The organism is Rodentibacter ratti, from assembly GCF_002000485.1.
GTDB lineage: Bacteria > Pseudomonadota > Gammaproteobacteria > Enterobacterales > Pasteurellaceae > Rodentibacter > Rodentibacter ratti.
Genome location: NZ_MLAJ01000004.1, coordinates 57,672 through 115,342, shown reverse-complemented (window position 1 = coordinate 115,342; position 57,671 = coordinate 57,672). Strand labels below are relative to the sequence as shown.

Below are 57,671 nucleotides of genomic sequence, written 5' to 3'. Positions count from 1 at the left end.
GGTCGCATAAAGTTTGGTTTCAATATTTAGGCTACCGTATCTATTCGACATTGCCGTGGCTAAACTTGGCTCAAGATGAAAACGCCAAGCCTTTGGCATAAGGCTACTGTCATTATCAAAACGCACTGCTTGTGAGAATAATTTGAAGTCTAGCCAGCCATTGGCTAAATCATTTTTATAATAGTTAAAATCCATTTGTGGCATCGCACGATAAGGCCCGATATCCACCTCATCAAAAATCTGGAATTGGCGTGCGGAAATGGCGAAATTATAATTTGGCTGATAGTAAGCGATACGGGCATATTGATTGGCATAACCGTCCGTACTGCTACCATAATCCGAGGTAAAATCGGTGAAATAGCGTTTATCACTCACACGGGTATAATCAATATTCAAACGCCAATTTTGAAGAAAAGAGGAACTGTGATTCCAATAGAATAAATGGCGTTTTCGGTTATCGCTAAAATATTCATCATAGCGATCACGCCCTAAATATTCACCGGCAATTTTACCTTCACCAACCGGTGTTAAATAGCGAAATTCACCGTTTAATTGCCAACCACGGTGCGACATATATTTCGGCGTGATGGTCGCATCATAATTCGGTGCGATATTCCAATAAATCGGTTGAGAATACCAATACCCGTCACGGCTCGAACTTCCGGCATTTGGAATGAGTAAACCGGAACGGCGACGATCACCAATAGGGAGTTGCAAATATGGCGTATAAAATATCGGGACACCCAGTACTTTAAAGCGGGCATGCCACATTTCTGCATATTCTTCTTTAATATACTGACGAATCTCCGAAGCATCCACCGCCCACGCATTATCATTCGGTAAACAGGACGTGAAAGTGGCATTTTTCATCACACGGGTATTATTGCGCAATTCGATTTCTTGCGCTTTTCCCCGACCTTGACGCCCGACTAATTGGTAATCGGCGTCCGCCACATTACCATCTTTAGAATCCAAATTAAAATCCGCATTTTGCCCTAACAGATTAATTTGATCATCTTTATAATCAAATCCGCCCCGCACATAGGCGAAACGTTGTAATGCGTTGCCTTCACCGGTTTGCTTCACCTCCACGGAATCGGCAATCAAATGACGGTTTCCTTGCTTGAGATCCGCATTTCCTTTATAAATTGCACTTGTCGGCTGATTAATTTCCGCATCGTCCGCTTCAATATAGACAGGCAAATCATTGGGATCCCCTGATACCACCTCACCGGAAAACTTTGGCACGCCCACCAAACATTGCGCACGCAAATCAGCCAACGTTGTTTGGCTATAAAGTGCGGTCAAAATAGAAAGAGAAATTAACGTATATTTTTTATTCATAATTCAATGTTTCATTGATGAAATTGGAAGGATTATACTGGAATATCATTTACAACAACAGCCATTTATATGGTCATTCACTAAGCCCATGGATTGCATAAAGGCATAGCAAGTGGTTTCCCCCACAAAAACAAAACCCCGTTTTTTTAAGGCTTTTGACATCGCCTTGGAAATGTCGGTTTTTGCCGGTACGGCAGACAAATCCGGCACATCATTCACAATGGGCTGATGATTAACAAACGACCAAATAAAATCACTGAAATTTTCACCGCACTTTTCCATCGCCAAATAAGCATTAGCATTTTTAACAATGGCTTCCAATTTCGCACGATGGCGAATCAGCCCCGCATTTTGCATACAGGCATCAATATCAAGTGCGGTCATTTTTGCGACTTTTTCGGGATCAAATTGATGAAATGCCGCACGGTAGGCTTCACGCTTTTTTAATACGGTAATCCACGACAAACCGGCTTGCTGTCCTTCCAAACAGATTTTTTCAAATAATTTTCGGCTATCGAATTCCGGCTTGCCCCATTCACTATCATGGTAGGCAATGTAAATGGGTAAATCCCCTGTCCACGAGCATCTTGTCATTGGCCCTCCTTTTTGACCTCACAATAAACCTTGATAAAATCCGGCATTACCCCACGCCATAAATGGAATGAATGTGCCGCTTGCGCCACCAACATGCCTAATCCATCACTGATATTCATCAAACCTAAGTGCTTACAATGTGCGATAAAAGGCGTATCCGAACCCTTGGCATATTGCATATCATAAAAAGCCTGTCCCAATTTGAGGATATCCGCTGAGACGGGAGCAGTATTTCCGCTTAACCCCGCAGAGGTGGCATTAATAATCAACGCATAAGATTGGTCAGGAATATTATCCATCGCCACCGCTTGAATCTCACCATAAGGCTGAAATATCTCCGCCAACGCTTGGGCTTTTGCTAACGTGCGGTTAGCTAGCACAATGTTTTGTTGAGCTTGTAGCAAAGGTAATAATACGCCTTGAGTTGCACCTCCCGCCCCTAAAATCAAAATACGCTGATGCGGTTTTATCCAATTTAAACGTTGTAAATCCGTCACAAGCCCAATGCCGTCCGTATTATCTGCATAAAGCCTGCCGTCTTCTAATTTTTTTAATGTATTGCAAGCCTGTGCAAGTCGAGCTCGTTCACTATGTTCATCGGCAAGTTGATAGGCACGAGATTTAAAAGGTGCGGTCACATTACAGCCTTTTGCCCCTTGCGAGAAAAATGTGGCAAGTTGTTGCTCAAAGGTATCTAAATCACCTAATTTTGCCTCATAGTTCATCGCTTGTTGGGTTTGTTGCGCAAATTTACCTTGAATCAGTGGCGATAAACTTTGTGCAATGGGATTTCCCCACACCGCATAATAATCCATATATTATCCTTGTCTAAAAAGTTGGTGAGTCATCAAATCACGAATCTCAGAGGGATTTTTTGCATTCCCTACTGCTAGATCTAACACGGGAAAATCCTCACCAAATTGCGACCGCACTTCCTCCGCTGTTCGACAGGGAGGCTCACCGGTTAAATTCGCACTGGTTGAGGTTAACGCAAAGCCCGTGGCTTCGCATAATGCCTGCACAGCCGGGTGATCGCTCAAACGCACTGCAATGCGATTAAATTTTCCGGTAAGAAAAGCAGGCACATTCGATTTTGCCGGCACCGCCCAAGTAATCGGGCGATCATAATGTGTCTTTAATTTCGCCAGTTGGCTTTCATCTAGCTCATCAATATCGATAAAAGGTAATAAAAAATCGAGCGTTGGCGCAATCAAAATTAATCCCTTTTCCACCGGACGCTGTTTTAAATCAAGTAATTTTTTAACCGCACTTTCGCTCAAGGGATTACATCCCAACCCAAACACTGCCTCGGTAGGGTAAGCGACAATCTGATTCTGTAATAAATAGGCGGTAATTTGTTGTAACGTCATTTGGCTATCTCAAAAATATGGCGACAGGTTTTGTTGGCACATTGCATTTGTTGTCCTGTTTCGTTTTCACTTTTTAACAAGGCGAGGGAAAAACCACATTGTGGACAAGGCATTTCATAAGGCTGTGTCGGTAAAGAGAATTTACAATGGGGAAAGCTGTCGCAACCATAAAATATTTTACCTTGTCGCCCACGACGTGCCACCAAATGCCCTTTCCCACATTCGGGGCAAGGTATTTTCTCCTCGATTTTTTGTTCTTCATGCACCACAAAATCGCACTGTGGATAAGCCCGACAGCCAATAAACATACCAAATGCCCCTTGTTTCAACTGTAACAAATCGCCACATTGCGGACAGGATTCCTCAAGCTCTTTCAGCACTTTATGCTCCACTCGATGCAAAGGGCGTAAATAATCGCATTGCGGATAACTGCTACACCCCAAAAACAATCCTTTTTTGCCTTGTTTAATCTGCAAAATCGAACCGCACGTTGGACAGTATTCTTCTTGTTTAGTGTGATGAAAAAGGGATTCGTTCATAATCACTCCGCATTCGATAATATTTCTTCCAGCATATCCTGAGTTTCCATCCAATCCGTTTCCACCGCTTCCAATGCTTTTTTAGTCTCCACCTGTTGTGCCAAAAGTGCGGTTAATTTTTCCTTATTTTCTGGACTGTAAAGTGCAGAATCCGCAAGACCGTTTTCAATTTCCGCAAGCTGTTCGGTTAAGGTATTCATTTTTTCTTCCAACTGCGCAATTTTTTTACGAAGTGGCGCGGTTTGCTGGCGTAGTTCCGCCTCGCGACGTTTTTGTTCTTTACGATTTTGGCTGGAATGAGTGTTTTCCTGAGGAAGAGTTTGTTCCGCTGATTTTACAGAGGATTGGTTGTTTTGCTCCATCAGCCATTTTTGATAATCCTCTAAATCACCTTTAAATTCTTCCACTTGTTTATCGTGTACCAGATAAAATTCTTCCACTGTATTGCGTAGCAAATGGCGGTCGTGCGATACCACCACCAAGGATCCCTCATAATCCACCAAGGCTTCCGTTAAGGCTTGGCGCATATCAAGATCCAAATGGTTCGTCGGCTCATCCAACAACAGTAAATTCGGGCGTTGCCAGACAATCAGCGCTAAAACCAAACGTGCCTTTTCCCCACCGGAAAAAGAGGAAACGGGCTGATTCACCTTATCACCGTGAAAGGCAAAACTGCCGAGATAATCCCGCATTTGTTGTTCTGTTTGTTCCGGTGCGAGTTTTTGCATATGCCACAAAGCGGATTCTTCCGCACGTAGCGTATCCAGTTGATGCTGGGCGAAATAACCCAATTGCACGCCTTTGGCGAGCTGTACCATACCGGAAAGTGGGCTAAGCTCTTGTGCCAAAAGTTTAATCAAAGTAGATTTGCCCGCCCCATTTTGTCCCAATAATCCAATGCGAGAACCCGGCACAAGGTTGAGTTTAATTTTACTCAAAATTTCAACCGCACTTTCACCTTCGCCATAACCGGCACTGGCTTGTTCAATCATCACCAAAGGATTAGGCAAGGAAACAGGCGGACGAAAAGCAAAAGTGAAAGGATTATCGGCATAGGCCGGCGCAATTAATTCCATTCGCTCTAAGGCTTTCACACGACTTTGCGCCTGTTTTGCTTTGGTGGCTTTGGCTTTAAAGCGATCGATATAGCTTTGTAAATGGGCAATTTTTTGTTGTTGCTGACGATACATAGCCGCTTGTTGGGCGAGTTTAGTGGCACGCTGTACTTCAAAAGAGGAGTAATCCCCCGTATATTCATTGAGTTTTTGATTCTCTATATGCAAAATTTTCGTCACAATAGGATCAAGAAAATCACGGTCGTGAGAAATTAACACTAACGTGCCTTGATAATTCACCAACCAACGTTCCAGCCAGATCACCGCATCCAAATCTAAATGGTTGGTTGGTTCATCAAGCAACAATAAATCCGAAGGACAAAGCAACGCCTGGGCTAAATTCAAGCGCATCCGCCAACCACCCGAGAAAGATTTTACAGTATGCTGCGTTTCCGCCTGCGTAAATCCTAAACCGTGCAACAGGGTTTCCGCCCGTGATTGAATCGTCCAAGCATTGATGGCATCAAGCCTGTCGTGAATACGCGCAATGGCGTTGCCATCATTGCGTTCATTCGCCTGAGCTAATTCCGCTTGCAAACGGCAATATTCACGATCCCCTTGAATCACATAATCCAATGCGGAAATATCCAATGCCGGCGTTTCCTGATTCACCCACGACACCGCCCAATTTGACGGATAGGTAATCTCGCCCCCCTCGGGCTGAAGTTCTTTTTTTAATAACGCAAACAAAGAAGATTTGCCACAGCCGTTTTTCCCCACCAACCCGACTTTTTGTTTCGGATTAATCGTTGCTGTGGCATTTTCAAGTAATTCTGTCTGCCCACGTTTTAAAGAAATATTACTAAATACAATCATTTTTCTAAGGGATTCTTCAAATTTTGGCTATTTTGCAACATTATATGAAAGATACAAAATATGTTTTAATTTTAATCAATAACAAAGAAATCACACTATATAATTCTTACTTTTGATAGATGGCATCAATTGGCAACTCCGCTCTCATCCACCCATCAAAACCACCAATAACGCTATAGACATTTTCATAACCCTGCTCCGCTAAAAACGTGGCGACATTTCGGCTACTGATGCCGTGATAGCAGCTGATAATAATAGGGGAGTCGAAATCCACCAATTCTTCAAACTGTAAAAAGGTTTGATTGGTTAAATGAAATGCTCCCTTTGGGTGTGAATAGGTATAACGCTGTGCATCACGCACATCGGCAAGTATCGCGCCCTGCTGCGCCATTTCCCACGCTTGTTGTGGGGTAATTTCTTTAAATGACATTATAAAGATCCTTTTGCGTGCTGTTTATACACGCCATCAATAATCACAAGGCTCATCGCCAACACTAAACAAATAAAAAGCGGGTAACTCTCCCCATCAATTTTTTCACCAATAAAAAAGGAAACAAACACCATCATTATGGTTTCCACATAGCCCAATAGCCCCAGTAAATTCATCGGCAGCATATTGCTGGCAATCACATAAGCAATCAATGCTGTGCCGCTAATCAACCCAAGCAGCACCAATAATGCCCAGATATTCGGATTACTTTGTTCCACCACCGCAAAATCTGTTTGTAAGGCAAAGTAAATGCTAATCGGGATTAAACTGAGCATTTCGAGACAAAAAGAAGCAAGATCCGTATTTTTCAATGCTTTTCGAATGGAAAAATACGAGGTGTAACCCACACAAATGACAATCGCTTCCCAAGATAACCCGCTTTTGATCACGATATTTGAAATCACACCAAGAGCAGCAATTAACACGGCAATAAATTTAAAAGTAGAAATCCGTTCCTTAAAAATTAATCGTCCGGCAGCCACCATTACAATTGGCAGTAATAAATAGCCAAAAGAAACGCTCAGCGAACTCCCATTATTCGGCGCCCATAAAAATAACCACATTTGAAAGCCCATTAATGCCCCACAGAAAATATAAGAAAGGGCAAAGAGCGGTCGTTTTTGAAGGTGTTTTAAACGTTCGATCAGTGCATTTTTTTGTTTGAACATCAAGACGGCTAACATCACAAAAGGGAAGGTGAAAATCATTCGATAGCCAAAAATATCCGTACCGCTTAAAGGTTTGAGCAAGGTGGAAAAATAATACATATAGCCAAACAAAAAAGAGGCGAAGAGCGAAACGAGAATACCTTTTAACATAGGAAATCCTTAGGGTCTGTGGACGTTTTGTTTTTTTACCTGCGTTGTCGCACCATTCTATTCTAACATTTCCCAAAACGCACGAATTAAGGGTTGGGCTAAATTCCTTTTTTGCGTACAAACACCCAATTCAAAGGGGGCAACGGGTATATCTAAGTTTAAACGGGAAATTTGATCACGCATTGGGCTGTTATCAATCACCGCATCAGGCAACATCGCCAAACCAAAACCTAACCCTACCATCGGCACAATACCCTCATGCCCTGCCACTGTGGCATAAATTTTTGGATGCTTGATTTGTTTTTCACGTAACCATTGTTCAATCCGTTGTCTGGCATGGCCTTCCACGGGAAAAATAAAAGGCATTTGTTGCCAATTAATGGGCTTCTCTTGCAATAACTGCGTTGCCAAGCAGGCAACACGTGGTGCAATCAGCGAAAGATGAACATCGTCAATTTTATGAAATACCACACTTGCAGGTAGATTATTCGGTTTTCCTGCCAGGGCGAGATCCACTTGCTGACTTTGCACTAATTCCAAGGCTAACGCCGGATCACCGGTGGTGAGCTGAATTTCCACTTTGGGATAACGTTGGCGAAATTGTTTTAATATCTGTGGCAAATGGCTATAAGATGCCGTTACCGAACAAAAAAGCTTGAGTTCGCCACTCAGTTCACCCATCTCATCATTGAGTTGCTGTTTAAGTTGTTGCCAGTTTTGCCACTCAACCTTAGCAAACAGAAGAAACGTCTCACCATATTCGGTGAGATTCACTTGACGGTTATCACGAATAAAAAGGGTTTTCCCCAACTCTTCTTCCATGCGTTGAATTTGGCGTGAAAGGGTAGAAGGGGACATGTGGTTTTGGGTAGCGGTTTTAGCGAAGTTTTTGGTTTCCGCTAGTTTTATGAATAAGTTGAGATCGGTGAAGTTCATAAAGTTCCCTTTATTTTTGTACTGAAATCTTCCAATGGTGATTTACTTTCCTTTGTTTTATTAATATCGGGTTTCTCCGATGGCGACTTACTTTTTCTTTGCTTTGCCAAAGAAAAAGTAAGCAAAAAGAAAAGCAACCCTGCTTTTCCTTGTTTCCTTTGTTCCATTGAATTTGCTTAACGGAAATTTTCTGAACTCGCTACGCTCAAACAGACGAAAATTTCCTACAAATTCAATTCCACAAAGGCGGAAAAGAAGGGAACCCCAAAGTGCATATTTAATAAAGTGCGGTTGAATATAACAATGTTTTTTACATTTAGTTGTTTTAAATAACGCTCTGTCAAAGCGGCCCCCATATAAATCGCCTTTGCGACTTTCAATTTTTAGGTAATTTTCGTCTGTTTGAGCCGCTTGCGGCGAGTTCAGAAAATTACCGTGAAGAAAATTGAAACCAAGCAAAGATCAGCGATTTAACTGGGGCGTGTTTTCTTTGCCTACTTTCTTTTACACGAGTAAAAGAAAGTAGGTCGCCGGTGAAAAACGATTTCAATTAAAGCAAACATCATAATTGCAAAAAATGAAATAAATCATTCCCATAATATCACTTTACGCAACCACAAAAAACCTTATAATCCAACTCACAATAAAAACTATGCAAACACAACATCATACAATCATTCACCCTTACAAAATTAAGGAAAACATATGGCTAACTATTTCAACACATTGAATTTACGTCAAAAATTAGACCAATTAGGTCGTTGTCGCTTTATGGATCGTGAAGAATTTGCCGATGAAGCGAATTTCTTAAAAGGCAAAAAAATTGTTATCGTGGGCTGTGGTGCACAGGGGTTAAACCAAGGTTTAAATATGCGTGATTCCGGTTTGGATGTGAGCTATGCCTTACGCCCGGAAGCCATTGCAGAAAAACGTGCCTCATTTCAACGTGCCACAGAAAATGGTTTTAACGTCGGCACTTATCAAGAATTAATTCCAACAGCCGATTTAGTAGTAAACCTCACCCCAGATAAACAGCACTCAAAAGTCGTGGCAGATGTGATGCCATTAATGAAACAAGGTGCGGCATTCGGCTATTCCCACGGTTTCAACATCGTTGAACAAGGTGAACAAATTCGTCCTGATTTAACCGTTGTCATGGTGGCGCCAAAATGTCCGGGTACAGAAGTGCGTGAAGAATACAAACGTGGTTTTGGTGTGCCAACCTTAATCGCTGTTCACCCTGAAAATGACCCGAAAGGTGAGGGTATGGCTATTGCGAAAGCATGGGCGGCGGCAACCGGTGGTCATCGTGCGGGCGTGCTAGAATCTTCATTCGTGGCAGAAGTAAAATCCGATTTAATGGGTGAACAAACCATTCTTTGCGGTATGTTACAAGCCGGTTCTATCGTATGCTACGACAAATTAGTGGCAGACGGCAAAGATCCTGCCTATGCCGGAAAATTAATCCAATACGGCTGGGAAACCATCACCGAAGCCTTAAAACAAGGCGGTATCACATTAATGATGGATCGCTTGTCCAACAGTGCGAAATTGCGTGCCTTTGAGCTTTCCGAACAAATTAAAGAAAAACTCGGTTTCCTATACTACAAACATATGGATGACATCATCAGCGGTCACTTCTCCGAAACCATGATGGCAGACTGGGCAACCGGCGATAAAGATTTACTCGCATGGCGTGAAGCTACGGCTAAAACTGCCTTTGAAAATGCCCCAAAATATGATGGCAAAATCAGCGAGCAAGAATATTTTGATAATGGAGTGTTAATGATCGCAATGGTAAAAGCCGGTGTGGAACTTGCCTTTGACGCTATGGTAGAAAGTGGAATTTATGAAGAATCCGCTTACTACGAATCACTTCACGAATTACCATTAATTGCCAACACTATTGCGCGTAAACGTTTATATGAAATGAACGTGGTGATTTCGGACACCGCAGAATACGGTAACTACTTATTCTCTAACGTAGCGACCCCTATTCTTGCCAAAGAAATTATCCCAACCCTACAAAAAGGCGACTTGGGAGAACCAACCCCAACCGTTGAAATCGACAACATCACCTTGCGTGATGTCAACGATGCCATCCGTAACCACCCGGTTGAATTAATCGGTCAAGAGTTACGTGGCTATATGACAGATATGAAACGTATTGCCGTTGCGGGTTAATAACTGATACGATTGCACACCGACTTAGTTAAAGCTAAGTCGGTTTTTTTGTTCTAAGTTCTCCTAAATTTCTTAGTTTCTTAGTTCTCATTTTTGACACTCAATAATTTTTTTATATAGAAAAATATCAAAAAAGCACTTTCAAACCACAAAAAAACCATTTATGATTATTTAAATAGAATTTAGCCAAGAAAAAATCAAATATGGAAAATATCAGCGCCCAATTAGAAACTCAAATTGATGAGCTAAAAAAACTCCAAAAATCCTTTATGCTTTATGAACAAGCTCAACGCCAACAACTTTATGAAGGAAAAATCGTTGATCTTAAAGCCTTTGGACGTTTATTAAATAATAAACGCAAAGCTCTTGGTATTGAACTCAGTATGCTTGAGCTCCAAACCGGTATTTCAATCTCTACTTTAAATCGTTTATTTCAAGATCCAAGCCAAGTACGCTTTTCCACCGTACTCACTGTCTCACGAACATTAGGAATATCACTATGCGCGATCTAGTTCGGTCAGCTCGTGTATTTCTCTATGGCGAATTCATTGGGCTACTTCGAGAAGATAAATATGGCTTTCATTTTGCCTATAATCCGGATTATCAAGGCATACCGCTTTCACTCAGCCTTCCTATAGCGCAAAGCCCTTTTCATTCGTACACCTTATTTCCTTATTTTGCGTCTTTAATTCCCGAAGGCTGGCTCAAGAAAAAATATGCGACCTATCAACAAATTGATGAACATGACCTCTTTCGTTTTCTGATTAACAATGGAGAAAATATGTTAGGTGCAGTACAAATATTTCGGGAGGAACAATGACTTTATGCCATATATCAATGAAAGCATTGAAAAATAATGAAATAGAATCAGGCTATAGTGAAGAAGGGTTATATCAACTTACCGGAAATAAAAAATTCAATCCCAAATTGCCTTTTTCCCGCCACGAGTTTATCACCAGCAAACCTAGAAAACAGAAAGGAATGAGCATTTCAGGCTTTCAACCGAAACTCCAGCTCATCATTAACGAAAATCAATTCAACAGCATTGATCAACAAGGGAACTATATTTTAAAACCCTCACCGGATGCATACCCTTTCCTTGCGGAAAATGAACACACCACTATGCGCGTGATGGCAGAACTCGGGTTTGATGTGCCGGTAAATGGCTTATTTCCTTTTACAAGCGAATCCACAGAAAAAGAACTTGCTTTTGTCATAAAACGGTTTGATCGTGATGAAAACAGTAAACCCATTCATCAAGAACAACTTGATGGGGCAATGAATATCAAAGAAAAATACGGAAAAATTAAGTCAGATAACGAACAATACATTAGCTACGAGCGAGTTGCTAAATTTATTTTGCAACATACAGAAAACAATTTAGCCTTGCAGAGAGAATTATTTCGCCGTATTGTTTATGCCTATTTACTGGCAAACAACGATTTACATTTACGCAATTTTTCCTTGCTTTATCCTAAAAATAACTTACCTAAATTAGCGCCTATTTACGATTTTGTTTCTGTTGCGCCCTACGAGGAATTTAATTCAGCACTACTTGCATTGCCTTTATTGGAAAAAGAAGAGGGCAACCAATCTCTCGCACACGGATTTAACACCCAATACGGCGAATACATTGGAGATGATTTTATTGAATTTGGCGAAAATATTGGTTTGAACAAGAAAGTGATATTGCAAAAATTAATACCGGAAATCATCAAAGAAAAAGAGAAGGTCGAAAGCGTTTATCAACATTCTTTTATGCCTCAATCTCACATTGAAACCGTATTAAAAACTTACCATAAACGTCTACTATTACTAGATATATGGGATGAACCAAGTATCGGCTAAATTGAAGTTGCGCCCCCTCTATCATAAGGCTAAAATTTAAGCCGATTTAATTTTAAATCGGCTTTTTTATATTTAGGGGAACCCAAAATGAAAAATAACAAGAAGTATGACCGCACTTTTAAACTGAGTTTAGTGGCAGTGGCGCTAAGTATGACAAATTTGGCGTGGGCTGGTGAAGTAGCTTGTAATCCTAGTGGTGTATCAATTCATAGTCAGAATGGTGCAACATTAAATAGTTGTACGATAAACCAACCTATCGATCCCTTCTATCAACCCAAAATTCATATAAAAGATAGTCAAAATACCACTATCAATGATTCCAACGTGTCAGTCTCAAATAAGGAATTTACTGGCATTCGCATTGAAAATTCTAGCGCGATACTCAATAATACCACTTTATCCGCAAGTAGCCTGACTCCCCAACAAGGAAGCCAAGTTGCGGTAGATATAACAGACTCTACGGTAAATATTAATGGGGGGAGCTATAAAACTGTATCAGATCAAAATACAAACGAAGCCTTTAGGATTAATAACTCTACTCTAACGGTGAAAAATGCAAATATATCTCTAAGTGGTGGAGCAAGTGAAGGTTTTTCGCTAGAAAATAATAGCACTCTTAATTTAGACAATATCACACTTACTGCAAATAATGATGCTGAAGTCATCCTTTATGATCCTTCAGAAGGGAATCCTAACTCATCTATTAATATCACTCGCTCAACATTAACTTCTGATTCAAGCCTAATGGGTTATAGGTGGTCACCGAACAAAGATCTTAAAAATCAATTGCCAATCAGTGTTAGTCATTCAATCTTACAAGCTCCTAATATTATCTATGTCGGTGACTTATACGATACGTTTACCCTTACAGAAAATATTACGTTCACTATTAATAACAGTCAGCTGAATGGACAAATGTTTCTTGAGACAAACAGTGGAAGTACGCTTAATGTCAATTTAACTGATTCCACTTGGATTGCGAAGCCACTTATTGATGAAGAAGATAATACAATATTCAATTCAACGGTAAGCAACCTGACTCTCAATAATAGTACCGTCAACTTAGAAAAAACCGATAATTTCCAAACCCTCACCATCAAAGGCAACCTCACCGGCTCAGGCACATTTAATCTCAATACCAATATCGCTGAAAATAAAGGCGATAAAATTATTGTAGAGGGAACGGCGGAAGGCACTCACAAACTAGGGGTGAAAGATCACGGTGTAGCAGTCGCAAATAAAAAATTGACTCTCGTTGAAACAAACGGCGGTAATGCTGCATTTAGCCTAACTAACCCGAATAACCGCGTAGACTTAGGGGCATATCAATATTTCTTAGCGAAAGAAGGAAATAACTGGGTCTTGGCGAATTCACAAAGTGCGATTACGCCACCTACAACACCTGACGAACCGAAAACACCAAGCACCCCAATAGCTCCAACAAATCCTAACAAACCAACGAATCCTGGTGTTCAGCCGGAAACGCCAAGCATACCGACAATACCTGTTGCGCCAATTATCCCGATTCAACCTAGCAACCCGACTTTACCGCAAACCGCCTTATTATCCAATAAAGCAAATGCCCAAGTCTCACTCCGCCAAGCTCAGTTATTGCTTGTGGAAAACGAACTCCTCGGCATTCACCAACGCTTAGGCGAAGTGAAAAACGGTGAAAAAGGCAATGTGTGGGTGCGCAATGTAAATTCTCGTGAAAAATTGACCGCACTTTCCACCGATGATAGTCAAACTTCAGGCTTTAAACAAAATATTCACAGCCTACAAGTGGGGGCGGATACAACGGTGAACGATAATTTCCGCCTTGGTGGATTTGTCGCTCGTAGCCAAGCGGATGTGGATTTCAATGGCAATTATGGCGAGGGCAAAGTACGTAGTAATACGGTGGGCTTATACGCTACTTATCTCGCTAACAACGGCATTTATGTAGATAACATTGCGAAATATAGCCGTTTGAAAGCCCAATCCGATCACACGGAAAAACGCCGTTACCATGCCTATACACTATCAAGTGAGCTCGGTAAACAATTCAAATTAAGCAGTGATTGGATTATCACGCCACAAGCGCAATTAGGCTGGACGTACATTCAAGGTAAAGAAAATGAAGATAGCCTTTCGTCTATTTACTCTCGTGTCGGCTTGCGTGTTGCGAAAGGTTTCATGCTTGCAAAGGGTTGGAATTTACAACCTTATGCAGAAATTAATGCCATCACCAGCCGCAATAACAACAGCAAAATTCATTATGCAAATGCGGCACTGAATGTTGAAGACAGCCGTGGGCGTTTTGAAAGTGTTTTAGGTGTGAATGCAGGTGTCACTAACCATCGTTTTGGTTTAGAAGTGAGCCGGGCAGACGGAAAACGTTACGACAAACCGTATCAAATCCAAGCGGTATATCGCTATCAATGGTAATCACGTCTATAAGAGAGAAGAAAAAAGAGCGGTCAATTTGACCGCTCTTTTAATCCACATTTTTTATTTTAAGATATGTTATTTTTCTTCTGAAATAAAGCGATAAGCTAAAGCACCGATTACCGCACCGACAATTGGTGCTACCCAGAATAACCATAATTGTTCAATTGCCCAACTACCTTGGAATAATGCCACACCGGTTGAACGAGCCGGGTTCACCGAAGTATTTGTAACAGGAATGCTGATTAAGTGAATTAAGGTTAAACTCAAACCAATCGCAATTGGTGCAAAACCTGCCGGTGCACGCTTATCTGTTGCCCCCATAATAATTATTAAGAAGAATGCGGTTAATACCACTTCAATTAATAATGCAGCAACTAAACTGTAACCATGCGGAGAGTGTTCGCCATATCCATTACTTGCAAATCCGGCTGTTACATCAAAGCCCGCTGAGCCGGAAGCAATGGTATAAAGTATAGCAGCCGCTGCAATTGCACCTAAAACTTGTGATGCAATGTAAGGCAATAAGTCTTTAGCATTAAAGCGTCCACCAACAAATAAACCTATTGATACAGCAGGGTTAAAATGGCCACCGGAAATGTGACCAACTGCATAAGCCATTGTCAATACGGTTAAACCAAAGGCCAATGACACGCCCATATAGCCGATTCCAAGATCAGGAATACCCGCTGCTAATACGGCACTACCACAGCCACCGAATACTAACCAAAATGTACCAAAAAATTCTGCGAAATATTTTTTCATATTTTTTCCTCTTACATTATAAATTTAAATAACAAACACAATATGTGTCATTGGCTTTCCGAATGCCATTACATTAATGGCAATTTCCTCAAAGGGGGATTAATTATGATGGAAAATTAATCACTCTTTTCGAAACTATAAATTCTAACAAATTCAGTTACTACAAATCATAAACAGTCTAAAAATCATCATTTTTATCTTTATAATTCAAATAATTAGCACACCATCCTAACTTAAATTTCATTTCGTCTTTTCCACAATAAAAATGAACGAAAAATAAAAACAAACATTAGTCTGAATGACTAATTAAAAGTTCATACATTTAATTTCAATTACAATTTCTTTACAAAACTTACTTTTGTTAAAGTATTAATTTTATAAAAAAAAGAGCGGCCAAAATGACCGCTCTTTAAAACCTAAAAAATTATCACAATTTAATTTCTAACTTTTCATAAGCCCGTTTTACTTTCCCTAGGGCTTTTTCAACGGAAATATCACGTGCCAACATCACACCTAAACGTCGATGGCCATTGACCTCGCCTTTGCCAAATAACCGAATATTGGTGTGCGGTTCAACAAGGGCTTTATCAATTCCACCAAATTGGATGTTTGTTGATTTTCCTTCCACCACAATGGCTTTGGAAGCTGATGGGCTGATAAGCGTGACTTCAGGGATGGGTAAACCTAAAATCGCCCGGGCGTGAAGGGCAAATTCAGATAATTCTTGTGAAATTAAGGTCACCATACCGGTGTCATGTGGGCGAGGTGAAACTTCATTAAAAATCACGTCATCACCACAAACAAACATTTCTACACCAAAAATGCCTCGTCCGCCTAGTGCGGTTGTAATTTTCTCAGCAATGGACTGTGCTTTTTGTAATGCGCTATCAGACATAACCTGAGGTTGCCAAGATTCGCGATAATCGCCGTCTTCTTGACGGTGTCCGATAGGGGCAAGGAAACTCGTTCCGTTGATATGACGAACGGTTAATAAGGTGATTTCATAATCAAATTTAACGAAACCCTCTACAATGACACGTCCTGCGCCGGCTCGTCCGCCTTCTTGTGCGTAATCCCAGGCTTTTTGTAAATCCGCTTTTGATTTTAAAATACTCTGCCCATGACCGGAGGAAGACATGATCGGTTTTACCACACAAGGAATACCAATTTTTTCTACCGCACTTTGGAAATCTTCAAAGTTATCCACAAATTGGTAAGCGGAGGTCGGCAAACCCAATTCTTCTGAAGCCAAGCGGCGGATGCCTTCTCGGTTCATAGTGAGCTGTGTCGCTTTTGCCGTTGGTACAACATTAAAACCGGCTTGTTCCAATTCCACTAAGGTCGCCGTGGCAATGGCTTCGACTTCCGGCACGATGTAATCAGGTTTTTCCTTTTCTACTAAGGCTTTCAATGCCTCGCCGTCTAGCATCGAAATCGTATAGGCACGATGCGCCACTTGCTGTGCCGGTGCGTTTTCATAGCGATCTACCGCAATCACTTCTACGCCTAAACGTTGCAGCTCAATCACAACTTCTTTACCTAATTCACCGGATCCAAGCATCATTACTTTCGTTGCGTTTGGGCTTAATGCAGTACCAAGGGTTGTCATATCGTCTCCTTATTTTAACAACGATTCGTCAAGAGAAAGATCATCGTTTTTGTTCACGCCCACGCCACGTGCAATGACATTTTTCGCAATTTCGTGGGCTTCCTCAAGGGAATGTTCCTTATAACTCCCGCACTGGTAAATATTTAATTCAGGGATCGCAGATTGATCTTTCACATTCAAAATATCTTGCATAGAGGAAAGCCATGCTTGCGCCACTTGTTGTTCGTTTGGAGTGCCGATTAATGACATATAAAAACCGGTACGACAGCCCATTGGGGAAATATCAATAATTTCTACACTATCGCTGTTTAAATGATCACGCATAAAACCGGCAAATAAATGCTCAAGAGTATGAATCCCTCTTGGTGGCAAAATTTCTTTGTTCGGAATACAGAAACGTAAATCAAAAACGGAGATGTCATCACCTTTTGGCGTTTGCATTGTTTTCGCAATACGTACCGCAGGCGCATTCATTTTAGTGTGATCCACTTTAAAACTATCAAGTAATGGCATAAACTTTTCCTTATAAATCACTTGCTTGTAAAACTTTCTTCAAGAAATTGTCAATTTTCTCAATTCCCTTTGAACTTTTCTGCAAGGTCTTGGTCTTATAGAACAAGCAACTTGCAGTTGTTTAATAAAATTGGTTCCTTAGGTTATTCGCCCTTCACTTGTTGAAGGGCTTTTTTTGTCACATTCTATAATAAGAATGGTGCGCTTAGAAACAGTAAAACCACATAACGAACCAATTTACCAATAAAAATAAACAGGCAACTGGTCGCGAAGTTTAAACGCAACCAGCCCGCCACTGCACAAAATAAATCACCAATAATCGGTAACCAACTCAGTAATAATGCCACAGCACCATAACGCTGAAGCTTTTCTATCACCCATAAAGTGCGGTCGTTTTTACTGTCAAATTGAGGAAACCAACGTCCAATCCCATAAGTTGTAAGACTTCCCAAACCATTTCCCAATGTAGCAATAAAAACTAACGCTAAAATATCCGCACTGAACACTGAATTAAAGGTTAATTTTGGGATAGCCAATGTCATAAAAACGACTTCCGAATTACCGGGTAGCACCGTAGCACTTAAAAATGCACTGGCAAACATTAACCATAATGTGTGGTTCTGCCAAAAATCAGCCCAAAAACTAAAAGAAAACCAATCCATATTAGCGATCAGGCTGATAGGTGCGGAGGTAATTTTCGCGATCTTGTTCAGTGATTTCTCGCACCACACGACAAGGGTTACCAAATGCCAAGACATTATTCGGTAAATCTTTATTTACCACACTGCCTGCGCCTACCACCACATTATCGCCAATGGTAACTCCCGGCAAAATCACCACACTACCGCCAATCCAAACATTATTACCGATGGTGATGGATTTTGCCTGCTCCCAGCCCTCATTGCGCAATTCAACATCGAGCGGATGCCCCACGGTATAAAGGCTCACATTAGGAGCGAACATCACATCATCACCAATGGTGATGCCGCCATTGTCCAACATCACGCAATGATAATTGGCAAAGAAATTTTTCCCCACTTTGATGTTTATCCCATAATCACAGTGAAAAGGGGCATTAATGGAAGTGGTTTCATCCGCTTGACCAAATAATTTTCTGATTAATTTATTCTGCGTTTCATCATCATTCGGTGAAGTGCGGTTAAATTCAAACAAGATTTCGCGCGCCGCTCTGCGCATATTTTTCAATTCGGGACTCATTGCCAAATGCGCCAATCCTGCCATCATTTTTTCATATTCTGTCATTTTTATGCCTTGATAATTTGCTGAGTTCGGACATCAAAAACGTCCATACCTGCACTTAATCCTGCCTGCACACCCAAATCCGCATCTTCAAACACAATGCAATGGGTCGGATTCACCCCCGTTAATTCCGCACAGCGTAAAAAAGTTTCCGGATGCGGTTTGTGCTCTTTCACATCGTCCGCACTCACAATCGCATCAAAATAAGGGGCAATCGCTAATTTATCCATTAGCATATTAATTAAATGACGATGAGATCCCGAACCCAATGAAATCGGTTTTTTCTGATGATGATGTCGAACAATTTCAAAAGTGGGAAGTAATTTAGATTCGGTCGGAATTAATTGATAAGAAAGTGCTCGTTTCGCTTCAATCACTTCATCAAGGTGGTGTTGCGGCATACCGGCTTTTTCCATAATCGCAGAGGCAATGGTTCTCACTGTCGCCCCACCCAGTTGATACATAATTTGGCTGTCAAAATCATAGCCGAACCGTTCCCCCACCATTCCCCAAGCGCGGGCATGTACCGGCATCGTATCAATCAATGTGCCGTCCATATCAAAAATCAACCCTTCATAATGGTTGAAAAGTGTATTGTCTATCATCTTTATTTCTTCATTCCTTGTGTATTTTACGATTTGTTACAGATTTGTGATCTCTGCACTGTTTTCTTTACTTAAAGTGCGGTAGATTATGAGGATAATTTTAGTAGAACGGGAGCAAAAATGCGACTGCTTGATCAGCTTGAGCGTTGGAAATTACGTGGACAGATTAATCAGCCGATTATTGAAATCGTGTTTCAACTGCGTGATCGCCTCAAAAAGCATTGGAAAGCGGACGTTAATACCAGATTAGTCAATATGTTATTGTTCCATATTGCTTGTAGTTTAGGTCGTATTGAACGTGGCGGCTGTGCTTCACCTCTCTATCAAGAAATGTTTGAAGAAATCAAACGTGCGGTTATTTTTCCACAGGTTTTAACCGTTCACAAAGATCTCCTTTCTTTCATTCCTTTCGACATACCTCAGGCAGAACAAACCTATTTTTTGGCAAATGTTTATTCCTTGTTACTGGAACAAAAACACATTTGCCAAATACCAAGCGCCAATCCCGCCGATTAATGGAATACCAATCCTAATCCCAATTCTTTTAATCCGTTACTTTCTTGTCTAAGCTCGTTCCAAATCAGCGGGTTGCGATCAAGGTAACTTTGTTCAAACTCTAACTCCCAATCCTTAAAAGTGCGGTTAGTTTTGAGGGTGATTTTTTGGGTTTTCTCTGTGGCTTGGCGTGATTTGTTTAAAATTACGGCAAGGCGCAACAATCGTATTAACGCCAACACGTCCTGTTCATCATAGCGGGAGAATTTTACCAAATCCGTTATTTTTAATATGCCAATATGCAAACGAACAAGTAACACCAGTAAGCGTTGTTGTTCACGGTCAAATCCCGGTAATTTCATATTTTGCAGAATGTAGGCTGAATGTTTTTGCATACCTTTATGATTAATCACAATCCCCACTTCATGTAAACGTGCCGCCCAAAGCAGTAAATTCCGCATTTCTTCCGCCAACTCCGGATTGACCCAATCAGTATATTGGTGTGCCAGTAAATTTGCACTACCGGCTGTGCGGTGTGCTTGATCAGTATCAATATCAAACTGTTCCGTTAATCCCCATGCCGTACGTGCACGAATATCCGCTACTTGGAAATTTTTCTCAAGGCTGTAAATCACCCCTTCACGCAATGCACCGTCAGAATAACGCATTTGTTCAATATTAAATACATCGAATATGGCATTTAAAATGGCCAGTCCCGGGACAAATACATCTACCCGTTCCGGATTCAATCCGATAATATTTAATTCATTAAAATGTTTCACACGCAAAGTTTGTTCGATTAAATCCTCTAAACGTGCTTTTGTGATAATCCCATTTGGATCTAAGGTCGTGGCGATGACTTGATGTACCGCTTTTATCGTACCGGACGAACCCAATACGGATTGCCAACCAAGATTACGGTATTCCCAACCTAAATCCTCAATTTTATTCGTTGCATTTTGATAGGCTTTCTCAAAATTTTCTTTGGAAATTTCACCGTTCTTAAAATATTTTGATGCAAAACTGACACAACCCATATGGCGGCTTTCCGCCACAATCGGCGTGAAATCATCACCGATGATCATTTCTGTCGATCCACCGCCAATATCAATGACCAATTTTCTGCCTTTTTCTGGCTGAGTATGACATACGCCGGCATAAATGGTTTTAGCTTCGGTTTGGCCGCTGATAATATTTATCGGATAAGGGAATACCTTGGCAGCCTGACGTAAAAACTCGTCATTATTAACCGCTCTTCGCAACGTATAAGTGCCCACTACGCTCACATTTTCTTGGGCAAAACCTTGTAAACGTTCGGCAAAGAGCGCCAAACAATCCGCCCCACGGGTAATTGCCTCTTGATTTAATACACCATTTTCATCTAACCCTTCGGCCAATTTCACTTTTTGTTTTAAACGTGATAGTACCTGAATTGAGCCATTCATAATGCGTGCCACAATCATATGAAAACTGTTTGAACCAAGATCAATGGCAGCAATTTCCCGCACATTGGCACGAGAATAAGGTAGAGTATCTTGCGCTGATAGCGTTTCGTTATCCATAAAAATTATTCCTAAAATTCAAATTGGTAAAGTAAATCAAATACTTGGTTTGTACCGGAAACAGATTGAAAATACAGTTGTGGGAGCAAACGATAACGCAAGGTAACTTCCGCTAAACCATCAAATAAACCTACGCCATATTTCACCTGCAATCGTTTACCGATATTACCGCTTACTTGCACTTTAGAACTGTCGCCTACACCGGCAGTGCCGAGATTCAAATCTTGAATTCCAAAGGCTTCGCCGATGCCGCCCACCAGTTTACCACTTTTCGCCAAGCCCATGCCAAGCAGTGCAGCCCCCACAGAACCGCCACTTCCCGCTTGTCCACTATCTTCCAAAGAACGCCCCGTTAATAAATAGGAAAGCGCCTGATCTTGCGGTTTACTCGGGTTTGAGAATACCGTCACTTCCGGATTGGTTGCCACACCCACCACTTTGACACCGGCGGTGATATTGCTGTCTTCCATAGCCTCCGGATTACGGATCGCCTCAATATTTAGCATAGGTTGAGAGGGTAAACCGGCGAAATTAATTTGCCCTTTTCGAATAAGTAAGTCTTGTCCAAAAGAAGCATAACGTCCATTTTTCAAGTCTATTTGCCCGTATAATCCCAATCGTCCTTTTTCTTGTTTCACAGAAAGCAAACCTTCCAAATTAGATTTGAAACCATAGGCATCAAAATGCACATCATCGCCAATCTTGATTTTTAAATCAGATCGAATTTGCATACCGGATTGGGTGGTGGAAGCAAATTCACGGTTAATTATCTCCTCTTTGCTTTTTCGTGGCCCGTTTAAAATAACTTCATCTTCACTCACCGGTTCTGCATTATCCGGCAAGGAATCTACTTTAATACGTGCCCATGGTATCGCCACATCACCTGATACTTCTAGTAGTTTAGGCGTTGCTTTGGCCAATACATTGGCAGAAAGGCGGAGTTTACCCATAGAAGGTAAATCAAGCTTAAAATTCTCTGTTTCTGCCCGCACTTCCGTGTTCCAATTGGCTAAATTTGCCCAATTTGCGTGACCGGTCATCGTTAAACGTCCTTCCGGCGTTTGCACATTACCTTTCAGAGTCGAATTTGTTCCGTTAAACCGAATGGCAATATCACCATTGGTGACTTCAAAAGGGAGCATTTTCAGTTTACTTTTCATATTACGAACATCAAAATGCCCATTCAATAGCGGTTTTTCAAGATTTCCCGCCAATGTGAGTGTGGAGGTAATTTCGCCATTAATACTTTCACCATTACCAAATAGCTGATTTACTAATGCTAAATTCAAACGCTCAATATTGAATGTTCCACCAAGATGACGTGCCCCGCTTAAATCATTTAATTTTAAATCCGTATAAATACGGCCTTGATTTTGCACATTGATGTCAGATTTTAATGTTAAATTATTATTTTGAATATCCGCATTGAGTGCCAATTTAGGAATATTCAACTTAAAGGTACGATAATCCAACTTTTGCGTAATACCAAGATTGTCACCGCTTAAAGCAACCTTTAAAACGAACGGTTTATCAGCAAACCACGCGACTTTTCCTTCACTTTGAAGCTGACCTTTTAAGCTATCTTGCTGAGTAAATTTATTCACCAAATTCAAATTAATGCGCTTTACATTAAACGGAATTTCGCCATTTGTACCGGCAGTAAAAGTTTGTGGAAAACACAAATCTACGTCCGTATTTATCCAACAATGTGCTCCAACTGAAACCTGTGTTTTTTTATTATCATAAGTAACTGGGATAGATTGATTCGATTTTACCTCACCGATCGGCGTATCAATTTTTACCTGGCTCAGACTACCTTGCCATTTTTGAGAAGTGCGGTCAAAATTCCCGACGATTTGCAAATTCGCCGCAGCAGGTTCACCTTGAGAGGCTAAAACCAACTTGTGATTTTTTTCATCACCGGAAAACGTTAAATCGACAGAACGCATTTTCACCGAATCAGCATAGCGAATATTGTCGCCCTTTACGCTCAAATCGCCTTTCAGTAATGGTGCACTGGACAGATTACCTTTAACCGCTGCGCTGGCAATATTTAAGGTTTGCCAATGAAGATTTTGAGTATTGAGATCAAGGGTTACATTCGGTTCGTTAAATTTGCCTTTTATTGCAGCTTTTCCAATCACAGACCCCGACAAATCACCATACAACCCACGTAAATTGGGTGCATTAATATCCAATGCCAAGTCAGATTGCTCACTCAATATGCCCTTGGCGTAAATCCGATTATCCCCATAATTCAGCAAAAGTTCGGGGGTATTGAGCAATACTTTATCACTTAAAATCAGGTTACCTTTCAAACTTAGCGGACGATTAGAAAGCGTACCACTTAAATCTAACTTAGGTATATCCACATGCCAACCGGCACTCCCGGCAGCCCCCGACACAGCCAATTTACCGGACAGCACCGCCGGCATTGTAGGGACATAGGGACGGATACTCATTTTATTTAGATCCGTCTCTACGTTCCATTTCACACCGTATTTCCAGCTTGCCGATCCGCTCAATTTCGCTGTACCGTCAAGTGCGGCAAGGTCTAATTGATTGATGTTTACTTCGTATAATTTACCTGCTGCATCAAGGGTTAAATGAGTGGAGGGAATATGCTCCATGCCTTCAACTTTACCCTCAAGTTCCGCACGATAATTCAGTAAATCACCGCTTAATTTCAGGGCGACATCATTCAATTTAAGCGGCGGCAATCCCTCTGCAAAAGCATATTGCCCTTTAGCGGCTTTTAAGGTGAGATTCAACGGCATTTTCTCTTCCGCCAATTTCACCTCAGCATCTAATTTTGCATCCAGTACGCCTTTTGTTGTAAGAGAAAGAGCGGTTGTTTTTTTCAATGATCCGGCAAGGGAAAATTTCACATCACTTTTAGGAAGAATTTCTTTTCCTGCAGATTGAATGGCATTCAGTTCGGAAGTCAGGGTCAAATCCACCGGAAAATCATCATTAAGCCGCAATGAACCCTGTGAAGTTAAATTGCCTAAGGAGCTTTCTAAAGCCAGTTTCTTGAGCTGAACATCATGCCCGGTGGCATCGGCTTGTAAAATCAAATCCGACAAAGTAATGCGTTGTAGCTCTTCAGATTGTTCGTTTTGAGAGACATATTGCCAATCCTTCGCAACAAGGCTTGGGATATGAATATCAAAGGGTAAATTCACTTCATTTAAATTGCCTAAAAATGCCGGAGTGAGATTTTGTTCAATCGCATCCCAATCCACCGGTTGAGTATTCTTCGGTTCAACCGGTTTTTCTGTCTTGTTGAGCTGAACGGTTGTTACGTTAAGTGTATTAAATTCCGTGGGCGCTAAGGTCAAACCCGATTCATTATTTAAACTGACCGCACTTTGAAAACGTTCAAGGGCAATATTCGTTTGGTCAAGTTGAAGATTAAGAGCTTCCACCGTCACATTTTTCACATCAAGACTTATCGGCAAATTCACTTTTTCCATCTCACTATTTTCAGTTTGCCGAGGTTCTGAAGGGGGTAATTTTGATGTGTCGATTAAAATATCAGGAGATTTTATGGAAATATCTTCCACACAAATTTTGCGGGAAAGCAAACAACTAAAGTCTAGTTGTAAGCGTGCTTGAGCAATTTGGCTATCAATACCTGCCGCTTGATAACGCACGTTTTGTAAAATTAAGCCTTGTTGAAGCCCCCCTTCAATATGTTCAATGGAAAGCTCATCAAGCAGTTTATCTGCCAACTGAATGAGGCTTCTTTGCCCCGCATCAAAAGAGAGTGTTCCCACAAGGGCAAAAACAGGTACAAAAATGACCGCACTTCCCACACACAAGGCTTTACGTAAGCAAGTTTTTTTCTTCTTTAATTTAGGCTGAGATGGCGTTTCTTCCACTTGTTTGATTTCTTGTTCTGACATGATTTTACCTAAATTTCTGTACCTAAACCGATGTAGAATTGAATGTTTTTACTGTTGTCTTTGTCACGAATCGGGGTCGCAATATCAAATTTAATCGCACCGACCGGGGATGCCCAGCGCACACCGACACCCGCACCATAGCGCAATTCTTCATTGCTAAAACGATTTGCCGCAAGCCCTGCATCCACAAAGGTAGCCCCCCACCAAGAAGGATAAACTTGGTATTGATATTCAAAAGATCCTGTAAGCAAACGGGAGCCGCCTACGAGTTTGTTATTATGATCTTTCGGGGAAATCTTTTTATAGCCGTAACCACGCACACTACGATCGCCACCGGCAAAAAAACGTAATGTCGGCGGAATTTTATTAATATCTTTAGTATGTAAATAGCCGATTTCGGCACGGGTCAGAAAACGGTGATTTTCCGCATAAGTACGAATCCAACCCGTTGAAGCTTGCACTTTAAAAAAACTTACATCGGAAAGCAGCCCTTTGTAAGCGACATCAACGGTAATTTTCTGTGAATCACCCCAAGTTGGGAACATTCCGCCCCGTAAACGGGTGCGATTCACCCCACCGGTTGGATAAACCAAAAGGGTTTTATCGTTAATATCCGCCTGGGTAAATTTATCATAACGCACCCGCACTCCGGCAAAATATTGCCAACCTTCATCATTATTCCAATAACGCAACCCGGCTAAAGTAACGGCGGTGGTTTTGGTATCATTTTTATCCTCATTTTCCAAGCCGCCGGAAAATTCGTAATAATAATTCAATGGATTTTTTAATAGCGGAATTTTGTAGGAAGCCTCAAGGGTTTGCTTCGGAGAAGAAACATAAAGATTAGTACGGAAACTATGTCCACGATTATTGATCCAGGGTTTTGTCCAACCAATTTGCAAATGCGGGCCGGTATCCGTGGCAAATCCGATACCAAGCTCCATGGCATTTTTCTTACGCGGATTCAACAATACTTCTAAATTAACCACTTTATTTTGCTCATCCACATGCGGTTGTAACAAAACGGAACTGAACCAGCCGGTGGAAGAGAAATCATTGGTCAATCCGGAAAGTTGGCTCAATAAATAAGGATCACCGGTCCGAATCTTCAACATATTTTGTAGATAATCTTCACGGATTTGTGAACGACTGAATTTAATCTCGCCATAACGATAACGCACACCACTGTCGAACAACATACGCCACCAAGCTTGATGGGTTTCCGGGCTGATTTCTAAACGGGAAACGGTAAATGTCCCGTCCAAATAGCCACGCGCGAGGGCTAGAGTAGAAACACTGCTTTTATAATCACTATATTTTTGGTGCTCGACCAATTCGCCCTCTTTGGGCAAATTTTTGCGTAATGCCTGAAAATTCTCATCCTGCGCCGCTTCACCCTCAATTTTAACATCCGCACCGGCAATTCTGCTTGGCTCTCCCGGTTTGACATGAGCGATCAACAAATCACGCCCGGTTTTACGCTTCTTTAACTCAAAGGTGACGGAAGAATCATAATAACCAAATACACGCAAGCCTTTATCAACAGCCTCCGTAACCAGTTGTTTATAACGGTCGGAGCCATCCATTTCTTCTTTATTAATTAGCTCAACATTAAGTTCCGTATTGCGAATTGCTCTTTCCCCCCGAATACCACGAATTTCAATATCCACGGTTTGTTCTGCAAATGCAGAAAATGCCGGAAAAAACAACAAAAGAGCGGTCAGTTTGAGAGGGGATTTTTTCATTTTTAATTCGCTAAATATAATAAAAATAACAATTAATGGCACTAGTTTACCCTAAACTTAAAGGGTTTGAAGGTTTTTTACAAAACTTTAATTACTATAAGATATAAAAAATGCGGTTAAAATCAACCGCACTTTTTTAATTACCGGAAAACTTCACTTCCTGCACAATTCGCTTGGCTGTAGCAATAGGCAATTGTCCGATAAAGGTGATTTCTTTATCGCCGACTACCTCACTATACAGGGTATATTCGCCTTGTTTCCAAGCTTGATCAGGATTTAACTGCTGACTTTCCGCTTTGGTGACATAGAGCGTAAAAGTAAACAACCCATCACTAAATAAAGTGCTATCAATCGTTTCTCCGTCAAATAAATCTTGGCTGTGGCGCAGGCTTTCAAACCCTTTTGGCAACCAGCTTGGTTTCCAATTTAGAGAAGAAACCGCATTTTGCGTTTCGTTTAATAATGGCGGCATGGAAACCTTACTTAAATACTCCGTTAATCCTTTTAAGCGATCGTCAATATAAAGGGTTACTACGCGGAACTGATCAAGTAATTTACCATCTCTGTCAAGCATATCGCCACGCAATAATAAGCCGTTTTCTTCATCAACAAAAACCAAATATTGGTAACGAAAATCATCTTTCGGCACAATACGGATGGTATCTACGAAACGTCCGGCAACACGGCTTTTCCCCAAGGGAATAAAATCATAATTTTCCGCTAATTTATCAAAATTGCTGCGAATTACTGCCGGTAAAGCATCGACAATACTCCCGCTATTTAATGTAAAAGCCCGTGAATCCAATTGGAAATAGCTCACCAAATTGTCACGTTGAATGATTTCCTGCTGATCACCGTCTAGAGTAACAAGTTGTGCGTAAGTTTTGTTATCCCGTTTGATATGGCGATAACGGAAAGAATCCATATTTGAAGGCGAAGTTTGCACAAAGGCAATTTCGTAATTGAGATTATTCACCGCATTCGCCATTTTTTCTAACGTTTTCTTTGCTGAAAGTTCTTCTGCAGAAACAGAAAAACTACACAAAGACATAAGCAAAAGTGCGGTCAATTTGAAGACATTTTTTTTCATAAATTCTTTATAATTCATAAAAAAATTCACCATGCCATCGCAGAGATTGGTGGTGAATTCATTTGGTTTAATTTAATAATTATTTTGACTGGTTATTACCGACGCTTAATGCATCGGCATGCATACGTCGCTGTAATTCATAATTTTGTAACATTGCACCGATACGGCGATTTTTTTGCTCCATTTGGTCGGTTGTTGCCACATCTTTAGCCGGGGCATTATAACTGACTTCTTGGACAGCATTATTAAACGGTAATGTTTGTAGAATCGGGGTTTCCGGCGCATTATTTACATCATTTTTGGCATTAAATGATTGTACACCAAGCACCGCCACTAAACATACACTAGCCGCTACAGCAATTTGTGCCATTGGCGCAAAGAAAGATTTAAATTTATGCATAAACGGCAAACGCTGTGCTTCTTCAGGTGTTGGTTGGGATTGGGTGATCTCTACTCTTTCAATTTCTTCATGTTCAATCAAATCTGCCATTTTTGCAGTAAAATCGGCACCCAAAATGACCGCACTTTCTTTACGCATTACTGCACGAGCCATATGATAAGTAGCCCAAGATTGGCGTAAAGATTCATTTTTACACAATTCATCTGTGAATGCTGGATCCACTTGCTCGCCATCCATATAGGCTGAAAGTAACTCTTTTTGCATTTTAAACTCCGACTTTATTAACGTTGCATAAGCGGTTGTATTTTGTTTTCGATAATTTCACGCGCACGGAAAATTCGAGAACGCACAGTGCCTACGGGACAGTTCATAATTTCTGCGATATCTTCGTAGCTTAACCCTTCTAATTCACGAAGCGTAATCGCACTCTTTAAATCTTCCGGCATACCATTAATCGTATCAAATACGATTTTTTCCAGTTCGTCGGATAACATTTCATTTTCGGGGGTATCCACATCACGAAGATGAGTTCCCACATCATAATTTTCGGCATCATCCGCTAAAATATCTTCGCTTGGAGGACGACGCCCCTGTGCCGTTAAATAATTTTTCGCCGTATTAACGGCAATTCTGTATAGCCAAGTGTAGAACGCACTATCTCCCCGGAAAGATTCAATGGAACGATAGGCTTTTATAAAGGATTCCTGCACAACGTCAGGAATATCATTACGCGAAACGTAGCGGGTAAGTAATCCGGCTACTTTATTTTGATAACGCGAAACCAATAAGTTAAAGGCTTTTTTATCGCCTTGTTGTACCCTTTCTACCAAAGCTTGATCCGTTAGCTGTTCAGCCATATTTCTCCTAATGCTATGCCTAACACGCCTTAATATTCAAGACATCAAGCTCTCACTTGCTTTATCTGACATAAGCGAGTTTAAAAAGTTCAAAGGTTAAAAAATAAATTTAGGTGGAGGGCATTTTTTGTATAGTTTGAATGTATTCCACCATATTTTGCAGTTCGGTATCATCTGCTTTGCCACGGTTAAAAAACCAAGAGAAAAGTTGTAGATCCGTGCAGGCAAGTAAACGAATAAATATCTCTTTTTGATTGTCGGTAAGGCGATCAAAATGCTGTTTATAAAATGGCATAATGATGTTATCCAGTTCCAACATTCCCCGTCGGCAATCCCATTCAATGCGAAGTTTGTTATATTTTTCCATATTGCCCTCTGTTTATAAAAGTGCGGTCAATTTTTTCAAAGATTTTTGGTTTATTGGTACATTTGCTATATAGCGCTAAAAATACCCTAAAAACTAACCGCACTTTAAATTGATTATTCCGTTGCTGATTTCGGTTTAATCACTGCATAAATCACACCGGTTACCAAAGCCCCCGCAGCAATAGCCGCTAAATAACGCATAGGTTCGGAGACGAACGGAATCACAAACAAGCCGCCGTGTGGTGCCTGCAATGTGATGTCCGAAGCCATGGAAACCGCACCGGCTGTTGCACCACCAATAACGGAACTAATAATCACACGAATCGGATCCGCCGCCACAAACGGTAATGCCCCTTCTGAAATAAAACATAACCCTAACACAAAAGAAGCTTTGCCTGCATCCCGTTGGTTGGCGGTAAATTTATTGCGGGCAATCCAAGTAGCAATCGCCATACCGATTGGCGGCACCATACCAGCAGCCATTGCCGCAGCCATAGGCGTGTAAACCTGTGAGGCGATCATACCCACAGAGAAAGTATAAGCCGCTTTATTAACCGGCCCACCCATATCAATACACATCATCGCACCGATCAGAGTTCCCAACACAAGCGCATTCACCTCACCCATGGATTTTAACCATTCGCTCAACGCATTCATCACTTGTGAAACCGGCGGATTGATCACATAAATCATCGTCAAACCCACAATGAGAGAACCTAAAAGCGGCAGAATTAAAATCGGTTTTAGGGAAGTTAAACTTGCCGGTAATTTAATGGCGGCATTCAGCCCTTTCACCACATAACCTGCAAGGAAACCGGCAACAATACCGCCTAAAATCCCCGCGCCGGCAGTGGTGGCAAGCATACCGCCAATTAGCCCCACGGCAAGCCCCGGGCGGTCGGCAATAGAAAATGCCACATAACCGGCAAATACCGCAATCATTAAATGGAATGCCGCACCACCGCCAATATCCATCAAGGCTTTTGGTAAACCGTGGAAAATAGTTTCATCTTTAAAGGCTTCAATACCGAACATAAATGAAATAGCGATCAATAATCCACCGGCAACCACCAACGGCAACATATGGGATACACCTGTCATCAAATGTTTGTAAATGCCTTTTTTCTCGCCATTTTCCTCGGCGTTTGCCGCTTTAGTGCTCACGCCTTCGAACACTTTAGCTTCTTTGAAGGCTTTATCAAATTCTTGTGCTGTTTTCTTCAAGGCTAAACCGGTAGAAGTACGATACATTGGTTTGCCTTTGAATTTGTCCAACGGTACATCAATATCTGCTGCCACAAAAACAAGATCAGCCGTCGCCACTTCTTCAGGGGTAATTTCGTTGCCTGCACCCACCTGACCTCGGGTTTCTACTTTTACATTCCAACCCTGTTTTTTCGCATAAGCTTCAATCGCTTCTGCAGACATAAAAGTATGTGCCACACCGGTTGGGCAAGCTGTAACGGCAACAATATTTTTCACATTGGAAACACCGCCAAAACTAACCGCACTTTCCGGCACAATATAATCCACCGCATTTGCTTGTGCATTTAAAAGAGTCGCTTCCGGCGCATTCATCACTGCATCTTCACTTACTAGGCATACTTTTTTACCCACAAAAGCCGTATTGCTTGGTAATTGTGATCCTACAACCAAAACAACATCAGCTTCTGCAGCATTTTCTACTAATGACACACTCGCTTTTTGTGCTGATGTACGAAGCACTTCGCATAATAAATAGGCTTTTGCTTTACCTATATGGGATGAGTGGGTTAAAAATAACTTCATTTTATTATCCTTCAATCTCTGTAATCTTCACTTGGTTTAAAATAGGGTCAAGCAATGTCGGGTCGCTTACCCCCACATTACTTTGCGATACGGCAAAAGCAGACACCGCGCTGGCAAAGGCTAAGGTTTCTGGTTTTGATAACCCTTTCTCAATACCATAAATTAACCCGGCTACCATTGAATCACCCGCACCCACTGTGCTCACTACATTCTCACATTTTGGTGGTTGTGCTTTTATTACCCCTTCGTTATTAATCCATAAAGATCCCTCTGCTCCCATGGAAATGATTACATTTTCAATCCCTTGTGCTTTTAACTGTTGTGCGGCATTGATAATTTCTTCCTCAGAATGAAGTGGATGACCAATCCAAGCCTCTAATTCCCGATGATTAGGTTTTACCAACCAAGGGTGGGCTTTCAAACCGGCATTAAGTGCTGCATTGCTGGTATCCAGCACCACTTTTACACCTTCTTGATGTAATTGATTTAACCATTCGGCAAATAATTCCGGTGTAACACCACGAGGCAGGCTACCACACACAGCGACAATATCGTAATCCAAGCAATAGGCTAAAGAATCGGCGGCAAATTGCTGCCATGCTTGTGGGCTGATTTCATAACCTAAAAAATTTAAATCCGTCACATCAGCTTCAGTTTCGGTGATTTTGACATTAATGCGGGTTTTTCCGGCAACGCGGTGGAATTTATCCTGTAAATCTTGCTTTTTAAACATTTGTTCAAAATCACCGACATTGTCTTCACCCAGAAATCCGCCGACCGCCACATCGACACCTAAATCTTTCAGCACTTTTGCCACATTAATGCCTTTACCTGCGGGGAAAAGCCCAAGGGTTTCAACGGTATTCACTTCGCCTAATTCAATGCGTGATAAGCGACCGACTAAATCATAGGCAGTATTTAACGTAATGGTTGCCACCTTTGCCATGATTATTCCCCTTTCCCTTCGCCAAGACCGGATTCAATGGCAAGACGAATGCCTTCAATCGCATCTTTCGCTTGCTCGCCTGTTGCCACGAAACGTAAACGGGAACCTTTCACCCCCCCTAATGCGACAATTTTCATCAGGCTTTTGGCGCTCACTAATTGGGAATCGCGATCAAGATTTTGCACAGCCACAGAAGCATTATATTTTTTCACTTCATTGGCTAATACAGCACTTGGACAAGCATGTAAGCCATGCTCATTATTAATCACAAATACAGCTTCAATCGCATCGGAAGGTAAACCATTATCTTCTGCCACTTCCGGCGCAAGGGTTTGTTCCCCCATCACTTCAATCGTATCCGGTTCTGCCGGCGGTACTGAAGAAACATTTTCCCCTAAGCCTTCTGCAATCACTTTTCCAAGAGCTTCAATGGCTTGTTTGGCATCATCTCCTTCCGCCACAAAACGTAAACGATGTCCTTGTATCACACCCAATGCCACGATTTTCATTAAACTTTTTGCACTCACAGGTTCACTACCACGAGTGATATTTTGTACGGTAATTTTTGCAGCAAATTTTTTCACTTCATTGACTAGCACTGCACTCGGACGGGCGTGTAAACCGTGTTCGTTACGAATGGTAAAAGTCCCCACCACAGCACTTGAAATTGGTGTCGTCTGAGTTTGATCTGAAACCGCCACCTCACCACCTAAAAGTGCGGTCAAAATTTCAGTAGAATTTCCATTTAATAACGCTGTTTGCACATTTTCTTCAAGTAAACGGGTTAAGATCGGATTAATCGCGTCATTTACGGCTGAAACGGTTATTACCCCTTTTACCGGCTTGCCATTGTGGCTAAAAATAGTTTTTGCACGACTAAATGCTAAGGCATTTTTTACATTACCGGAGACCGCATCCGTTATCCATAATCCTTTACCCAACGGCAATGCGGCATTGCCAATAACTTCAGAAACGAAGCTGTTTTCTACCGCACTTTGTGCTTGTAATTGACCGGCATTCATTGCTACTAAGGTTAGTAAACTTGAAGTATCAACATCTAAACGAATGTTTTCTTTAGGAAGTGTAAAATCTTCCATGCTTTCGCCCATTAAAATCGCGCGGAACTGTGCCACATCGGTTAGGCTTGCTAATTTTGCGGCAGTGTCCTCATCGCCAAGCACGTGAGTTAATTGACATAATAACGCCAAATGTTCATCGGAACGGGCGGCAATCCCAATCACCACATAGGCAATGTTGCCTTCTCCCCATTCAATCCCTTGAGGAAATTGGAATACTTGTACGCCGGTTTTTTTCACCATATCACGTGTTTCCAAAGTGCCGTGAGGAATCGCAATACCATTACCGAGAAACGTGGATGTTTGTTGCTCACGCGCCAACATTCCCTGTAAATAGCCTGATTCTACGTTGCCCGCTGTTTCCAAGGCACGAGCGGCCATTTCAATGGCTTGCTGCTTAGTTTCTGCGCTGATATTTAAATGAATGTTGCTTTCCGAAAGTTCTAACATTCTTACTCCTTAGTCTAAGATTTAGAAAAAGAAAAACTGCTGATAGTGCGATCCTATCAACAGTTTAATTTATTATTTAGATGTACAAATTTTTAACAGTTCATCGCTGCCTTTTGCGATGTATTCATCATTTTCATCTCGTGCTTTGCCTTTCTTCAAATCACGCATGGCATCATAAATCCCTTGGGTGATACTTGGTGAATCTAACTTGCTCCAGCAAGTTTGGCTTAAACGATTAAAGTTATTTTGTAAGGCTTCTGCGTGTAATACGCCGCTATAATAAGCATACACATCGGAATCATGGCCGCCGCTATAAAGTTTGTCTTGAATTTGTTTAATCGGCACTAAAATACGACCTAAATACCAGTCATTGGCACCACTGGCAAAATTATCCACATAGAAATTTTCATTTACACGACCTTTATAGGTTGCCACGGTTGCTTCATACGCCGCCGCGTAAGATTTCTGATCAATCTTGTCTTTATCCAAATTAATCACTTTTTTGTCGCCATCCATAAAAGGAATATAAGAGGTGACGGAAGAACAAGCGGTTAAAATAATAGAAAACAGCAATATTGAGATTTTTTTAAACATAATAATTCCTTTCATCAGAGTCTGAAATAAATCGTCGCCATTATACTGGCTACGAGGGATTACGCAAGAAAGCTCCGGGTTATTCGCTCTCTTTTACAAGAGACACTAAAATTTGATCGATCTTGAAATTTTCCGTATCAATCACTTCAAATTTATACTTGCCATAAACAACAAAATCGGTCTTTTTCGGGATTTTACGCAACATATACATCATAAATCCGCTGATGGTTTCATAATTTTCTTCATCAGGGAATGATTCAATATCCAATACACGCATCACATCTTCAAGAGGAGTGGCTCCGTCAATTAGCCAAGAATTTTCATCACGGCTGACGATTTGTTCTTCCTCATTAGATACTAACTCGCCCATTACAATACTCATGACGTCATTGAGCGTTACTATCCCCACTACCAAGGCATATTCATTGACGATAATGGCGAAATCTTCACCGGTTGATTTAAATAATTCCAACACCTCATAAAGAGAAAGAGTATCCGGCACAAACAAGGCTTTGCGTAATAATTTAGGATCCGTCAATGACACATTCGCATTTTGTAAATACATAGTCAGTAAAGTATGGGATTCTACATAGCCTAAAATTTTATCCAGACTATTATCACAAATAACAATTTTAGAGTGAGAATCACGGGCAAGGGTATCCACCACCTCTTGACGGCTAAAAGTGCGGTCTAAATACACGATATTTTCACGGGTCGTCATGGTGGAAGTGACTGTGCGTTCTTGCATATCAAAAATATTTTCAATGAGATAATGCTGTTGGGTTTTTAATACACCGGCTTCAGCACCCGCCTCAACAACCGCAACAATATCTTCCGGTGTCATATTATCATCTCGCAGGGTTGATACACCAAAGAGCTTGAAAAGTAAATTTGATAATCCATCAAATATCCAAACGATCGGTTTTAATAGAAAAATAAGCACTTGCATAATACCGACAGTTCGCAATGCAACCGCTTCAGGATTAATCAGCGCAAGGCGTTTCGGCATTAAGTCTGCTAAAAGAATAAAAGAGCAGGTAACAAGTAAAAAAGCCATCCAAGATGAAGCAGGGTCAATCCAAGAATCCCGAATATGTCCGCTTAAAAAATGTTGTAAATGAATACTCAGGTTTGCTTCACCAATCATCCCTCCGAGCACCGCAACCATATTTAAACCAATTTGCACCACGGTGATAAATCGTCCCGGCTGTTCTTGTAGTTTCAGAACCTGCTCTGCTTTAAGATTGCCCTCATTTGCCATATTTTGCAATTTAATACGGCGCGCACCGGCAAGGGAAATTTCTGCCGATGAAACAATAGCACTGATGATAATTAACACGATTATGACTAAAATCGCTGCAAATAAACTCATAATTTTCTCGTAAACTTGATGGGGTTTAGTAGGGACACGATGGGTGTGTCCGCTAACATATTGAAATAATTTGATTTTATAACGGACACACGCAGTGTGTCCCTACATTATTATTGAATAATACCGTTATTTTTAACCGCACTTTGAAGGAAATGAAATCTTAGTTTTCGCTGTCAAACCAGCCACGAACAAACTGAATGGAAAGGAATAATGTTACCAGTAAAAACGCATAAAACACCCAAGATAAAATCGGATGGCTTGGGGTAACATCACCGCTGATTTCTTTCACGGAAACTGCATTGCGGAACTCATCAAACATGGTGAGACGCCAACCATAGTATTTGATTTGCACCAGTTTATTTTCATTTCCCATGGCTTGGGCTTCAGCCTGTAAATTGGCAGAACCGAATTTAAAATAGAAAGGAAAACCCCAACGGGTATCTTCGTTACGGTAAACCATTATTTTACCCTCATCATTTTGTGTATTGATGTAATATACATCACGGGTCGGGCCATCAGCCGGATTGGATTTGGTAATCGGGCCGTCTTTATCAACACGTTTCACTTCCACACCGGTGACACGAGTGACATCATAATGGGGAAAGACATAGTTCACCACGGAAAACATAAAACCGTGGAAAGCAAACACCACTAAAAATAGAAAATATTTGAAAAATTTACGCATAGTCCTTTCTCTCTTTCACATTGAGTATTTATTGTACATTAATTTTAAATAAACGTTCGAAATTTTGTGTGGTGATTTGGGCAAATTCTTCCATAGATAGCCCTTTTAACGCTGCCACATATTCACACACTTCTCGCGTATAAGCCGGTTGATTTTCCTTACCACGATAAGGCACCGGTGCGAGATAAGGCGAATCTGTTTCCACCAATAAACGATCGACCGGTACATAACGAATGGCTTCACGAATGGCTTCGGCATTTTTAAAGGTAATGATGCCGGAACAGGAAATATAAAACCCCAAGTCTAAGGCTTTTTTAGCAAATTCTAGGGTTTCGGTGAAACAATGGATGACACCACCGCATTTTTCCGCCTGATGTTCACGCAACATCAAAATCGTGTCATCAGCGGCTGAACGGGTATGGATAATCACCGGTTTATTGAGTTGGTTTGCAATATCAATTTGGTTGGCAAATATCCTTTGTTGTTCTGTTTTATTATCCGCACTGTAATAATAATCCAAGCCAATTTCACCAATGGCGATAACTTTTTTGTCCTGCGCCAAACGTAGCAAGCGTTCAGCATCATAGGGTTCTTCTTCAAAATCCAACGGATGCACACCACAGGCTAATGAGATGTTATCAAACCCTTTCAACCATTCGTAGGCTTTTTCAAATCGGCTTAATGTCACACCAATGGCAAGCAAATGTTTCACATCTCGTGCATAGGCTTTTTCCACTACATCTGCGATATTTTTGTGCAAATTATCATAATCCAATGCATCTAAATGGCAGTGGGAATCAACGATAAACATAAATGATTTTTCCTTTATTTTTCGGTGAAAAAGCACCAATATTATTTTTCAAACACATCTGTAACAAGTTTGGTCAAACCGTCTAACAGCATTAATTCTACGTTCACACCATTAATTGATAATAAATCTGACCGCACTTTTTGCACAATTTGAATGGCTTGCAATAAACCAAGCACCGTTTGTTCATCACTAAATTGTTCAACACCACGCACTAAATCCGTGACTTGACGATAATGACTAATCTCAAGTTTATGTTTCAGGCTGTCGGAAAGAAATGCCAAAATCCAGTCCAATTGGCGAATATAATGTTCCTTATCGAATAACGGGAGAAGTTCCAAAGGGGAGCGACGACGATAAAAACGCCAAAATTGACGAAGAAAATCTTTCCGCTGTTCAATTAGCCCCTGTTGTAATACCTCCAAGGCAAACAGCGGGCGGCCTAAGCTCATTGAAAGTGCGGTTAAAATTTCTTGTGTTTCTGCCTCACATTGCGTTTGCAACCAATCCAGTGCGATTTCCGTTGGCGGTGATGACAAATTCCATACCTGACAACGACTGTAAATTGTCGCTAACAAACTCGCAGCGCTGTCTGCCTGCAACAAAAAATAGGTGTTAGGGCGAGGTTCTTCCAAGGTTTTAAGCAGCGCATTAGCTGCGGCTTCCGTTAAACGTTCTGCCTCTTTCACATACACCACTTTATTGCCATTTTGTTGGGCGTGTTGTGCCACAATTTCCGTCATTTCACGTACCTGATCCACCCCAATATCTTTTCCTTCTATTGAATGTAATTCGTGGTAATCAGGATGGCTGTGAGCCTGCATTAAATGACAAGTATGACATTGGCCACAAGGTTCTGTGCTTTGAGCTTCCAGACACATAATACGGCGGGAAAGTGTCTCAAAAAGCTGTTCTACACCCAATCCCGAATCAGATTTTATCAGCACGGCATGATGCCCTAAACCTTCCGAGAAAGTTTGAGCGATTTTTACGTAAGTAGGCACAAGCCAAGGATAAAGTGCGGTCATTTTTCGATATGTTTCCACCAATTTTTAACCGCACTTTCAATATCCGCCCGCACTTGTTCAATACTTTGTTCTGCATTGATAATGACAGCTTTAGGATTATCTTTCACCAAATCCAAATAACGGGAGCGAGTGCGGTGGAAAAACTCAAGATCCATTTGTTCAATACGGTCTAATTCTCCCCGTCCACGAGCCCGTGCTAAACCCACAACAGGATCGATATCTAAATAGAGGGTAAGATCCGGCTCAAAATCCCCTAAAACCGTTTCTTTTAAGGTTTTCATAAAATGCGGGTCAAGCTGACGACCACCGCCTTGATAAGCCTGAGATGACATATCGTGACGATCTCCCACTACCCATTTCCCTTGGGCAAGTGCCGGTTTAATCACATTCTCAACTAATTGGATACGGGCTGCATAAAGCATTAATAATTCTGCTTTATCCGTTATCGGTTCTTCTTTTTCGTGTTTTATCAGCTGACGTAATTTTTCCGCCAAAGGGGTTCCCCCCGGCTCTCGGGTAAACACCACATCGTGAATACCCAATTCATTTAATATCTTCACCACTGACTGATGAGCCGTGCTTTTTCCTGCACCTTCTAATCCCTCAATGACAATAAATTTTCCGGTCATATTATTTTCCATTCTTTTGATTACGGTACCAACGCAAATATTCTTGTACCGCTTTATTATGCTCATTTAAGTTACGTGTAAATTTATGCCCACCACTTCCATCGGCGACAAAATAGTAAAAATCGGTTTTTTCAGGATGTGCTACCGCTTGCAAAGCACTTTCACTCACCATTGCAATGGGGGTGGGCGGTAATCCGTCGATAATATAAGTATTATAGGCAGTAGGTGTTTCTAAATCTTTTTTGCGAATATTTCCCTGATAACTTTCTCCCATACCATAAATGACAGTGGGATCGGTTTGTAATTTCATTTTTGCATTAAGACGGTTAATAAACACAGAAGCCACTTTCGCCCGCTCGGCCGCAATACCCGTTTCTTTTTCTACAATAGAAGCTAATACTAACATCTCGTGAGGATTTGCTAACGGAAGATTTTCATCACGTTCATTCCATGCTTTATCTAAAGCTTTCTTCAAACGTTCTACTGCCCGCTGGAGCAATTCTAAATCCGTTGAGTTTGGTGTGTAATTATAGGTATCCGGATATAACCAGCCATCAAGATTTTTATATTCACCAATACTTTTTAGAATGCTGGGAATATCAAGTAACTTAAAAATTTCTTGATCAGTTTTATCTTTTAACGTCTGTTTTAAGTGCGGTGCATTTTCGAGGTTTTTTCGCCATTCTTTGAAGGTTTTTCCCTCAATAAATTTCACGTTAAATTGAGCCTCTTTTCCCGAATTAAGTAACGTTAAGAGATCTTGTACGGTTTGAATTCCATTTAAAGAATAGACCCCTGCTTTAATTTTATTTAATTCCGGTTTTAATTTTAATAAATAGGGGAGAAGTTGTGCATTTTCGATTAATTTTTCTTGTTCAAAAAGTGTGGCTAATTTTTTGCCTGTTGTGCCACGCTCAATAAACAAAAGTTGATCAGGTCGAACATTTATTGTTTCTTGTTGAAAAGAGTTGAGTTTCTGATAACCCCAAAAGCCACCAGCAATAAGAATCAAAAGAAAAATAAATAAGCTAATAAAAAATTTTTTCATAGAATCAATACAATGGAATGAAAACAATAAGAGGGGCAAAATGCCCCTCTCACACAAAATGCAAATTTATCGATTAAAATATTGAATATCTGCAGTCTTACGTAGGGCTTTTACCCAATCTTTGGTTGCATCTTGTAACTGGCTATTCACAATTTTCTCGTACGCTTTTTGACGATAGGCATCTTCTGTACGATCACCATCACGCGTACCGGTTACTTCTAAAATATGCCAACCAAATTCTGATTTAAAAGGTGCGGAAATACTACCTTGTTTAGTGGTTTGTACCGCTTTAGCAAAAGATCCGACATAGGTTTCAGGGAATGCATAGCCTAAACTACCGCCATTAGCGCCTGATAAGTAATCTTTAGAATATTTTAATGCAGCATCCGCAAAAGTCATTTTACCAGAAATAATATCTGCACGAATTTGTTGAAGTTCCGCTTTTGCCTGCACATCATTCAACATAGGGTTAAGTTTTAAAAGGATATGACGAACTTCATATTCTTTACCGGTTACTTTTTTCTCTGTGCCATTTGCTCTTGCTTCATTCAACATTTTCTGTCCAAGCGCATCTACCTCTTCACGGGTTACTTGTACGCTGTTACTAATTGCGTGATTACGTACTCCCGACATCATCATTTGGTTAGCAATTTGCTGTTTGAACGCTTTAAGAGAAATACCTTGATAATCCAAAGCATCTAAAAATTGACCGTAGGTTAAACCATTTTTCGCTGCAATATCCTCTACAATAAGATCAATTTCTCTAGGATTAACCTTCACACCGGATTCTTTAATGGCTTTTTGTACCAAAATATCATCAATGACTTTATTTAATGCAGCTTGGTGATTACCTTTTTTCCCCATTGCTGCACGCACTTGGCTTTCTAGCACAGGAATACCATCTACTGTCGCAATTACTCGTTCTTCTGCATAAACAGAAGAAAATGAAAGTACACCCAATGTGACAATAAAAAGAGATTTTAATACTGATTTTTTCATATTTATTTTTCTTTAAATGAGCCTGACGCTCGTTAGAGTATCAATTTTAAACAAGGTTCACAATAGCTTAGGATTATTTTGATAATAATGCCACTTCATAACATCCATCATATTTTTCAGTACGAACTTGCACTTTTTCTTCTCGGCTGGTCGGTACATTTTTACCTACATAATCTGCCCGAATAGGTAATTCACGATGCCCACGATCAACAAAAATAACCAATTCAATTTTTGCAGCACGACCAAAATCGGTGAGCGCATCCATTGCCGCACGGATAGTTCTCCCTGTGAATAAAACATCATCAATTAAAATCACATCTTTATCTTTTACATTCAAATATTGTGATGCACCACTATACACAGGCATTGAATTTTCAGGTTCAGTACGCTGTAAATCATCACGATAAAATGTAATATCCAATTCCATTGAAGGAATCTCCACGTTAATTAGATCTATAATTTTGCGTTTGATCAACGTAGCAATTTCCGCACCACGACGTTTAATACCAACAATAACAACATTGTCTAAACTAGGGTGTTTTTCAATAATTTCATGGGAAATACGAGAAATAGTGCGATGAAACTGATTTTCATCAATAATGATTTTTTCCATAATTCATCCAAATTAACTGTGAAATAGTCGGTAAAATACCATAAAAATAAATGAAATTTAATTGCTTTTAATGAATGATGCACCCTATAAACAAAAAGTGCGGTTAAATTTAACCGCACTTTTTATTATCTTTTTGATTTCACAAGTTTTTCTGTCATCTCGTAAGCTCGGAGTTTTGCTAACTCTTTGGAGAGTTTTGCCACCAGTACTTCGTGATCAACATCAGCAACGTGTGCCACAATATTTTCTTCAGCTTTGCGTTTTGCTTCACGAATACGATCCGCATCTAACTCACTACCACGAATTGCTACATCAGCCAAAACAGTAACAATTTGGGGTTGAACCTCTAAAAAGCCACCCGATACGTAGATCACTTCTTCTTTATCATCTTCAAGGGTAAATTTCACAATTCCCGGCTTAATCGCTGTTAACAATGGTGTGTGGTTCGGTAAAATTCCGAGTTCACCTTCCACACCGGTTGCTTGGATTTGTTTAACCGCACCTTCAAAGATTTTTTGCTCTGCGCTGACTATTGTTAGGTTAAATGTCGCCATTTTTGTTCTCCTTCAAATGACTTGAAGTGATTACATATTTTTGGCTTTTTCTAGCACTTCTTCGATTGAACCCACCATATAGAACGCTTGTTCTGGGATATGGTCGTATTCACCCTCTAAGATACCTTTGAAACCACGAATGGTGTCTTTTAATGACACATATTTACCCGGTGAACCTGTAAAGACTTCTGCCACGAAGAACGGTTGTGATAAGAAACGTTCGATTTTACGGGCACGAGCCACCACAAGTTTATCTTCTTCAGATAATTCATCCATACCAAGAATTGCAATAATATCTTTCAATTCTTTATAGCGTTGTAAGATACCTTGTACACCACGCGCCACATCATAATGTTCTTGACCAACAACAAGTGGATCTAATTGACGTGATGTGGAATCTAATGGGTCAACCGCCGGATAAATACCCAAAGAGGCAATTTGACGACTTAATACAACTGTCGAGTCTAAGTGTGCAAAGGTTGTCGCCGGAGAAGGGTCTGTTAAGTCATCCGCCGGTACATAAACGGCTTGTACGGAAGTAATAGAACCTGTTTTAGTTGATGTAATACGTTCTTGTAATACACCCATTTCTTCTGCAAGGGTCGGTTGGTAACCTACTGCGGACGGCATACGACCTAAAAGTGCTGATACTTCAGTACCTGCAAGGGTATAACGATAAATATTATCCACGAAGAATAATACGTCACGACCTTCATCACGGAATTTTTCAGCCATGGTTAAACCGGTTAATGCAACACGTAAACGGTTACCCGGTGGCTCGTTCATTTGACCGTAAACCAACGATACTTTATCCAATACGTTAGATTCTGTCATTTCGTGATAGAAATCGTTACCTTCACGAGTACGTTCACCTACACCGGCAAATACGGAATAACCTGAGTGTTCAATCGCTATATTACGGATTAATTCCATCATATTAACGGTTTTACCTACACCCGCACCACCGAAAAGACCAACTTTCCCCCCTTTTGCAAAAGGACAAATTAAGTCGATAACTTTAATACCGGTTTCAAGTAATTCCGTACTGTTTGATTGTTCTTCGTAACTTGGCGCTGCACGGTGAATAGACCAATTTTCTTCTGCGCCGATTTCACCACGCTCATCAATTGGTTCACCTAACACATTCATAATTCGGCCTAGGGTTTTAGTCCCCACCGGTACCTGAATTGGATTTCCGGTATTTTCTACTTTTAAACCACGTTTCAAGCCATCAGATGTACCCAATGCGATACAGCGAACAACACCGCCACCTAATTGCTGTTGAACTTCAAGGGTTAAACCAGATTCAACTTTTAATGCATCGTAAACTTTTGGTACTGCATCTTGTGGGAATTCAACGTCAATCACCGCACCGATGATTTGTACAATTTTTCCTGCTGACATTACCTTTCCTCTTTCCTTAAATCGCAGCCGCACCGGCAACGATTTCATTTAATTCATTTGTAATACTTGCTTGACGGGCTTTGTTATAAACTAATTGCAAGTCATTAATTAAATTTCCTGCGTTATCAGTCGCCGCTTTCATTGCTACCATACGGGCAGCCTGCTCGGAAGCAAGGTTATCCACCACAGATTGATATACTTGTGATTCCAAATAACGAGTGAGCAAACTGTCTAATAAAACTTTTGGCTCCGGCTCGTAAAGGTAATCCCAAGTATTTTGTTTTTGTTCTAAATTATCGGTTTCTAACTCCGGTAATGGAATCAATTGTTGATAAACGGGCGATTGTGTCATTGTATTGATGAATTTATTGTAGGCGATATAAACCGCATCGACTTCACCATTTTTATAAACATCAAACATACCGTTTGCCACACCAATTAAATCTTCCATTGCCGGATTATCACCCAAACCGGAAAGCTGTCCACGTACAGATAACCCCAATGAACGGAAAAAATTAATTCCTTTTGAGCCGATTAATCCTAGCTCTACAGTAACGCCTTTATCCTTCCATTGTTTGATTTCTGTCATCACAGTTTTGAATAAATTAATATTCAAACCACCACACATTCCGCGGTCTGTCGAGACAACTAAAATCCCAACCTTTTTTACTTCTCGTTGAACTAAAAACGGGTGTTTATAATCGATATTGGCTTTAGAGACGTGGCTGATAACATTTCGTATTGTTTCAGAATACGGACGAGAAGCCGCCATACGATCTTGCGTTTTACGCATTTTCGAGGTAGCAACCATTTCCATTGCCTTAGTAATTTTTTGTGTACTTTGTACACTGGCAATTTTGGTTTTTATCTCTTTTGCACCTGCCATCTTCTTTCTCCGTTATATTACCAAGCACTATTGGCTTTAAAACTATCCAAAATCGTTTTCAATGTGTCTTTTATCTCATCATTGTAATTACCGGTTTTGGTCAATTCTGCCATAAAGTCGCCATGGTTACGGTGAGCATAGTCTAAAAGTGCGGTCTCAAAACTTGCAATTTTTTGCAGTTCTACGTCTTCCAAATAACCAAACTCAACAGCGAAAAGCAACACAGATTGCTCTGCAACACTCAGCGGCGCATATTGTTTTTGTTTCAATAATTCGGTAACTTTTTCACCGTGAGAAAGCTGTTTACGGGTTGCATCATCAAGATCAGAGGCAAATTGCGCAAATGCTGCCAATTCACGATATTGTGCTAATGCAGTACGAATCCCACCGGCTAATTTTTTCACCACTTTAGTTTGTGCTGCACCACCTACACGAGATACCGAAATACCCGGGTTTACCGCAGGACGAATACCTGAGTTAAATAAGTTAGATTCTAAGAAAATCTGACCATCGGTAATGGAAATCACGTTGGTTGGTACGAATGCAGAAACGTCACCTGCTTGAGTTTCAATAATAGGAAGGGCAGTTAAAGAACCTGTTTTTCCTTTTACTTCACCGTTAGTAAATTTTTCTACATATTCTTCATTAACACGAGCAGCGCGTTCAAGTAAACGTGAGTGTAAATAGAAAACATCTCCAGGATAAGCTTCACGACCCGGTGGACGGCGTAATAACAATGAAATTTGACGGTAAGCAACGGCTTGTTTTGATAAATCATCATAAACAATTAATGCATCTTCACCACGATCACGGAAATATTCACCCATTGCACAACCAGCATAAGGGGCAAGATATTGTAATGCGGCAGATTCAGATGCTGATGCAGCAACCACAATGGTATTTGCCAAAGCACCATGTTCTTCTAATTTACGCACGACATTTGCAATGGTTGATGCTTTTTGACCAATGGCAACATAGATACATTTAATTCCTGAATCACGTTGGTTAATGATCGCATCAATCGCTAGTGCTGTTTTACCGGTTTGGCGGTCTCCGATGATCAATTCACGCTGACCTCGGCCGATCGGCACCATAGAGTCCACCGCTTTATAACCGGTTTGTACCGGTTGATCGACCGATTTACGTTCGATAACACCCGGAGCAATCACCTCAACCGGTGAAAAGCCATCATTTTCGATTTCACCTTTACCGTCAATTGGTTGACCAAGGGTATTGACCACACGACCTAACAAGCCACGGCCTACCGGTACTTCTAAAATACGACCGGTACATTGGACTTCCATTCCTTCCGCTAAATCTGCGTAAGGTCCCATTACAACTGCACCTACCGAGTCACGTTCAAGGTTTAGTGCCATTGCATAGCGATTTCCCGGTAATGCAATCATTTCCCCTTGCATTACATCGCTCAAACCGTGAATACGAATAATACCGTCACTTACGGAAACAATTGTCCCAGTGTTGCGAGCTTCACTCACTACATCAAACTGAGCAATTCGTTTTTTAATCAATTCACTAATTTCAGTTGAATTTAGTTGCATCTTTTATTCCTCTTATCATTGCAACTCATTTGCCAGACGGTCGAGCTGTCCACGGCTACTACCATCAATCACAAAATCTTCCGTACGGATAATTACACCAGCAATAAGCGAATCATCCACGTTGCAATTTACTTTCACTTTGCGAGCTAATCTTTTTTCCATTGCCGCAGCAATTTTTTCAATTTGAGTTGCATTCAATGGTTGTGCAGAAATTACCTGTACCTCTGCAATGGCTTGATGTTCTTCCACATAACGGGTAAATTCGGAAAATACCGCAGGAATAGCACTCAAACGCTTATTTTCAGCCATTAACCGAATAAGATTTTGCCCATATTGATCTAGCTGTTCACCACAAATTGAAATTACCGTATCCGCTACTTTTTGTGAAGAGAGCGAACTAATAAGAAATTCTTTCATTTGTTCGTCTTCCACAAGTGCGGAAAGAAATCCCAACATTTCTGTCCATTTTTCTACCGCACTTTTATCGTTTACGGATTGCTCTATGGCAAAATCAAATGCTGCTTTGGCATAAGGGCGAGCTATCGTAGTTAATTCTGACATAAGCTAAAGCCTCTTATAGTTCTGCAACTAATTTATCAATAATGTCATTGTTTGCCGCTTCATCAATAGTGCGACCCACAATTTTCTCAGCACCGGCAATTGCTAAGGAAGCCACTTTAAGACGTAATTCCTCTTGAACACGTTTACGTTCAGCCTCAACTTCCGCATAACCCTGTTCAATAATTTTCGCTTTAAGCTCTTCAGCTTCGGTTTTTACTTCGTCAAGCACTTCATTACGTCGTTTATTTGCAGCATCGATAATTTCTTGAGCTTGAATTTTTGCTTTTGAAATTTCTTCTTCCGCAAGGAATTTAGTTTCTGCTTGTTCTTTTTTGGCAGCTTCCGCAGATGCTAATGCATTGGCAATTTGGCTTTGACGTGTTTCAATTGCTTTAATAATTGGCGGCCATACAAATTTCATACAAAACCATACGAATAGAGCGAATGAAATAAGTTGACCAATTAATGTTGCATTTAAATTCACAACGTCCTCCTTAAAATGCTTGTTTTACGTTGATAAGCAAATAAGGGATTATTGTAATAAACCGATAAATGGATTCGCAAAGATGAATAGTAAGGAAATACCAACAGCAATCATCGCAATCGCATCTAAAAGCCCGGCTACGATAAACATTTTAGTTTGTAAGCTAGAAGCCAATTCAGGTTGGCGAGCTGATGATTCCAAAAATTTACCGCCTAAGATAGCAAAACCAATTGCTGTGCCAAGTGCTGCAACTGCAAGAAGGATTGATGCACCGATAATTGTAGCTGTAATTACAGTTTCCATAATGTTCTCCAATAGAAGTAAAGTTAGCCCTAGAGCCAGTTAATAAAAAATTAATGTTCGGCTTTATTATAAGCCATACTCAAATAAACCACCGTTAACATCATAAAGATGAATGCTTGTAACGTAATAACCAAAATATGGAAAATAGCCCAAGCAAGGTGTAGTGGAATTCCTAAAGCTGCAATGACCGTATTTGCTGAATACATCACAGCAATAAGAATAAAGATTAATTCTCCCGCATACATATTACCAAATAAACGGAAACCAAGAGAAATTGGTTTAGCTAGTAATGTTACGGTTTCAAGAATAAAGTTAACAGGAATAAGCGCCCAATGATTAAACGGATGCAAAGTATATTCTTTAACTAAACCGCCAAACCCTTTAGACTTTATCGTATAAAAGATGATTAAGAAAAAAACACAAATAGACATACCTAAAGTGGCACTAATATCAGCAGTAGGCACAGCACGAAGGTAATGAATACCAAACAGACCTGCTAATTGAGGAAGAAAATCGACAGGAACCAAATCGATTGCATTCATAATGAATACCCAACAGAAAATGGTTAATGCAATTGGAGCAACCACATCTCTCGGTCCGTGGAAATTTTCTTTAACAATACCGTTAACCCAATCTACCACAATTTCAACTAAACATTGTAATTTTCCCGGTACTCCAGGTGTAGCTTTCTTTGCAACTCTTCTGAAAATAAAAAGAAAAATAGCAGCGGACAGGATTGAGAAAAATAAAGTATCAACATGGATATTCCAAAAGCCATCACCTGTTTTTAGAAAGGCTAAGTGGTGACTGATATATCCTGCAGTTGTTTGTCCAGACATAGTTAACCCTTTTTAAAATATAAACTTAAGACCTATTTAGTAAAAATGGAATTAAATTATTCAAAATTAATGCCATAAAAAAACCACTAAAGAAAATCACAAAGTTTGTTACCAAAAACCATTTGAATGATGCAATAATCAATACAATGGTTAACACAAACTTGATGGCTTCACCTCTATAAAGTGCGGTTAATTTTGCCGATAAATATTGTTTTCGATAAAAAACGACGTACACAAAAACACTGAAAGGAAGTAGTGCCGAAATAAATCCAAGTAAAAAATCAAAGGCACTTTTCATTTGCCAAAATGCAAAAAAACAAGCGAATAGTAACATGATGACTAATTCAATCTGAATAGCTTTTCGATACTGAATTTTCGCTTGTTGTATAATTCTCGACATTATTTTTGATAACCTTAAACGTTAGTAATTATACTCTTGAAAAAATCAGATTCAACTTAAAAACTACCAAAAAAACGTTAACTAAATCACAGTTTTGAAAAAATTTTACAAATATGTAACGATTTACTGTAAAACGATTAAATGTCGTTCACCTACTAATTCCGGCACTTGTAAGGGGATTATTTGTTGCACTGTATATTTATCATCCAATTCTTGCACTTCTTCCATATGATAAACCCCCTTTAATGCATAAAAATACCCACTTTCTTTTGGAAGATGATGGCACCAATTTGTCATATCTTTGAGTGAAGCAAATGCCCGGCTCAATACCCCATCGAATTTTTCATTAGGTTGATATTCTTCCACGCGACTTAGTATAGGCGTAACATTTGTTAACTTTAATTCACGTATTGAATTACGAATAAAACTAATACGTTTACCTAAACTATCTAACAATACAAAGCGCTTATTTGGGTTTGCAATCGCTAGAGGTAAACCGGGTAAACCGGGGCCGGTCCCCACATCAATAAAACAGTCACCTTGTAAATAAGGACTCACCACAAGACTATCCAGAATATGTTTCACCAGCATTTCTTGTGGATCACGCACTGAGGTTAAATTATAGGCTTTGTTCCATTTATTTAATAAATTGACAAGATCGATTAGTTGCTGTTTTTGTGGATCGCTTAATTGAATATTTGCCTGTGTAAGCAATCGGTCTAATTTTGCTTTCATTGATAATATACGTTTAGTAAGAATTCAGTCCATTCTACTTGAAAGTGCGGTCGTTATTCTACGGCTTTTTCGATTTCTGCTGCAAAATCCCAGTTAAATTCGTTTCCAGCCAATCAACTAACTCAAACATTTTATTTGATGCCTGTATACCAAATTCTGTTAACGTGTAATCCACGTGCGGTGGTACAGTATTGTAAGATTTTCTAATTAACATTCCGTCTTCTTCCAACTCTTGTAGTGTTTTAGTCAACATTCGTTCACTCACTCCATCAATCATACGACGCAATTCACTAAAACGTTTAGTACCTGAATGTAAACTTATTAGTACTAATACTCCCCAACGACTGGTTAAATGCTGCAAAATTTGCCGAGAAGGACAAGCTGAAGCCAAAACATTTCCACGTTCAAAAAATTTTTCCATTTTTATTTCCTTTAAAATCATTAAGTTAGTATTTTTCCTAAAAATCTCTCAAAACTTACTTTTATGTAAGTACTTATAAAAAGTAAGTTTTGAGATTATTATAGTAACCGTTAACCAACAAGGTCAAATATTTAACACTAGAAAAAAGGAAAACAATATGACAAACAAAACTATTGCTATCACAGGTGCAACAGGTCAATTCGGTGCCATCGCATTAGATTTATTAAAAACAAAAAATGCCGATGTTATAGCCCTTGTACGTTCTCCGGAAAAAATTTCAGGCGTAGAAGCACGAAAATTTGATTATTCAAAAACAGAAGGACAAGTGGAGGCGTTAAAAGGTATAGATACATTAATTTTAGTCTCAAGTAATGAAATCGGACAACGTTCCGCACAACATAAAAACGCTATTGAATCAGCAAAAAAAGCGGGTGTAAAACATATTATTTATACTAGCTTACTTGGTGCGACAAATGATAATACTGTGAAATCCCTTGCCGGCGAACACGTTGAAACTGAAGCAGCATTAAAATCTTCAGGCATCACTTACACCATTTTACGCAATGGCTGGTACACTGAAAATTATACCTCTTCAATCCCTGCGGCATTGGCAAATAATGCTTTCTATGGTTCTGCAAAGAATGGTCGAATTTCATCCGCACTTCGTGCCGAATTAGCAGAAACGGCTGTGAATGTGGCATTAGGCGAAGGTCACGAAAATAAAACTTATGAATTAGCCGGTTCAACCAGCTGGACATTAACAGATCTTGCGGCAGAAATTAGCAAACAAACTGGTAGAAATATTCCTTATGTAGATCTTCCTGCTGAAGATTATGCAGAGGCTCTGGTACAAGCCGGCTTAGATTCAGACTTTGCAGGTTTAATTGCTCAATGGGATGTAGATGCCTCAAAAGGTGCATTATTTTCAGAAGATAAAACTCTTGAGAAATTGCTCGGTCGCCCAACGGCAGAGTTAGATGTAGCGGTAAAACAATCCTTATAATTGATATAAAAAAGTGCGGTAGAATTCACCGCACTTTCTCCTTTCAATTTTCAATAAGTGATTTCAAACACAGAAAGTTTATTCCCCACGTTTCAACATTCCTTGTTTTTTCAAATTAACTAAAATAATTGAAATCGCTGCGGGTGTGATACCGGAAATACGGCTTGCTTGCCCGATAGAAACAGGGCGATGCTGTTCCAACTTCGCACGAACTTCGTTAGATAAACCCGATACTTTTGTATAATCAAATTGTGGCGGAATCGCGGTGTTTTCGTGGCGTTTTTGTTTTTCAATTTCTTCTTCTTGGTGATCAATATAGCCTTGATATTTAATGGCAATTTCCACTTGTTCTACTGCTTCTTTATCTTCCATTGCCGGTTGATAAGGTGTGAGAGAAGTCAAAATTTCATAATTCATTTCCGGACGCCGTAATAAATCTTCACCATTGGCTTCACGAACTAATGGGCTTCCCAAAACTTTATTGGCTTCTTCCAGATATTCCGAACGGGGATGTAACCAAATACTGCGTAAACGCTGACGTTCACGTTCAATATTTTCCATTTTCTGATTAAAACGAGCCCAACGAGCTTCATCAATTAAACCAAATTCATGGGCAATTGGGGTTAAGCGAATATCCGCATTATCTTCGCGTAACAATAAGCGATATTCTGCACGGGAAGTAAACACTCGGTAAGGTTCTTTTGTGCCGAGTGTGCAAAGATCATCAACTAATACACCGGTATAGGCTTGATCACGACGTGGATACCATGCCTCTTTCTCTTGTACATAAAGTCCTGCATTAATCCCTGCAAGTAACCCCTGTGCGGCAGCTTCTTCATATCCGGTCGTACCATTAATTTGACCGGCAAAGAATAATCCTGAAATGGCTTTGGTTTCTAAGGTTGGTTTGAGATCACGCGGATCAAAATAATCATATTCAATGGCATAACCCGGTTTGATAATTCGAGCATTTTCCAAGCCTTTCATTGAATTAACGATCTTCATTTGCACATCAAAGGGAAGACTGGTTGAAATCCCATTTGGATAGATTTCATTACTGGTTAATCCTTCCGGCTCTAAATAAATTTGATGGGAATTACGATCCGCAAAGCGCATCACTTTATCTTCAATAGAAGGACAATAACGAGGTCCGATCCCTTCGATCACACCGGTGTACATCGGGCTACGATCCAAATTGTTGCGGATCACTTCGTGAGTTTGTTCATTAGTATGGGTAATATAACAAGGAATTTGCTGTGGATGATCCGACAGCGATCCCATAAATGAAAATACCGGTAATACGGAGTCGCCATGCTGTTTGGTGAGGACATCAAAATTGATAGTACGAGCATCAATGCGTGGTGGTGTACCTGTTTTTAGGCGATCCACACGTAAATTCAGATCGCGTAAACGTTCCGCTAATGTGGTTGAAGCAGGATCGCCTGCACGTCCTCCTTCATAATTTTCCAGTCCAATATGGATCTTGCCAGCCAAAAAAGTACCGGCTGTTAGAATTACCGATTTTGCACAGAATGTTAAGCCCATCTTAGTGGTGACACCGGTTACTCTATCCTGTTCAATTAAAATATCCGTAGCTTCTTGTTGGAAAATATCAAGGTTGGGCTGATTTTCAAGGGCAACACGTACAGCTTGGCGATATAACACACGATCAGCTTGTGCACGTGTGGCACGTACAGCAGGGCCTTTACTACTATTTAAAGTACGAAATTGAATTCCAGCCTTATCCGCTGCGTGAGCCATTAAACCACCCATGGCATCGACTTCTCTTACCAAATGACCTTTTCCGATCCCCCCAATAGCAGGATTACAAGACATTTGCCCTAAAGTATCTACATTATGCGTTAATAAAAGGGTTTTTAACCCCATACGGGCAGGCGCTAATGCCGCTTCCGTTCCAGCATGACCACCACCAATGACGATCACATCGTAAGTTTCAGTATAAAACATCGTTTTCTCTAATTATTAGGATCTAAAAATGTGGGCTATTCTACAGAAATTCGATTTTGCTTGAAAGTGAGAATTCGATCCTAAATGAGATGGAGAAAAAAGATCGAAAAGTGGTGTGGTAATAAATATTAGATCTTTTTTTATAGATAAAGATCTTATTATTGTTACTATTAGGATCCTTTTGTTATGTGAATAATGCTTTTTTCTTTTTATAAATTAATAAGTTAGATCTTATTGAAAAATGTTTATCAATGATAAAAATAGCCGTTATTCATTGTGGATAATTTACATATTTATCCACAGCAGAAAAAAATTAAGATCTTATTCAGTTAAAAAATACAGGTTTTTGACAGATTTTTTATGAGTTATACACAGGTAAAAAAACGATGATCGTTAAAACCATCGTTTTTTTATGAAAGGGATTGAACAAATAGAGGAAGCCAATTTTCACTATAGCTTTCAGGATCATCCACATTGAGTACATCAATTTTTAATGTTTCACAAACTTTGATCGCACTTTTTTGTTCTAGAATATTTTCGATATGATTTGCGGCATAACAAAAGGTATCGTAATCCGAATTACCTAAACCAACAATGGCAAAACGTAAATGCAAAAGATCGCTATCAGATTGTTCTATCTGATCAAAGAGAGGTCGTAAATTATCGGGAATTTCACCGGCTCCATGGGTGGATGTAACAATCAACCATAAGGTTTCATCAATCACATCATCATACTCTGCGCCGTGAAAAAGTGCGGTTGAAAATCCTTGTGTTTTTAAAATATCTTGCAAATGTTCGGCAACATATTCCGCTGTGCCTAAAGTACTGCCTGAAATAATACAAACTTTCATAAAAATTATCTAAAACAAAGGCTTAGATTTTCTAAGCCTTTAATGGAGTTAAACGTTATCAAATTTACCGAGCAATGAACGAATATGCTCTTGCCAGTTACGATGTTCATTTTTTAATTGTTCATTTTCACTTTGCAATGCTTCAACGGTTTGCTGAGATTGACTGTTTTGTTCTTTTAATTCTTCTACTTCAAGTTGAAGTAATTGAATCGTTTCTACCGCTTGTTTAATTTTGTCTTCAAGCTGGTTTAAAATTTCTAATGACATAGTGATTTCCTTTTAAAATAAAGTCCGAAACTGCTTTATTGTACCCACTTCACTTTTCTTTTTAAAGCTTTCAGTAAAAATTTATTATGCAAACGTTTGCATAGTGTTAGAATGGCTCGCTTTTTGCTTGGAACAAATGGAGATAAAGAATGAATCGTGCATTGGCTATTGAATTTTCTCGTGTAACAGAAGCGGCTGCACTGGCTGCTTATACTTGGCTTGGACGTGGCAACAAGAACGCGGCGGATGAGGCAGCCGTGAAAGCCATGCGTTATATGCTGAATCTCATTCATATGGATGGTGAAATTGTCATTGGTGAAGGGGAAATCGATGAAGCCCCTATGCTCTATATTGGAGAAAAAGTCGGCTCCGGTAATGGTGAGCTTGTTTCTATCGCTGTTGATCCTATTGACGGTACACGTATGACGGCAATGGGGCAATCTAATGCCATTTCTGTATTGGCTGCGGGCGGAAAAAGAACTTTCTTAAAAGCGCCGGATATGTATATGGAAAAAATGGTGGTGGGGCCTGAAGTCAAAGGTATGATTGATTTAGCGCTACCACTAGAACAAAATCTTCGCCGCACAGCTTCCCGTTTGGGAAAATCTTTGTCTGATCTAACGGTGATGGTGTTAGCAAAACCCCGTCATGAGGCAGTGATTAAACAAATGTATGATTTAGGTATTCGTGTCATCGCAATTCCCGATGGTGATGTAGCGGCTTCTGTTTTATGTTGCTTACCTGATGCTGAAGTGGATATGGTTTATGGCATCGGCGGGGCGCCTGAAGGCGTAGCTGCTGCAGCGGCTGTTCGAGCATTAGGCGGCGATATGCAAGCACGTTTAATTCCCCGTAATGAAGTGAAAGGTGACAGCGAAGAAAATCAAAAAATTGCGGCGGAAGAAATTAGCCGTTGCGAAGCTCAGGGCGTAAAAGTTAATGAGGTGCTGAAACTGGAAGATTTAGTTCGTGATGATAATCTTGTTTTTGCTGCTACGGGTATTACCCATGGAGAATTGTTAAAAGGGATTTCCCGTAAAGGCAATCTTGCGAGTACGGAAACTATTTTGATCCGTGGTAAATCACGCACCATTCGTAAAATTCAATCCGTTCATTACTTGGATCGTAAAGATTCGGAAATTTATAAAATCTTAAATATTTAATTTTAATAAAGTGCGGTTGAAATTTGATGAGTTTTTATTGAGATTGCTGAAAATCTATGCAAAAAACTACTTGCATCAATAACATTTCTTGGTTATATTCAACCCATCATTTTTAGATTAAATAGATTTTATTATGAATTTTATCAATGCGTTTTATCATCATCACCATTCCTGAATAATCTTTCGGGCATTCGGTGTGTTCGGAAGATAAACTTCCGAGTACGTGTGAAATGCAAACATAATAAATGATCACTTATCAACCCCTCGGAAGGAAACTTTCGAGGGGTTTTTGTTTTATTTAAATTTCAAAAAAGTAGGAAAACAATATGACAAACACAACTTCATCAAATCGTTTACGCATTGCTTTGCAAAAGAAAGGGCGTCTAAGCCAAGATTGCGCCGCACTTCTTAAACAATGCGGAGTGAAAATTAATTGGAATGAACAACGTTTGATTGCCTATGCGGAAAATATGCCCATTGAAATTTTACGCGTGCGTGATGATGATATTCCTGGGTTGATTTTCGATGGCGTGGTCGATCTCGGCATTATCGGCGAAAATGTGCTGGAAGAGGCGGCATTAGGGCGGATTTCAGCAGGTGAGAGTGCCGATTACCAAATGCTTAAACGCCTTGATTTTGGCGGCTGCCGTCTTTCGCTTGCCGTGCCACGTGAGATGCCTTACCGCCAACTCAATGATCTTCGCAACAATCGCATTGCCACTTCCTACCCAAACTTACTCAAACGTTATATGCAAAGCCAAAATGTCCCGTTTAAAAACTGTTTACTCACGGGATCGGTTGAAGTTGCGCCAGCAGCAGGGCTTGCCAATGCCATTTGTGATTTGGTTTCATCAGGTGCAACGCTGGAGGCCAACGGCTTACGCGAAGTGGAGGTTATTTACCGCTCTAAAGCCTGCTTGGTACAAAGTATTCAGCCGTTGGATTGCAAAAAACAGGCGTTAATCGACCGCTTGCTCACCCGTATCCAAGGTGTGCAACAGGCGGCGGAGTCAAAATACATTATGCTACACGCCCCGAAAGATCGCCTTGCAGAAATTACCGCACTTTTGCCAGGCGTTGAAAACCCGACCATTTTGCCCCTTGCCCATGACACCAACCAAGTGGCAATGCACGTCGTCAGCCAAGAAAATCTCTTTTGGGAAACGATGGAACAGCTCAAAGCCATTGGTGCAAGCTCAATTTTGGTGTTACCGATTGAAAAAATGATGAAATAGTGATGATGAGGGAAATACTATGATTATTACAACCTTAGGGGATAATGCATATCCCTCTACTTGCAGCTATTTAGCAGCTCAAAAACAATACCTGGGTGAAAAAATTACATTATTAGATAGTTTTGAAGCGTGTTTGGAAAGCCTTAAAATTGGCAATTCTGATATATCTATTATTCTGGCAACTTATCCTAAGCTAAACAGTATTATTATGGATGATAATTTTGAAATAAATAATACTTTTATACATAAAATACCTGATCTTGTTTTATCCTGTAAATATAATGAAAATGAGTTTTCTTGTTTGTATTATCATATAGCGACTCAAATATTATTAAAAAAATATCAAAGTCATACAAAAATAAACAACTTGTAAACTCTAATACAGAAGCTGCTTTAAAAGTAAAATCATCATCAAGCTATGATTTGTGTATAACTAATAGATTTTGTGCAGAACAACAGTCTTTAATAATATTACAAATATTGAGAAAAGAACTCAAAATGCCATTTCTTTGCTTTTCTAAAAAGGAGAAAAAATGACCTTATCCCTGTTATTTTATTTCACCCTTTCCAGTTTGCTACTCGCCGCTTTACCCGGTCCTTCGATGATGCTTGCGATTCAAGGCAGCCTCGAAAAAGGCTTTAGAAAAGGTATGGAGATCACGTTTGGTGTTTTACTTGGTGATGTTGCGCTACTGATTGGGGTAATTGTGGGTGTTGGCGAAGTATTAAGCCAATCGCCCAACATTCTGGCAATAATGGGAACGGTCGCCAATGGTTATTTAATTTATCTTGGTGTCAGTAGCTTAAAGACACTTCGCCATTTTGTTAAGGCAGAGGAAAGTGTCACCAATAAATTCAACTGGAAAACAGGCTTTTTTATTACCGTGATTAACCCGAAAACGATAGTATTTTTACTGGCTTATTTTCCCCAATTTTTAGATCCTAAAAGCCTATGGAGTACCACCCAACAGATGATCTTACTGGCTGTGATCTTTTTAATTGCTGTTGCGGTGGTAATGTTTTTTTACGCTTTCAGTGCCGCATTAGCGAAACAATTTTTAAATCGCCCCAACGTACAAAAAATAATGAACCTCACTTTTGGGGTATTGCTCATTTATCTTGGGGTAAATGGTTTTATTCAGGAATAATATAAGGAAACGATATGCAAACACTCATTTGGAACAATTTAAAAACATCGGAAAAAAACACCGCACTTTCTCGTCCTGCACAAAAAGTGGGGGAGAGCATCACACAAGCGGTGGACGCTATCCGTGAAAATGTGGCACGGAATGGTGATGGTGCTTTGTTTGAATTGGCGGAGAAATTTGACAAGGTCAGATTGGAAA

At 40.2% G+C, this 57,671-nt stretch carries 60 protein-coding genes, 1 pseudogene and 1 other annotated feature (2 of these 62 cut by a window edge); of the genes and pseudogenes, 12 read left to right on the top strand and 49 right to left on the bottom strand.

From position 1 onward, the window contains the following. The 10 genes from lptD to BKG94_RS09965 form a co-directional block, all read right to left on the bottom strand. On the bottom strand, window positions 1-1,344 hold the 5' portion of the coding sequence (lptD, locus tag BKG94_RS04835) for an LPS assembly protein LptD (protein ID WP_077434771.1). Its footprint begins 999 nt before the window's first position; the window shows 1,344 of its 2,343 coding nt (coding positions 1-1,344); its start codon is at window positions 1,342-1,344; its stop codon lies beyond the left edge, outside the window. A 45-nt stretch (window positions 1,345-1,389) separates the two neighbouring features. Next, entirely contained in the window at window positions 1,390-1,938 is a 549-nt protein-coding gene (locus BKG94_RS04830; protein WP_077434769.1) for a DNA-3-methyladenine glycosylase I, read from the bottom strand. Then, window positions 1,935-2,753, bottom strand: coding sequence for a shikimate dehydrogenase (gene aroE / locus BKG94_RS04825; protein WP_077434767.1), 819 nt, complete (start codon window positions 2,751-2,753; stop codon window positions 1,935-1,937). Before aroE ends, BKG94_RS04830 begins: the two co-directional genes overlap by 4 nt. 3 nt (window positions 2,754-2,756) lie before the next feature. After that, window positions 2,757-3,308 (bottom strand): L-threonylcarbamoyladenylate synthase type 1 TsaC, encoded by a 552-nt coding sequence (gene tsaC / locus BKG94_RS04820; RefSeq protein WP_077434765.1) that lies wholly within the window; start codon window positions 3,306-3,308, stop codon window positions 2,757-2,759. Further along, on the bottom strand, window positions 3,305-3,847 hold the full coding sequence (locus BKG94_RS04815) for a DNA topoisomerase family protein (protein ID WP_077434763.1): 543 nt from the start codon (window positions 3,845-3,847) through the stop codon (window positions 3,305-3,307). The genes tsaC and BKG94_RS04815 overlap by 4 nt, the downstream gene beginning before the upstream one ends. 2 nt (window positions 3,848-3,849) lie before the next feature. Further along, the gene (locus BKG94_RS04810; protein ID WP_077434761.1) at window positions 3,850-5,778 is read right to left on the bottom strand and encodes an ABC transporter ATP-binding protein; all 1,929 of its coding nucleotides are present in this window, start codon (window positions 5,776-5,778) and stop codon (window positions 3,850-3,852) included. Between the two features lie 106 nt (window positions 5,779-5,884). Beyond that, on the bottom strand, window positions 5,885-6,208 hold the full coding sequence (gene glpE, locus BKG94_RS04805; RefSeq protein ID WP_077434759.1) for a thiosulfate sulfurtransferase GlpE: 324 nt from the start codon (window positions 6,206-6,208) through the stop codon (window positions 5,885-5,887). Then, window positions 6,208-7,086, bottom strand: a complete 879-nt coding sequence (gene rarD / locus BKG94_RS04800) for an EamA family transporter RarD (RefSeq protein WP_077434757.1) — start codon at window positions 7,084-7,086, stop codon at window positions 6,208-6,210. Before rarD ends, glpE begins: the two co-directional genes overlap by 1 nt. A gap of 57 nt (window positions 7,087-7,143) precedes the next feature. Next, a complete protein-coding gene (gene ilvY, locus BKG94_RS04795; protein WP_077434755.1) occupies window positions 7,144-8,022 on the bottom strand; it encodes an HTH-type transcriptional activator IlvY in 879 nt (292 codons plus the stop codon). Between the two features lie 87 nt (window positions 8,023-8,109). Beyond that, complete coding sequence (locus BKG94_RS09965) at window positions 8,110-8,481, bottom strand: hypothetical protein (protein WP_158074639.1); 372 nt, start codon at window positions 8,479-8,481, stop codon at window positions 8,110-8,112. Window positions 8,482-8,727: 246 nt separating this feature from the next. Between BKG94_RS09965 and ilvC the strand changes: the two genes are divergently transcribed. The 5 genes from ilvC (at window position 8,728) to BKG94_RS04760 (ending at window position 14,481) form a co-directional block, all read left to right on the top strand. After that, window positions 8,728-10,206 (top strand): ketol-acid reductoisomerase, encoded by a 1,479-nt coding sequence (ilvC, locus tag BKG94_RS04780; protein ID WP_077434753.1) that lies wholly within the window; start codon window positions 8,728-8,730, stop codon window positions 10,204-10,206. Between the two features lie 203 nt (window positions 10,207-10,409). Beyond that, window positions 10,410-10,718: a helix-turn-helix domain-containing protein gene (locus tag BKG94_RS04775; RefSeq protein WP_077434751.1), complete on the top strand. Its 309-nt coding sequence runs from the start codon at window positions 10,410-10,412 to the stop codon at window positions 10,716-10,718. Next, window positions 10,706-11,026 carry a HipA N-terminal domain-containing protein gene (locus BKG94_RS04770; RefSeq protein ID WP_077434749.1) on the top strand — a complete coding sequence of 107 codons (321 nt, stop codon included), beginning with the start codon at window positions 10,706-10,708 and terminating at the stop codon, window positions 11,024-11,026. The genes BKG94_RS04775 and BKG94_RS04770 overlap by 13 nt, the downstream gene beginning before the upstream one ends. Further along, window positions 11,023-12,054, top strand: coding sequence for a HipA domain-containing protein (locus BKG94_RS04765; protein ID WP_077434747.1), 1,032 nt, complete (start codon window positions 11,023-11,025; stop codon window positions 12,052-12,054). Before BKG94_RS04770 ends, BKG94_RS04765 begins: the two co-directional genes overlap by 4 nt. An 87-nt stretch (window positions 12,055-12,141) precedes the next feature. Then, a complete protein-coding gene (locus BKG94_RS04760; RefSeq protein ID WP_077434745.1) occupies window positions 12,142-14,481 on the top strand; it encodes an autotransporter outer membrane beta-barrel domain-containing protein in 2,340 nt (779 codons plus the stop codon). Between the two features lie 78 nt (window positions 14,482-14,559). Here BKG94_RS04760 and aqpZ read toward each other — a convergent pair whose 3' ends face one another. The 6 genes from aqpZ to BKG94_RS04730 all read right to left on the bottom strand — a co-directional run bounded on the left by aqpZ (window position 14,560) and on the right by BKG94_RS04730 (window position 19,233). Continuing rightward, on the bottom strand, window positions 14,560-15,246 hold the full coding sequence (gene aqpZ / locus BKG94_RS04755) for an aquaporin Z (RefSeq protein WP_077434743.1): 687 nt from the start codon (window positions 15,244-15,246) through the stop codon (window positions 14,560-14,562). 427 nt (window positions 15,247-15,673) lie between these two features. Continuing rightward, window positions 15,674-16,855, bottom strand: coding sequence for a formate-dependent phosphoribosylglycinamide formyltransferase (purT, locus tag BKG94_RS04750; protein WP_077434741.1), 1,182 nt, complete (start codon window positions 16,853-16,855; stop codon window positions 15,674-15,676). A 9-nt stretch (window positions 16,856-16,864) separates the two neighbouring features. Beyond that, window positions 16,865-17,368, bottom strand: a complete 504-nt coding sequence (gene luxS / locus BKG94_RS04745) for an S-ribosylhomocysteine lyase (RefSeq protein ID WP_077434739.1) — start codon at window positions 17,366-17,368, stop codon at window positions 16,865-16,867. 185 nt (window positions 17,369-17,553) lie between these two features. After that, entirely contained in the window at window positions 17,554-18,030 is a 477-nt protein-coding gene (locus BKG94_RS04740; RefSeq protein ID WP_077434737.1) for a YqaA family protein, read from the bottom strand. A gap of 1 nt (window position 18,031) precedes the next feature. Further along, window positions 18,032-18,631 (bottom strand): sugar O-acetyltransferase, encoded by a 600-nt coding sequence (locus BKG94_RS04735; protein ID WP_077434735.1) that lies wholly within the window; start codon window positions 18,629-18,631, stop codon window positions 18,032-18,034. A gap of 2 nt (window positions 18,632-18,633) precedes the next feature. Further along, entirely contained in the window at window positions 18,634-19,233 is a 600-nt protein-coding gene (locus tag BKG94_RS04730; protein ID WP_077434733.1) for a beta-phosphoglucomutase family hydrolase, read from the bottom strand. Window positions 19,234-19,353: 120 nt separating this feature from the next. Between BKG94_RS04730 and BKG94_RS04725 the strand changes: the two genes are divergently transcribed. Further along, on the top strand, window positions 19,354-19,749 hold the full coding sequence (locus BKG94_RS04725) for a PRD domain-containing protein (protein WP_077434731.1): 396 nt from the start codon (window positions 19,354-19,356) through the stop codon (window positions 19,747-19,749). Here the strand turns inward: BKG94_RS04725 and ppx are convergent. From ppx to BKG94_RS04575, 30 genes are all read right to left on the bottom strand, one after another. Beyond that, complete coding sequence (gene ppx, locus BKG94_RS04720) at window positions 19,746-21,290, bottom strand: exopolyphosphatase (protein ID WP_077434729.1); 1,545 nt, start codon at window positions 21,288-21,290, stop codon at window positions 19,746-19,748. The two genes, BKG94_RS04725 and ppx, sit on opposite strands and share 4 nt — an antisense overlap. Window positions 21,291-21,301: 11 nt before the next feature. Beyond that, window positions 21,302-25,198 carry an autotransporter assembly complex protein TamB gene (gene tamB / locus BKG94_RS04715; protein ID WP_077434727.1) on the bottom strand — a complete coding sequence of 1,299 codons (3,897 nt, stop codon included), beginning with the start codon at window positions 25,196-25,198 and terminating at the stop codon, window positions 21,302-21,304. 8 nt (window positions 25,199-25,206) lie between these two features. Beyond that, entirely contained in the window at window positions 25,207-26,943 is a 1,737-nt protein-coding gene (gene tamA, locus BKG94_RS04710) for an autotransporter assembly complex protein TamA (protein WP_077434725.1), read from the bottom strand. Between the two features lie 136 nt (window positions 26,944-27,079). Further along, a complete protein-coding gene (rseB, locus tag BKG94_RS04705) occupies window positions 27,080-28,033 on the bottom strand; it encodes a sigma-E factor regulatory protein RseB (RefSeq protein WP_077434853.1) in 954 nt (317 codons plus the stop codon). Window positions 28,034-28,112: 79 nt separating this feature from the next. Continuing rightward, window positions 28,113-28,697, bottom strand: coding sequence for a sigma-E factor negative regulatory protein (locus BKG94_RS04700; protein WP_077434723.1), 585 nt, complete (start codon window positions 28,695-28,697; stop codon window positions 28,113-28,115). Between the two features lie 17 nt (window positions 28,698-28,714). Continuing rightward, entirely contained in the window at window positions 28,715-29,290 is a 576-nt protein-coding gene (gene rpoE / locus BKG94_RS04695) for an RNA polymerase sigma factor RpoE (protein ID WP_059368674.1), read from the bottom strand. Window positions 29,291-29,399: 109 nt separating this feature from the next. Continuing rightward, window positions 29,400-29,657, bottom strand: a complete 258-nt coding sequence (locus BKG94_RS04690) for an FAD assembly factor SdhE (RefSeq protein WP_077434721.1) — start codon at window positions 29,655-29,657, stop codon at window positions 29,400-29,402. 113 nt (window positions 29,658-29,770) lie between these two features. Next, window positions 29,771-31,444, bottom strand: coding sequence for a fructose-specific PTS transporter subunit EIIC (locus tag BKG94_RS04685; protein ID WP_077434719.1), 1,674 nt, complete (start codon window positions 31,442-31,444; stop codon window positions 29,771-29,773). 4 nt (window positions 31,445-31,448) lie between these two features. Then, window positions 31,449-32,390 carry a 1-phosphofructokinase gene (fruK, locus tag BKG94_RS04680; protein ID WP_077434717.1) on the bottom strand — a complete coding sequence of 314 codons (942 nt, stop codon included), beginning with the start codon at window positions 32,388-32,390 and terminating at the stop codon, window positions 31,449-31,451. A 2-nt stretch (window positions 32,391-32,392) separates the two neighbouring features. Beyond that, complete coding sequence (gene fruB / locus BKG94_RS04675) at window positions 32,393-33,916, bottom strand: fused PTS fructose transporter subunit IIA/HPr protein (RefSeq protein WP_077434715.1); 1,524 nt, start codon at window positions 33,914-33,916, stop codon at window positions 32,393-32,395. Between the two features lie 72 nt (window positions 33,917-33,988). Continuing rightward, window positions 33,989-34,510: a hypothetical protein gene (locus tag BKG94_RS04670; RefSeq protein ID WP_077434713.1), complete on the bottom strand. Its 522-nt coding sequence runs from the start codon at window positions 34,508-34,510 to the stop codon at window positions 33,989-33,991. A 79-nt stretch (window positions 34,511-34,589) separates the two neighbouring features. Continuing rightward, on the bottom strand, window positions 34,590-35,882 hold the full coding sequence (paeA, locus tag BKG94_RS04665) for a polyamine export protein PaeA (protein WP_077434711.1): 1,293 nt from the start codon (window positions 35,880-35,882) through the stop codon (window positions 34,590-34,592). 160 nt (window positions 35,883-36,042) lie between these two features. After that, window positions 36,043-36,567: a DUF1523 family protein gene (locus tag BKG94_RS04660; RefSeq protein ID WP_077434709.1), complete on the bottom strand. Its 525-nt coding sequence runs from the start codon at window positions 36,565-36,567 to the stop codon at window positions 36,043-36,045. Window positions 36,568-36,595: 28 nt separating this feature from the next. Continuing rightward, a complete protein-coding gene (locus BKG94_RS04655) occupies window positions 36,596-37,378 on the bottom strand; it encodes a TatD family hydrolase (protein ID WP_077434707.1) in 783 nt (260 codons plus the stop codon). Between the two features lie 41 nt (window positions 37,379-37,419). Then, window positions 37,420-38,403 carry a DNA polymerase III subunit delta' gene (locus BKG94_RS04650; RefSeq protein ID WP_077434705.1) on the bottom strand — a complete coding sequence of 328 codons (984 nt, stop codon included), beginning with the start codon at window positions 38,401-38,403 and terminating at the stop codon, window positions 37,420-37,422. Beyond that, window positions 38,400-39,032: a dTMP kinase gene (gene tmk / locus BKG94_RS04645; protein ID WP_077434703.1), complete on the bottom strand. Its 633-nt coding sequence runs from the start codon at window positions 39,030-39,032 to the stop codon at window positions 38,400-38,402. The genes BKG94_RS04650 and tmk overlap by 4 nt, the downstream gene beginning before the upstream one ends. 1 nt (window position 39,033) lies before the next feature. After that, on the bottom strand, window positions 39,034-40,080 hold the full coding sequence (gene mltG, locus BKG94_RS04640) for an endolytic transglycosylase MltG (RefSeq protein ID WP_077434701.1): 1,047 nt from the start codon (window positions 40,078-40,080) through the stop codon (window positions 39,034-39,036). Between the two features lie 66 nt (window positions 40,081-40,146). Further along, a complete protein-coding gene (locus tag BKG94_RS04635; protein WP_077434699.1) occupies window positions 40,147-41,079 on the bottom strand; it encodes a peptidylprolyl isomerase in 933 nt (310 codons plus the stop codon). Window positions 41,080-41,152: 73 nt separating this feature from the next. Beyond that, window positions 41,153-41,692 carry a bifunctional pyr operon transcriptional regulator/uracil phosphoribosyltransferase PyrR gene (gene pyrR, locus BKG94_RS04630; protein WP_077434697.1) on the bottom strand — a complete coding sequence of 180 codons (540 nt, stop codon included), beginning with the start codon at window positions 41,690-41,692 and terminating at the stop codon, window positions 41,153-41,155. A gap of 125 nt (window positions 41,693-41,817) precedes the next feature. Next, complete coding sequence (locus BKG94_RS04625; protein WP_077434695.1) at window positions 41,818-42,246, bottom strand: F0F1 ATP synthase subunit epsilon; 429 nt, start codon at window positions 42,244-42,246, stop codon at window positions 41,818-41,820. A gap of 30 nt (window positions 42,247-42,276) precedes the next feature. Continuing rightward, entirely contained in the window at window positions 42,277-43,650 is a 1,374-nt protein-coding gene (atpD, locus tag BKG94_RS04620; protein WP_018355849.1) for a F0F1 ATP synthase subunit beta, read from the bottom strand. A gap of 16 nt (window positions 43,651-43,666) precedes the next feature. Next, the gene (atpG, locus tag BKG94_RS04615) at window positions 43,667-44,536 is read right to left on the bottom strand and encodes a F0F1 ATP synthase subunit gamma (RefSeq protein ID WP_077434693.1); all 870 of its coding nucleotides are present in this window, start codon (window positions 44,534-44,536) and stop codon (window positions 43,667-43,669) included. Window positions 44,537-44,553: 17 nt separating this feature from the next. Next, window positions 44,554-46,095, bottom strand: a complete 1,542-nt coding sequence (gene atpA, locus BKG94_RS04610) for a F0F1 ATP synthase subunit alpha (protein WP_077434691.1) — start codon at window positions 46,093-46,095, stop codon at window positions 44,554-44,556. A gap of 15 nt (window positions 46,096-46,110) precedes the next feature. After that, window positions 46,111-46,656 (bottom strand): F0F1 ATP synthase subunit delta, encoded by a 546-nt coding sequence (gene atpH / locus BKG94_RS04605; RefSeq protein WP_077434689.1) that lies wholly within the window; start codon window positions 46,654-46,656, stop codon window positions 46,111-46,113. Between the two features lie 13 nt (window positions 46,657-46,669). After that, window positions 46,670-47,140 (bottom strand): F0F1 ATP synthase subunit B, encoded by a 471-nt coding sequence (gene atpF / locus BKG94_RS04600; protein ID WP_077434687.1) that lies wholly within the window; start codon window positions 47,138-47,140, stop codon window positions 46,670-46,672. Between the two features lie 48 nt (window positions 47,141-47,188). Beyond that, a complete protein-coding gene (gene atpE / locus BKG94_RS04595; protein WP_077434685.1) occupies window positions 47,189-47,443 on the bottom strand; it encodes a F0F1 ATP synthase subunit C in 255 nt (84 codons plus the stop codon). A gap of 50 nt (window positions 47,444-47,493) precedes the next feature. Next, the gene (gene atpB / locus BKG94_RS04590; RefSeq protein WP_077434683.1) at window positions 47,494-48,282 is read right to left on the bottom strand and encodes a F0F1 ATP synthase subunit A; all 789 of its coding nucleotides are present in this window, start codon (window positions 48,280-48,282) and stop codon (window positions 47,494-47,496) included. A gap of 25 nt (window positions 48,283-48,307) precedes the next feature. Continuing rightward, window positions 48,308-48,682, bottom strand: coding sequence for an ATP synthase subunit I (locus tag BKG94_RS04585; protein WP_077434681.1), 375 nt, complete (start codon window positions 48,680-48,682; stop codon window positions 48,308-48,310). Between the two features lie 123 nt (window positions 48,683-48,805). Next, complete coding sequence (rsmG, locus tag BKG94_RS04580) at window positions 48,806-49,417, bottom strand: 16S rRNA (guanine(527)-N(7))-methyltransferase RsmG (RefSeq protein WP_077434679.1); 612 nt, start codon at window positions 49,415-49,417, stop codon at window positions 48,806-48,808. Window positions 49,418-49,475: 58 nt separating this feature from the next. After that, entirely contained in the window at window positions 49,476-49,838 is a 363-nt protein-coding gene (locus tag BKG94_RS04575; RefSeq protein ID WP_077434677.1) for a winged helix-turn-helix transcriptional regulator, read from the bottom strand. A gap of 157 nt (window positions 49,839-49,995) precedes the next feature. On the opposite strand from BKG94_RS04575, the gene BKG94_RS04570 reads away from it, so the two are divergent. After that, window positions 49,996-50,841: an SDR family oxidoreductase gene (locus tag BKG94_RS04570; protein WP_077434675.1), complete on the top strand. Its 846-nt coding sequence runs from the start codon at window positions 49,996-49,998 to the stop codon at window positions 50,839-50,841. Between the two features lie 78 nt (window positions 50,842-50,919). On the opposite strand, the gene mnmG is transcribed toward BKG94_RS04570, so the two are convergent. The 3 genes from mnmG to zapB all read right to left on the bottom strand — a co-directional run bounded on the left by mnmG (window position 50,920) and on the right by zapB (window position 53,927). After that, entirely contained in the window at window positions 50,920-52,809 is a 1,890-nt protein-coding gene (gene mnmG / locus BKG94_RS04565; protein WP_077434673.1) for a tRNA uridine-5-carboxymethylaminomethyl(34) synthesis enzyme MnmG, read from the bottom strand. 410 nt (window positions 52,810-53,219) lie between these two features. Continuing rightward, window positions 53,220-53,660, bottom strand: a complete 441-nt coding sequence (mioC, locus tag BKG94_RS04560) for an FMN-binding protein MioC (protein ID WP_077434671.1) — start codon at window positions 53,658-53,660, stop codon at window positions 53,220-53,222. A 48-nt stretch (window positions 53,661-53,708) separates the two neighbouring features. Continuing rightward, on the bottom strand, window positions 53,709-53,927 hold the full coding sequence (gene zapB, locus BKG94_RS04555; protein WP_077434669.1) for a cell division protein ZapB: 219 nt from the start codon (window positions 53,925-53,927) through the stop codon (window positions 53,709-53,711). A 149-nt stretch (window positions 53,928-54,076) separates the two neighbouring features. Between zapB and glpX the strand changes: the two genes are divergently transcribed. From glpX to hisD, 5 genes and pseudogenes are all read left to right on the top strand, one after another. Continuing rightward, window positions 54,077-55,090 carry a class II fructose-bisphosphatase gene (gene glpX, locus BKG94_RS04550; RefSeq protein ID WP_077434667.1) on the top strand — a complete coding sequence of 338 codons (1,014 nt, stop codon included), beginning with the start codon at window positions 54,077-54,079 and terminating at the stop codon, window positions 55,088-55,090. Window positions 55,091-55,246: 156 nt separating this feature from the next. Next, window positions 55,247-55,384: a sequence feature (His leader region), on the top strand. A gap of 32 nt (window positions 55,385-55,416) precedes the next feature. Then, window positions 55,417-56,325, top strand: coding sequence for an ATP phosphoribosyltransferase (hisG, locus tag BKG94_RS04545; protein WP_077434665.1), 909 nt, complete (start codon window positions 55,417-55,419; stop codon window positions 56,323-56,325). A 19-nt stretch (window positions 56,326-56,344) separates the two neighbouring features. Continuing rightward, window positions 56,345-56,698 (top strand): hypothetical protein, encoded by a 354-nt coding sequence (locus BKG94_RS04540; RefSeq protein WP_077434663.1) that lies wholly within the window; start codon window positions 56,345-56,347, stop codon window positions 56,696-56,698. A 160-nt stretch (window positions 56,699-56,858) separates the two neighbouring features. Then, window positions 56,859-57,473: a LysE family translocator gene (locus tag BKG94_RS04535; protein ID WP_077434661.1), complete on the top strand. Its 615-nt coding sequence runs from the start codon at window positions 56,859-56,861 to the stop codon at window positions 57,471-57,473. Window positions 57,474-57,487: 14 nt separating this feature from the next. Further along, window positions 57,488-57,671, top strand: a pseudogene (hisD, locus tag BKG94_RS04530) (histidinol dehydrogenase) (it continues 1,132 nt past the right edge of the window).

Coding starts and splice junctions, on each gene's coding strand:
- BKG94_RS04830 (WP_077434769.1), bottom strand. CDS start 1,938: ATGACAAGATGCTCGTGGACAGGGGATTTACCCATTTACATTGCCTAC.
- aroE (WP_077434767.1), bottom strand. CDS start 2,753: ATGGATTATTATGCGGTGTGGGGAAATCCCATTGCACAAAGTTTATCG.
- tsaC (WP_077434765.1), bottom strand. CDS start 3,308: ATGACGTTACAACAAATTACCGCCTATTTATTACAGAATCAGATTGTC.
- BKG94_RS04815 (WP_077434763.1), bottom strand. CDS start 3,847: ATGAACGAATCCCTTTTTCATCACACTAAACAAGAAGAATACTGTCCA.
- BKG94_RS04810 (WP_077434761.1), bottom strand. CDS start 5,778: ATGATTGTATTTAGTAATATTTCTTTAAAACGTGGGCAGACAGAATTA.
- glpE (WP_077434759.1), bottom strand. CDS start 6,208: ATGTCATTTAAAGAAATTACCCCACAACAAGCGTGGGAAATGGCGCAG.
- rarD (WP_077434757.1), bottom strand. CDS start 7,086: ATGTTAAAAGGTATTCTCGTTTCGCTCTTCGCCTCTTTTTTGTTTGGC.
- ilvY (WP_077434755.1), bottom strand. CDS start 8,022: ATGAACTTCACCGATCTCAACTTATTCATAAAACTAGCGGAAACCAAA.
- ilvC (WP_077434753.1), top strand. CDS start 8,728: ATGGCTAACTATTTCAACACATTGAATTTACGTCAAAAATTAGACCAA.
- BKG94_RS04775 (WP_077434751.1), top strand. CDS start 10,410: ATGGAAAATATCAGCGCCCAATTAGAAACTCAAATTGATGAGCTAAAA.
- BKG94_RS04770 (WP_077434749.1), top strand. CDS start 10,706: ATGCGCGATCTAGTTCGGTCAGCTCGTGTATTTCTCTATGGCGAATTC.
- BKG94_RS04765 (WP_077434747.1), top strand. CDS start 11,023: ATGACTTTATGCCATATATCAATGAAAGCATTGAAAAATAATGAAATA.
- BKG94_RS04760 (WP_077434745.1), top strand. CDS start 12,142: ATGAAAAATAACAAGAAGTATGACCGCACTTTTAAACTGAGTTTAGTG.
- aqpZ (WP_077434743.1), bottom strand. CDS start 15,246: ATGAAAAAATATTTCGCAGAATTTTTTGGTACATTTTGGTTAGTATTC.
- purT (WP_077434741.1), bottom strand. CDS start 16,855: ATGACAACCCTTGGTACTGCATTAAGCCCAAACGCAACGAAAGTAATG.
- luxS (WP_077434739.1), bottom strand. CDS start 17,368: ATGCCATTACTTGATAGTTTTAAAGTGGATCACACTAAAATGAATGCG.
- BKG94_RS04740 (WP_077434737.1), bottom strand. CDS start 18,030: ATGGATTGGTTTTCTTTTAGTTTTTGGGCTGATTTTTGGCAGAACCAC.
- BKG94_RS04735 (WP_077434735.1), bottom strand. CDS start 18,631: ATGACAGAATATGAAAAAATGATGGCAGGATTGGCGCATTTGGCAATG.
- BKG94_RS04730 (WP_077434733.1), bottom strand. CDS start 19,233: ATGATAGACAATACACTTTTCAACCATTATGAAGGGTTGATTTTTGAT.
- BKG94_RS04725 (WP_077434731.1), top strand. CDS start 19,354: ATGCGACTGCTTGATCAGCTTGAGCGTTGGAAATTACGTGGACAGATT.
- ppx (WP_077434729.1), bottom strand. CDS start 21,290: ATGGATAACGAAACGCTATCAGCGCAAGATACTCTACCTTATTCTCGT.
- tamB (WP_077434727.1), bottom strand. CDS start 25,198: ATGTCAGAACAAGAAATCAAACAAGTGGAAGAAACGCCATCTCAGCCT.
- tamA (WP_077434725.1), bottom strand. CDS start 26,943: ATGAAAAAATCCCCTCTCAAACTGACCGCTCTTTTGTTGTTTTTTCCG.
- rseB (WP_077434853.1), bottom strand. CDS start 28,033: ATGAAAAAAAATGTCTTCAAATTGACCGCACTTTTGCTTATGTCTTTG.
- BKG94_RS04700 (WP_077434723.1), bottom strand. CDS start 28,697: ATGCAAAAAGAGTTACTTTCAGCCTATATGGATGGCGAGCAAGTGGAT.
- rpoE (WP_059368674.1), bottom strand. CDS start 29,290: ATGGCTGAACAGCTAACGGATCAAGCTTTGGTAGAAAGGGTACAACAA.
- BKG94_RS04690 (WP_077434721.1), bottom strand. CDS start 29,657: ATGGAAAAATATAACAAACTTCGCATTGAATGGGATTGCCGACGGGGA.
- BKG94_RS04685 (WP_077434719.1), bottom strand. CDS start 31,444: ATGAAGTTATTTTTAACCCACTCATCCCATATAGGTAAAGCAAAAGCC.
- fruK (WP_077434717.1), bottom strand. CDS start 32,390: ATGGCAAAGGTGGCAACCATTACGTTAAATACTGCCTATGATTTAGTC.
- fruB (WP_077434715.1), bottom strand. CDS start 33,916: ATGTTAGAACTTTCGGAAAGCAACATTCATTTAAATATCAGCGCAGAA.
- BKG94_RS04670 (WP_077434713.1), bottom strand. CDS start 34,510: ATGTTTAAAAAAATCTCAATATTGCTGTTTTCTATTATTTTAACCGCT.
- paeA (WP_077434711.1), bottom strand. CDS start 35,882: ATGAGTTTATTTGCAGCGATTTTAGTCATAATCGTGTTAATTATCATC.
- BKG94_RS04660 (WP_077434709.1), bottom strand. CDS start 36,567: ATGCGTAAATTTTTCAAATATTTTCTATTTTTAGTGGTGTTTGCTTTC.
- BKG94_RS04655 (WP_077434707.1), bottom strand. CDS start 37,378: ATGTTTATCGTTGATTCCCACTGCCATTTAGATGCATTGGATTATGAT.
- BKG94_RS04650 (WP_077434705.1), bottom strand. CDS start 38,403: ATGACCGCACTTTATCCTTGGCTTGTGCCTACTTACGTAAAAATCGCT.
- tmk (WP_077434703.1), bottom strand. CDS start 39,032: ATGACCGGAAAATTTATTGTCATTGAGGGATTAGAAGGTGCAGGAAAA.
- mltG (WP_077434701.1), bottom strand. CDS start 40,080: ATGAAAAAATTTTTTATTAGCTTATTTATTTTTCTTTTGATTCTTATT.
- BKG94_RS04635 (WP_077434699.1), bottom strand. CDS start 41,079: ATGAAAAAATCAGTATTAAAATCTCTTTTTATTGTCACATTGGGTGTA.
- pyrR (WP_077434697.1), bottom strand. CDS start 41,692: ATGGAAAAAATCATTATTGATGAAAATCAGTTTCATCGCACTATTTCT.
- BKG94_RS04625 (WP_077434695.1), bottom strand. CDS start 42,246: ATGGCGACATTTAACCTAACAATAGTCAGCGCAGAGCAAAAAATCTTT.
- atpD (WP_018355849.1), bottom strand. CDS start 43,650: ATGTCAGCAGGAAAAATTGTACAAATCATCGGTGCGGTGATTGACGTT.
- atpG (WP_077434693.1), bottom strand. CDS start 44,536: ATGGCAGGTGCAAAAGAGATAAAAACCAAAATTGCCAGTGTACAAAGT.
- atpA (WP_077434691.1), bottom strand. CDS start 46,095: ATGCAACTAAATTCAACTGAAATTAGTGAATTGATTAAAAAACGAATT.
- atpH (WP_077434689.1), bottom strand. CDS start 46,656: ATGTCAGAATTAACTACGATAGCTCGCCCTTATGCCAAAGCAGCATTT.
- atpE (WP_077434685.1), bottom strand. CDS start 47,443: ATGGAAACTGTAATTACAGCTACAATTATCGGTGCATCAATCCTTCTT.
- atpB (WP_077434683.1), bottom strand. CDS start 48,282: ATGTCTGGACAAACAACTGCAGGATATATCAGTCACCACTTAGCCTTT.
- BKG94_RS04585 (WP_077434681.1), bottom strand. CDS start 48,682: ATGTCGAGAATTATACAACAAGCGAAAATTCAGTATCGAAAAGCTATT.
- rsmG (WP_077434679.1), bottom strand. CDS start 49,417: ATGAAAGCAAAATTAGACCGATTGCTTACACAGGCAAATATTCAATTA.
- BKG94_RS04575 (WP_077434677.1), bottom strand. CDS start 49,838: ATGGAAAAATTTTTTGAACGTGGAAATGTTTTGGCTTCAGCTTGTCCT.
- BKG94_RS04570 (WP_077434675.1), top strand. CDS start 49,996: ATGACAAACAAAACTATTGCTATCACAGGTGCAACAGGTCAATTCGGT.
- mnmG (WP_077434673.1), bottom strand. CDS start 52,809: ATGTTTTATACTGAAACTTACGATGTGATCGTCATTGGTGGTGGTCAT.
- mioC (WP_077434671.1), bottom strand. CDS start 53,660: ATGAAAGTTTGTATTATTTCAGGCAGTACTTTAGGCACAGCGGAATAT.
- zapB (WP_077434669.1), bottom strand. CDS start 53,927: ATGTCATTAGAAATTTTAAACCAGCTTGAAGACAAAATTAAACAAGCG.
- glpX (WP_077434667.1), top strand. CDS start 54,077: ATGAATCGTGCATTGGCTATTGAATTTTCTCGTGTAACAGAAGCGGCT.
- hisG (WP_077434665.1), top strand. CDS start 55,417: ATGACAAACACAACTTCATCAAATCGTTTACGCATTGCTTTGCAAAAG.
- BKG94_RS04540 (WP_077434663.1), top strand. CDS start 56,345: ATGATTATTACAACCTTAGGGGATAATGCATATCCCTCTACTTGCAGC.
- BKG94_RS04535 (WP_077434661.1), top strand. CDS start 56,859: ATGACCTTATCCCTGTTATTTTATTTCACCCTTTCCAGTTTGCTACTC.